At 49.5% G+C, this 55,469-nt stretch carries 54 protein-coding genes, 1 tRNA gene and 1 pseudogene (1 of these 56 running past the window's edge); 49 read left to right on the top strand and 7 right to left on the bottom strand.

All coding sequences use genetic code 11. The features are described 5' to 3' along the window. The first annotated feature begins 221 nt into the window (after nt 1-221). From B0F88_RS05850 to B0F88_RS05790, 14 genes are all read left to right on the top strand, one after another. A complete protein-coding gene (locus B0F88_RS05850; protein WP_104422995.1) occupies nt 222-590 on the top strand; it encodes a response regulator in 369 nt (122 codons plus the stop codon). Nucleotides 591-606: 16 nt separating this feature from the next. Then, nucleotides 607-948, top strand: a complete 342-nt coding sequence (locus tag B0F88_RS05845; RefSeq protein WP_104422994.1) for an STAS domain-containing protein — start codon at nt 607-609, stop codon at nt 946-948. Continuing rightward, complete coding sequence (locus tag B0F88_RS05840) at nt 945-3,134, top strand: chemotaxis protein CheA (RefSeq protein WP_104422993.1); 2,190 nt, start codon at nt 945-947, stop codon at nt 3,132-3,134. The genes B0F88_RS05845 and B0F88_RS05840 overlap by 4 nt, the downstream gene beginning before the upstream one ends. 316 nt (nt 3,135-3,450) lie before the next feature. After that, a complete protein-coding gene (locus tag B0F88_RS19665; protein ID WP_258076568.1) occupies nt 3,451-3,579 on the top strand; it encodes a hypothetical protein in 129 nt (42 codons plus the stop codon). A gap of 34 nt (nt 3,580-3,613) precedes the next feature. Further along, the gene (locus B0F88_RS05835) at nt 3,614-4,165 is read left to right on the top strand and encodes a chemotaxis protein CheW (RefSeq protein ID WP_104423014.1); all 552 of its coding nucleotides are present in this window, start codon (nt 3,614-3,616) and stop codon (nt 4,163-4,165) included. Nucleotides 4,166-4,266: 101 nt separating this feature from the next. Beyond that, a complete protein-coding gene (locus B0F88_RS19825) occupies nt 4,267-7,245 on the top strand; it encodes a methyl-accepting chemotaxis protein (RefSeq protein ID WP_104422992.1) in 2,979 nt (992 codons plus the stop codon). Nucleotides 7,246-7,254: 9 nt separating this feature from the next. Further along, a complete protein-coding gene (locus B0F88_RS05825) occupies nt 7,255-7,851 on the top strand; it encodes a chemotaxis protein CheW (protein ID WP_104422991.1) in 597 nt (198 codons plus the stop codon). Nucleotides 7,852-8,004: 153 nt separating this feature from the next. Next, nucleotides 8,005-8,307 (top strand): hypothetical protein, encoded by a 303-nt coding sequence (locus tag B0F88_RS05820; protein WP_104422990.1) that lies wholly within the window; start codon nt 8,005-8,007, stop codon nt 8,305-8,307. Between the two features lie 22 nt (nt 8,308-8,329). Then, nucleotides 8,330-9,166 carry a CheR family methyltransferase gene (locus B0F88_RS05815; protein WP_104422989.1) on the top strand — a complete coding sequence of 279 codons (837 nt, stop codon included), beginning with the start codon at nt 8,330-8,332 and terminating at the stop codon, nt 9,164-9,166. 11 nt (nt 9,167-9,177) lie between these two features. Continuing rightward, nucleotides 9,178-9,708 (top strand): chemotaxis protein CheD, encoded by a 531-nt coding sequence (locus B0F88_RS05810; protein ID WP_104422988.1) that lies wholly within the window; start codon nt 9,178-9,180, stop codon nt 9,706-9,708. Between the two features lie 2 nt (nt 9,709-9,710). Further along, complete coding sequence (locus tag B0F88_RS05805) at nt 9,711-10,784, top strand: protein-glutamate methylesterase/protein-glutamine glutaminase (RefSeq protein WP_104422987.1); 1,074 nt, start codon at nt 9,711-9,713, stop codon at nt 10,782-10,784. 271 nt (nt 10,785-11,055) lie between these two features. Further along, nucleotides 11,056-11,505: a hypothetical protein gene (locus tag B0F88_RS19650; RefSeq protein WP_258076567.1), complete on the top strand. Its 450-nt coding sequence runs from the start codon at nt 11,056-11,058 to the stop codon at nt 11,503-11,505. Between the two features lie 92 nt (nt 11,506-11,597). After that, the gene (locus tag B0F88_RS05795; RefSeq protein ID WP_104422986.1) at nt 11,598-11,927 is read left to right on the top strand and encodes a hypothetical protein; all 330 of its coding nucleotides are present in this window, start codon (nt 11,598-11,600) and stop codon (nt 11,925-11,927) included. 109 nt (nt 11,928-12,036) lie between these two features. Continuing rightward, nucleotides 12,037-13,530 (top strand): putative bifunctional diguanylate cyclase/phosphodiesterase, encoded by a 1,494-nt coding sequence (locus B0F88_RS05790; RefSeq protein WP_104422985.1) that lies wholly within the window; start codon nt 12,037-12,039, stop codon nt 13,528-13,530. Between the two features lie 206 nt (nt 13,531-13,736). Here B0F88_RS05790 and B0F88_RS05785 read toward each other — a convergent pair. Then, nucleotides 13,737-13,823, bottom strand: a tRNA-Leu gene (locus B0F88_RS05785). 237 nt (nt 13,824-14,060) lie between these two features. On the opposite strand from B0F88_RS05785, the gene rnr reads away from it, so the two are divergent. From rnr to B0F88_RS05705, 16 genes are all read left to right on the top strand, one after another. Next, the gene (gene rnr, locus B0F88_RS05780) at nt 14,061-16,301 is read left to right on the top strand and encodes a ribonuclease R (RefSeq protein WP_104422984.1); all 2,241 of its coding nucleotides are present in this window, start codon (nt 14,061-14,063) and stop codon (nt 16,299-16,301) included. Between the two features lie 35 nt (nt 16,302-16,336). Continuing rightward, entirely contained in the window at nt 16,337-17,719 is a 1,383-nt protein-coding gene (locus tag B0F88_RS05775) for an AAA family ATPase (protein WP_104422983.1), read from the top strand. Nucleotides 17,720-17,725: 6 nt separating this feature from the next. After that, the gene (locus B0F88_RS05770; protein ID WP_104422982.1) at nt 17,726-18,295 is read left to right on the top strand and encodes a hypothetical protein; all 570 of its coding nucleotides are present in this window, start codon (nt 17,726-17,728) and stop codon (nt 18,293-18,295) included. After that, complete coding sequence (gene rlmB, locus B0F88_RS05765) at nt 18,292-19,038, top strand: 23S rRNA (guanosine(2251)-2'-O)-methyltransferase RlmB (protein WP_104422981.1); 747 nt, start codon at nt 18,292-18,294, stop codon at nt 19,036-19,038. Before B0F88_RS05770 ends, rlmB begins: the two co-directional genes overlap by 4 nt. Nucleotides 19,039-19,259: 221 nt before the next feature. Then, nucleotides 19,260-19,883, top strand: coding sequence for a cytochrome c biogenesis heme-transporting ATPase CcmA (gene ccmA / locus B0F88_RS05760; protein WP_104422980.1), 624 nt, complete (start codon nt 19,260-19,262; stop codon nt 19,881-19,883). Continuing rightward, the gene (gene ccmB / locus B0F88_RS05755; protein WP_104422979.1) at nt 19,883-20,557 is read left to right on the top strand and encodes a heme exporter protein CcmB; all 675 of its coding nucleotides are present in this window, start codon (nt 19,883-19,885) and stop codon (nt 20,555-20,557) included. Before ccmA ends, ccmB begins: the two co-directional genes overlap by 1 nt. Before the next feature lie 144 nt (nt 20,558-20,701). Next, the gene (locus B0F88_RS05750) at nt 20,702-21,463 is read left to right on the top strand and encodes a heme ABC transporter permease (RefSeq protein WP_104422978.1); all 762 of its coding nucleotides are present in this window, start codon (nt 20,702-20,704) and stop codon (nt 21,461-21,463) included. Beyond that, nucleotides 21,463-21,621: a heme exporter protein CcmD gene (gene ccmD, locus B0F88_RS05745; protein WP_104422977.1), complete on the top strand. Its 159-nt coding sequence runs from the start codon at nt 21,463-21,465 to the stop codon at nt 21,619-21,621. Before B0F88_RS05750 ends, ccmD begins: the two co-directional genes overlap by 1 nt. A 3-nt stretch (nt 21,622-21,624) precedes the next feature. Next, nucleotides 21,625-22,068 (top strand): cytochrome c maturation protein CcmE, encoded by a 444-nt coding sequence (ccmE, locus tag B0F88_RS05740; protein ID WP_104422976.1) that lies wholly within the window; start codon nt 21,625-21,627, stop codon nt 22,066-22,068. A gap of 2 nt (nt 22,069-22,070) precedes the next feature. Continuing rightward, entirely contained in the window at nt 22,071-24,023 is a 1,953-nt protein-coding gene (locus B0F88_RS05735; protein ID WP_104422975.1) for a heme lyase CcmF/NrfE family subunit, read from the top strand. Beyond that, on the top strand, nt 24,016-24,546 hold the full coding sequence (locus B0F88_RS05730) for a DsbE family thiol:disulfide interchange protein (protein WP_104422974.1): 531 nt from the start codon (nt 24,016-24,018) through the stop codon (nt 24,544-24,546). The genes B0F88_RS05735 and B0F88_RS05730 overlap by 8 nt, the downstream gene beginning before the upstream one ends. Continuing rightward, nucleotides 24,546-25,004, top strand: a complete 459-nt coding sequence (locus B0F88_RS05725) for a cytochrome c-type biogenesis protein (RefSeq protein WP_104422973.1) — start codon at nt 24,546-24,548, stop codon at nt 25,002-25,004. The genes B0F88_RS05730 and B0F88_RS05725 overlap by 1 nt, the downstream gene beginning before the upstream one ends. Continuing rightward, a complete protein-coding gene (ccmI, locus tag B0F88_RS05720) occupies nt 25,001-26,224 on the top strand; it encodes a c-type cytochrome biogenesis protein CcmI (protein WP_445641277.1) in 1,224 nt (407 codons plus the stop codon). Before B0F88_RS05725 ends, ccmI begins: the two co-directional genes overlap by 4 nt. After that, nucleotides 26,224-27,603 (top strand): oxygen-independent coproporphyrinogen III oxidase, encoded by a 1,380-nt coding sequence (gene hemN, locus B0F88_RS05715; RefSeq protein WP_181049845.1) that lies wholly within the window; start codon nt 26,224-26,226, stop codon nt 27,601-27,603. Before ccmI ends, hemN begins: the two co-directional genes overlap by 1 nt. Nucleotides 27,604-27,611: 8 nt before the next feature. Beyond that, nucleotides 27,612-27,818: a SlyX family protein gene (locus tag B0F88_RS05710; protein ID WP_104422970.1), complete on the top strand. Its 207-nt coding sequence runs from the start codon at nt 27,612-27,614 to the stop codon at nt 27,816-27,818. 86 nt (nt 27,819-27,904) lie between these two features. Then, the gene (locus tag B0F88_RS05705) at nt 27,905-29,005 is read left to right on the top strand and encodes a phosphotransferase (protein WP_104422969.1); all 1,101 of its coding nucleotides are present in this window, start codon (nt 27,905-27,907) and stop codon (nt 29,003-29,005) included. Between the two features lie 204 nt (nt 29,006-29,209). Here the strand turns inward: B0F88_RS05705 and B0F88_RS05700 are convergent, their stop codons facing one another. From B0F88_RS05700 to B0F88_RS05690, 3 genes are all read right to left on the bottom strand, one after another. Further along, the gene (locus B0F88_RS05700) at nt 29,210-30,319 is read right to left on the bottom strand and encodes a hypothetical protein (RefSeq protein WP_104422968.1); all 1,110 of its coding nucleotides are present in this window, start codon (nt 30,317-30,319) and stop codon (nt 29,210-29,212) included. Between the two features lie 108 nt (nt 30,320-30,427). Continuing rightward, complete coding sequence (locus B0F88_RS05695; RefSeq protein ID WP_104422967.1) at nt 30,428-30,790, bottom strand: hypothetical protein; 363 nt, start codon at nt 30,788-30,790, stop codon at nt 30,428-30,430. Between the two features lie 99 nt (nt 30,791-30,889). Next, a complete protein-coding gene (locus B0F88_RS05690; protein WP_104422966.1) occupies nt 30,890-31,441 on the bottom strand; it encodes a Smr/MutS family protein in 552 nt (183 codons plus the stop codon). Between the two features lie 74 nt (nt 31,442-31,515). Here B0F88_RS05690 and surE point away from each other — a divergent pair, with 74 nt between their 5' ends. The 4 genes and pseudogenes from surE (at nt 31,516) to B0F88_RS05675 (ending at nt 35,005) form a co-directional block, all read left to right on the top strand. Further along, nucleotides 31,516-32,271: a 5'/3'-nucleotidase SurE gene (surE, locus tag B0F88_RS05685; protein ID WP_104422965.1), complete on the top strand. Its 756-nt coding sequence runs from the start codon at nt 31,516-31,518 to the stop codon at nt 32,269-32,271. Beyond that, nucleotides 32,268-32,930 (top strand): protein-L-isoaspartate(D-aspartate) O-methyltransferase, encoded by a 663-nt coding sequence (locus tag B0F88_RS05680; protein WP_104422964.1) that lies wholly within the window; start codon nt 32,268-32,270, stop codon nt 32,928-32,930. Before surE ends, B0F88_RS05680 begins: the two co-directional genes overlap by 4 nt. A 458-nt stretch (nt 32,931-33,388) precedes the next feature. Further along, a pseudogene (locus tag B0F88_RS19645) lies at nt 33,389-33,694 on the top strand (response regulator); the annotation flags it as partial. A gap of 114 nt (nt 33,695-33,808) precedes the next feature. Beyond that, nucleotides 33,809-35,005: a tetratricopeptide repeat protein gene (locus B0F88_RS05675; protein ID WP_258076571.1), complete on the top strand. Its 1,197-nt coding sequence runs from the start codon at nt 33,809-33,811 to the stop codon at nt 35,003-35,005. Between the two features lie 264 nt (nt 35,006-35,269). On the opposite strand, the gene fusA is transcribed toward B0F88_RS05675, so the two are convergent. After that, nucleotides 35,270-37,354, bottom strand: coding sequence for an elongation factor G (gene fusA, locus B0F88_RS05670; protein ID WP_104422962.1), 2,085 nt, complete (start codon nt 37,352-37,354; stop codon nt 35,270-35,272). A gap of 849 nt (nt 37,355-38,203) precedes the next feature. Here fusA and B0F88_RS05665 point away from each other — a divergent pair. After that, nucleotides 38,204-39,700, top strand: a complete 1,497-nt coding sequence (locus tag B0F88_RS05665; RefSeq protein WP_104423013.1) for an HDOD domain-containing protein — start codon at nt 38,204-38,206, stop codon at nt 39,698-39,700. Here the strand turns inward: B0F88_RS05665 and aat are convergent. Together aat and trxB are read right to left on the bottom strand one after the other, a co-directional pair. Next, the gene (aat, locus tag B0F88_RS05660) at nt 39,697-40,422 is read right to left on the bottom strand and encodes a leucyl/phenylalanyl-tRNA--protein transferase (protein WP_104422961.1); all 726 of its coding nucleotides are present in this window, start codon (nt 40,420-40,422) and stop codon (nt 39,697-39,699) included. The two genes, B0F88_RS05665 and aat, sit on opposite strands and share 4 nt — an antisense overlap. Nucleotides 40,423-40,521: 99 nt before the next feature. Beyond that, the gene (gene trxB, locus B0F88_RS05655) at nt 40,522-41,475 is read right to left on the bottom strand and encodes a thioredoxin-disulfide reductase (protein WP_104422960.1); all 954 of its coding nucleotides are present in this window, start codon (nt 41,473-41,475) and stop codon (nt 40,522-40,524) included. Nucleotides 41,476-41,675: 200 nt separating this feature from the next. Between trxB and B0F88_RS05650 the strand changes: the two genes are divergently transcribed. The 14 genes from B0F88_RS05650 to B0F88_RS05585 form a co-directional block, all read left to right on the top strand. After that, nucleotides 41,676-43,949: a DNA translocase FtsK gene (locus B0F88_RS05650; protein ID WP_258076566.1), complete on the top strand. Its 2,274-nt coding sequence runs from the start codon at nt 41,676-41,678 to the stop codon at nt 43,947-43,949. Nucleotides 43,950-44,205: 256 nt separating this feature from the next. Then, nucleotides 44,206-44,595, top strand: a complete 390-nt coding sequence (locus tag B0F88_RS05645; RefSeq protein WP_181049839.1) for a CBS domain-containing protein — start codon at nt 44,206-44,208, stop codon at nt 44,593-44,595. A 206-nt stretch (nt 44,596-44,801) separates the two neighbouring features. Beyond that, nucleotides 44,802-45,857: a heat-inducible transcriptional repressor HrcA gene (gene hrcA / locus B0F88_RS05640; protein ID WP_104423011.1), complete on the top strand. Its 1,056-nt coding sequence runs from the start codon at nt 44,802-44,804 to the stop codon at nt 45,855-45,857. A 66-nt stretch (nt 45,858-45,923) separates the two neighbouring features. After that, the gene (grpE, locus tag B0F88_RS05635; protein ID WP_104422958.1) at nt 45,924-46,532 is read left to right on the top strand and encodes a nucleotide exchange factor GrpE; all 609 of its coding nucleotides are present in this window, start codon (nt 45,924-45,926) and stop codon (nt 46,530-46,532) included. Nucleotides 46,533-46,603: 71 nt separating this feature from the next. Further along, complete coding sequence (dnaK, locus tag B0F88_RS05630) at nt 46,604-48,532, top strand: molecular chaperone DnaK (protein WP_104422957.1); 1,929 nt, start codon at nt 46,604-46,606, stop codon at nt 48,530-48,532. Nucleotides 48,533-48,822: 290 nt separating this feature from the next. Then, nucleotides 48,823-49,959, top strand: a complete 1,137-nt coding sequence (gene dnaJ / locus B0F88_RS05625; RefSeq protein WP_104422956.1) for a molecular chaperone DnaJ — start codon at nt 48,823-48,825, stop codon at nt 49,957-49,959. 3 nt (nt 49,960-49,962) lie between these two features. Then, a complete protein-coding gene (gene dapB / locus B0F88_RS05620; RefSeq protein ID WP_104422955.1) occupies nt 49,963-50,766 on the top strand; it encodes a 4-hydroxy-tetrahydrodipicolinate reductase in 804 nt (267 codons plus the stop codon). A 203-nt stretch (nt 50,767-50,969) separates the two neighbouring features. Then, complete coding sequence (locus tag B0F88_RS05615; protein ID WP_104422954.1) at nt 50,970-51,230, top strand: DUF4258 domain-containing protein; 261 nt, start codon at nt 50,970-50,972, stop codon at nt 51,228-51,230. After that, on the top strand, nt 51,227-51,418 hold the full coding sequence (locus B0F88_RS05610) for a DUF2283 domain-containing protein (protein WP_104422953.1): 192 nt from the start codon (nt 51,227-51,229) through the stop codon (nt 51,416-51,418). Before B0F88_RS05615 ends, B0F88_RS05610 begins: the two co-directional genes overlap by 4 nt. Nucleotides 51,419-51,465: 47 nt before the next feature. Continuing rightward, the gene (locus B0F88_RS05605) at nt 51,466-52,545 is read left to right on the top strand and encodes a DNA cytosine methyltransferase (protein ID WP_104422952.1); all 1,080 of its coding nucleotides are present in this window, start codon (nt 51,466-51,468) and stop codon (nt 52,543-52,545) included. 18 nt (nt 52,546-52,563) lie between these two features. After that, nucleotides 52,564-53,511: an HNH endonuclease gene (locus tag B0F88_RS05600; protein ID WP_104422951.1), complete on the top strand. Its 948-nt coding sequence runs from the start codon at nt 52,564-52,566 to the stop codon at nt 53,509-53,511. Between the two features lie 6 nt (nt 53,512-53,517). Beyond that, nucleotides 53,518-53,934: a very short patch repair endonuclease gene (locus B0F88_RS05595; RefSeq protein ID WP_104422950.1), complete on the top strand. Its 417-nt coding sequence runs from the start codon at nt 53,518-53,520 to the stop codon at nt 53,932-53,934. Between the two features lie 97 nt (nt 53,935-54,031). Beyond that, entirely contained in the window at nt 54,032-55,273 is a 1,242-nt protein-coding gene (locus B0F88_RS05590) for an exonuclease SbcCD subunit D C-terminal domain-containing protein (RefSeq protein ID WP_104422949.1), read from the top strand. Continuing rightward, nucleotides 55,273-55,469 carry the 5' portion of an AAA family ATPase gene (locus B0F88_RS05585; protein WP_104422948.1) on the top strand. Its footprint extends 3,532 nt past the window's final position, so 197 of the gene's 3,729 nt are visible here — the first part of the coding sequence; its start codon is at nt 55,273-55,275; the stop codon falls past the right edge of the window. Before B0F88_RS05590 ends, B0F88_RS05585 begins: the two co-directional genes overlap by 1 nt.

The following is a 55,469-nucleotide window of genomic DNA, read 5'->3' as shown; positions in this document are numbered from 1 at the left end:
TTCGGACGTTTGTGTTTATTTTGATTACTCATATTCACCTCTGATGACATTATAAATCTGTCTTTAGAAGTGTCCTGTTTAATTAGACCATTTCAGTGGAGCAATGGCTGGAAGAGTTGGTTATGACTTACACGATGGAAGAGCAGCTGGCGGCGCATGATGGCGCGAAGAAAACGATCACGACCAGCCAGTCCAATATTACATTTTTCTGAGGAATTGACATGGCAAAAACAATACTGTTTGTGGACGACTCAGCTTCGGTCAGGCAGGTGATGAACAGCACCCTGACCCGCGAGGGATACGACGTGATTTTGGCTTGCGACGGTCAGGACGCACTGACCAAACTGAACGGCAGCAAAATACACCTGATTATCAGTGACGTGAATATGCCCAATATGGACGGTCTCACCTTTGTTAAGACGGCCAAACAACTGCCGAGTTACAAATTCACCCCGATCATCATGCTGACCACCGAAACGCAAGCCGAGAAAATGAATGAAGGCAAAGCCGCCGGCGTAAAAGCCTGGATAGTCAAACCTTTTCAGCCGCCGCAACTACTGGCTGCGGTTTCTCAGCTTATCCAGGCATAAACAACGGGAGCAATTTATGGCGAACAGAAACACTAAAAATCAGCCAAGCAGCCGCATTGTGATAGTGGGTGAATTGACCATTTATACCGTTTTGGAATTGAAAGATAACTTGTTGGCGGGCCTGTCGACGAATGACGAATTGGAGCTGGACCTGTCCAAGGTTAATGAATTCGACGGCGCCGGACTGCAACTGCTGGTGATGATAAAAAAAGAAGCAGCGATGTTAGGTAAGGTTTTGAGCTTTACCGGCCACAGCCCGGCGGTGATGGAGCTTTTGGACTTGTCAGGATTAGCCGGTTTTTTCGGCGATCCGCTGCTGATCGTCCGTAAACCTACCCAAGAAGGTAAATCGATATGATTCCAGACGAATATCTACAAACCTTTGTTGTCGAGTGCCGGGAACTGCTCGAACAAATGGAAGAAGCCTTGTTAATCGTAGAACAGGCCGCGGAAGATCCTGAAATTATCAACGCCATCTTCCGGGCTGCGCACACCATCAAAGGCTCGGCGGGCATGTTCGGCATTGACGCTATCGTGGAGTTCACCCATGCCGCAGAAAGCGTGCTGGATCGGGTGCGTAGCGGCGACATAACGATGAGTTCCGTGTTGGCGGCATTGTTTATCGAGGTGCATGACCATTTGCGCGAATTGATCAACCATGTTGCCGAAGGCACGCAAGCCGGCGAGGAAACCGACCACCGCGGCAACAATTTAATAGCGCAACTGGAAGCTCATTTGGGCGGGACAAAAGAGGACCGGCCCGGCAATCCGGGCGAAATGCCCGTAGTCCAGGAAGCCAAGCTGGAGCGGGAGCAAAGCGGCGCGGTCGGAACCGACCATTGGCATCTATCCTTACGCTTTGGGCCGGAGGTATTCAGGAACGGCATGGATCCGTTTTCCTTCGTGCGCTGCCTGTGCTCTTTAGGCAGTATCGTGCAACTGGTGACCTTAATCGACGCCATTCCCGACGCCGAACACATGGATTCGGAAACATGCTATTTAGGTTTTGAAATCAGCTTTAGCAGCGAAGCCGACAAACTCGCCATAGAAAGCATTTTCAACTTCGTCCGTAGCGACTGCCTAATCCGTATTTTGCCGCCGCACAGTAAAGCTTCCGAATACCAGCGCCTGATTCAGGCGCTGCCGGAACAGGAAATGCGCCTGGGCGAAATTCTGGTCAAGTGCGGGACCTTAACTCCGGAAGAATTGGACAGCATCCTGCGCCTGCAATCGGAACACGGCGACGATCCGCAACGGCCGATCGGTGAAGTCCTGGTCGAACAGCAGATGGTCAGTCCGCCGGTCGTGGAAGCCGCCCTGGAAAAACAAAAACAGGTCAAGGAAAACAAAAAAAACGAAGCCAACTTGATTCGCGTCGATGCCGAAAAACTCGACGAACTGATCAATTTGGTCGGAGAGCTGATCATTGCCGGAGCCGGTACCAACCTGATCGCCCGACGCGCCGGCATGGCGGATCTTATGGAGTCCACCGCCACCTTGTCGCGGCTGGTCGAAGAAGTCCGCGATTCCGCCTTGGCGTTGCGCATGGTGCAAATCGGCGCCACCTTCAACCGCTTCCAGCGCGTCGTGCGCGACGTCAGCAAAGAACTGGGCAAAGATGTCGACCTGGTTATCAGTGGGGCAGAGACGGAACTCGACAAAACCGTCGTTGAAAAAATCGGCGACCCGCTGACTCATCTGGTGCGCAACTCGATGGATCACGGCATAGAACCTGCCGAGCTGCGTATGGTCCGCGGCAAACCGGCCAAAGGTACGCTGATGCTCAACGCCTATCACGATGCAGGCAGCATCGTTATCGAAGTCAGCGACGACGGCGGCGGCTTGAACAAAGAAAAAATCCTCGCCAAAGCCATCGAACGCGGACTGGTCAGCGAAGGCGCAATGCTGACCGACAAGGAAATCTACAACCTGATTTTCGAAGCCGGATTTTCCACCGCCGATGCGGTCAGCAACCTGTCCGGCCGCGGCGTCGGCATGGACGTGGTGCGGCGCAACATCCAGGCCTTACGCGGCACCGTCGATCTGGACAGCGTAGAAGGCCAAGGCAGCACCGTCCGCATCCGGCTGCCGCTGACCCTGGCCATCATCGACGGCTTCATGGTGGGCGTCGGTAACGCCGCCTACGTCATCCCGCTGGACATGGTGGTTGAATGTATCGAATTAAGAGCGTGGGCCGGCGACGAAGGCGATGGGCAATATCTCAACCTGCGCGGCGAAGTGCTGCCGTATCGGCGGCTGCGCGATCACTTCGACATGCAAGGCGAGCAGGTGCAACGCGAGAACGTCGTGGTAGTGGGTTACGGCGATCACAAAGCCGGATTGGTCGTGGACAAACTGATGGGTGAGTTCCAGACCGTGATTAAACCGCTGGGCAAGCTGTTTAAAGGCGAAAAAAGCATCGGCGGATTTACCATTTTGGGCAGCGGCGAGGTTGCCCTGATAGTCGATGTACCGGGACTGATGGGGCAGATTGAACATGAAAGAGAGGCATCTGAGGTAGCACTCGCCGCCGCATCAAAATAGTCAATGATGGAACGGCTTTGGGCGAGTTAAAGACCCGGCGCCTATTGAAACATGTCAATGTCGGGCATAAGCAGCATGCCCGGCCAACAGGGCTGACGACTGGGTGCGGTCGTGATTTGGGATAGTGCATGGCTGGTCAGGACGCACCCGCAGCCTGAGGATTAAATTAACGTTTAAAGGCCCTCTCTGGCGCGTGCGCCGTTCCCTACACCCATTCAGGCAGGGCGCGCGCCGCGCACTTTTTTAGGGTTTAAACGAAAACGAATGGTAAGACCAAGCAGTTGTTATTTTTTTCATGTATTCGGGAGTAAGTGCAATGAATATGACCATCGCTAGGAAGATAAGTTCACTCGTATTTTTAGCGATTCCGGGGCAGGCGAAAATCGAAACGGTTAAGCCTTTCAAGCGTGCGGCTAAAAAACGCAGCAAAAAATCGGGAGTTTAACGACTTCGAATTCGTGACGATTCAGGAGATTGACATGAACGCTATCACACCAGCGACACACGGGAAGCCTAAGGTATCCGACAGTCAGGCGCTTGAGGAACAACAGCAATATCTCACCTTTATGCTGAGCGGTGAGACTTACGCCATCAGCATACTTCGGATCAAGGAGATCATTCAATACGGCCAATTGACCGAAGTGCCAAGGATGCCGAGTTTCATCCGCGGCGTTATTAACTTAAGGGGAGCCGTGGTGCCGGTCATTGATTTGAGCGCACGTTTCGGCAAACCGCCCACGGAGGTGGGGCGGCGCAACTGCATCATTATTATCGAAGTTGCGATAGAAGAGGAAACGCATAGTGTCGGGGTCATGGTGGATGCGGTGAACGCAGTGCTGGAGATTTCAGATAGCGATATTGAACCGGCGCCTACGTTCGGCACCCACATCCACGCCGAGTTTATTGCCGGAATGGGCAAGATCAACGGCAAGTTTGTGATCATCCTGAATATTCAGCAGGTGCTTTCGATGGAGGACATGGCGACACTGGCTACGGTGGGTTCTGCTTCGGCGGCCGAATTGATGCAGTAGGGCTGCGGAATCAGATTGAACAAAGAGGGAATGTAAGCGCGTCTTAAGCGTGTTATTGCAAGACTAAATAGCTGTAGTTTTTAATTTTTCGGAGAAAAGCAATGAATAATATGACTGTCACAAAGAAGATGACTTTGCTGATAGGGGCCGCCATTTTGGGCCTGATCAGTCTGGCTTGGCTTGGACAGAACAGAATAGATGTGGTGTATGAAAAAACCAATTTCGCCAACATTAACAGTGTTCCGTCTATTGTTAAATTGGAAAAGGCCATTGAATCGCTAGGCCGACTGCGTGTCCGTGTGTACCGTCATGTGCTGACTCCTGACGCCAGCAAAAAGCCGGAAATAGAAGTCAAGATCAAGGAATCGCTGGATAAAATCACAAGCACGCTGAAGACTTATGAAAGCACGATTACGGATAACAAGGATAAGCAGATGTTGGTCGAGGACCAAGCGGCTTTAAACGAATATCTTAAAGGGACGGAAATAGCGTTGGATCTTTCTCGCCAGAACAAGACCGATCAGGCCCGCGAGGTACTGACGCAATATGCCGCGCAGTCTGAGAGAGTGAATGCCGCGTTCAACGGCCACATGGACTACAAAGTCGACCTGGCGAAGAAGGCGGCGGACGAAGCCGCGGCAGCGAAGGCCGATGCGATGCTGGTATCTATTATCATTACGGCTTTTGAGCTGTTACTGACGGCGCTGCTGGGTTGGTTTATCACCAGAAACCTGGTGCGGCAACTAGGCGCCGAGCCGGATGTTGTTGCTCAGTTGGCCAACAAGATCGCCGAGGGCGATTTGAGCTCCAAGATCGAACTCAAGGCAGGCGACACCGCAAGCCTGATGTTTACGGTGAAGAACATCAGCGACACCCTCAAAGCGCTGCTGGCGGATATTGATTATATGAGCAGCGAGCACAACAAAGGCGACATCGATGTCGTCGTTGACAGCAAAAAATTCCAAGGCGGCTTTCAAGTCATGGCGCAAGGCGTCAACGACATGGTCGGCGGTCATATCGCTGTCAAGAAAAAAGCCATGGCGGTATTTAAAGCCTTCGGCGAAGGTAACTTCGAGGCGCCGATGGAACAGCTTCCAGGTAAAAAAGTCTTCATTAACAATACCATTGAATTGGTACGCGGCAATCTTAAGGCGGTAATGGCTGACACCGATAACTTGGTCAAAGCCGCTGCTGACGGTCAGCTCAACACCCGCGCCGATGCGACCAAACATCAAGGCGATTTCCGCAAACTGATACAAGGCGTGAACGACACTATCACCAATATCGTCAATCCGCTGAACGTTGCGGCCGACTACGTCGACAAAATTGCCAAGGGTAATATCCCCGCCAAGATCACCGACACCTACAACGGCGATTTCAATGTCCTGAAAAACAATCTCAATACCTGTATCGACGCGGTGAACGCCCTGGTGGACGACGCCAACACGCTGGCGGTTGCAGCGGTCGAAGGCCGGTTACAAACGCGCGCCGATGCGAGCAAACACCAAGGCGATTTCCGCAAGATTGTCGAGGGTGTGAACAACACGTTGGATGCGGTGATTGGGCCTTTGAACGTAGCGGCGGATTATGTCGATAACATTGCCAAAGGCGCCATTCCCGCCAAAATCACCGATACCTACAACGGCGATTTCAATGCCCTGAAAAACAATCTCAATACCTGTATCGACGCGGTGAACGCCCTGGTGGCCGACGCCAACACGCTGGCGGTTGCAGCGGTCGAAGGCCGGTTACAAACGCGCGCCGATGCGAGCAAACACCAAGGCGATTTCCGCAAGATTGTCGAGGGTGTGAACAACACGTTGGATGCGGTGATTGGGCCTTTGAATGTAGCGGCGGATTATGTCGATAACATTTCCAAAGGCGCCATTCCTGCGAAGATCACCGATACCTACAACGGCGATTTCAATGTCCTGAAAAACAACCTCAACACCTGTATCGATGCGGTGAACGCTCTGGTAGCAGACGCCAACACGCTTGCGGTTGCAGCGGTTGAAGGTCGTTTGCAAACGCGCGCCGATGCGAGCAAACACCAAGGCGACTTCCGCAAGATCGTCGAAGGCGTCAATGACACGCTGGACGGTGTCATTCTTCCTGTGAACGAAGCGGTATCGGTTCTCGTCGATATGGAACAGGGCGACCTTACCCGAACCGTCAATGGCGATTACAAAGGGCAGCTTAAAGACTTCAAGGATACGGTCAATAACACCATCGCCAAACTGTCGCAAGTCATTAGTGACGTTAACGATGCCGCTTCCAATATTGCGTCGGCCAGTGAGGAGGTTTCCGCCACGGCGCAGAGCATGAGCCAGGCAACCAGTGAGCAGGCGGCCAGTGTCGAGGAAACCAGCGCTTCGGTCGAGCAGATGTCGGCATCGATCAACCAGAACACTGAAAACGCCAAAGTTACCGACGGCATGGCTACCCAGGCCAGCAGCGAGGCGGTGCAAGGCGGTGAAGCGGTTAAAGAGACGGTCAGCGCGATGAAGAGCATCGCCGGAAAAATCGGCATCATCGACGACATTGCTTACCAAACCAACTTGCTGGCTTTGAATGCTGCGATTGAAGCCGCCCGAGCCGGGGAACACGGCAGGGGCTTTGCGGTGGTCGCCGCCGAAGTGCGCAAATTGGCGGAACGCAGCCAGATCGCCGCACAGGAAATCGGCGAACTCGCCACCAGCAGTGTCGATATGGCTGAGAGCGCCGGCAAGTTGCTGGATACCATCGTGCCTTCCATCAAGAAAACCTCCGACCTGGTGCAGGAAATCGCGGCGGCCTCTGAAGAGCAATCGTCAGGTGTCGGTCAAATCAATACCGCTATGGATCAGCTGAATAAGATCACTCAGCAGAATGCCAGTTCGTCGGAAGAATTAGCCGCCACTTCGGAAGAAATGAGCGGACAGGCAGCGCAACTACAGGATCTTATCGGATTCTTTACGGTGGACACGAGTAAAGGTACGGGAGTGACTCCTTTGGCTAAAGCCAAACTTTCCAAACCGCCGGTTAAAAAAGTGGCGGGGGTAAAACGGGCGGCCAACGAAGTTGAATTTGTGAACTTTTAGGAGGTGAGTATGAATGCAATCGCATCAGCGTCATCGGCGGCGGCAACGCTATCCGCCATAGCGCACAGTCAGGCGTTTGAGGAACAGCAGCAATATCTCACCTTTATGTTAAGCGGCGAAACTTATGCCATCAGCATACTTCGGATCAAGGAGATCATTCAATACGGCCAATTGACCGAAGTGCCAAGGATGCCGAGTTTCATTCGCGGCGTTATTAACTTAAGGGGAGCCGTGGTGCCGGTCATTGATTTGAGCGCACGTTTCGGCAAACCGCCCACGGAGGTGGGGCGGCGCAACTGCATCATTATTATCGAAGTTGCGATAGAAGAGGAAACGCATAGTGTCGGGGTCATGGTGGATGCGGTGAACGCAGTGCTGGAGATTTCAGATAGCGATATTGAACCGGCGCCTACGTTCGGCACCCACATCCACGCCGAGTTTATTGCCGGAATGGGCAAGATCAACGGCAAGTTTGTGATCATTCTGAATATTCAGCAGGTGCTGTCGATGGAGGACATGGCGGCTTTGGCTGCGGTGGGAACCGCGTCGGCTGCCGATGTTACGCAGGTGAGTTCACATAAGACTGCACTGTGTGGCAGTGCATAAACTGCGGATGTTCGGCAAGAAGAGGGAAGGCCTATTCGGGAGGGTTTGCCTAAAGGCGGCCGCTCCCGTGTAGTGGGTAACATGGACTTTATCACCCAAGCGAGGACTCATGTTTTCTTGGGTGATATGGGCTCAACGACGGTCTAGGAAGATATGAATGATTTATTCGTTAAAGATTTGGATGCCAACATTCGCGATGCCAAAGGTTCTTACCTACACAAGATAGCGTCCCCGGAGCTCAAGCGCCCAAGGTGTCAGCGCGTAGCGGCGATAGACATCTATATGCTTTGTCCTCAACACGACTTTCTTTTTCAAGGTTCGGATGTAGAACGTTTTATCAATTGGGTTTCAGAGCTGCACGTAGATACGCAACGCACGAGACGGACGGAATACAAACATTGCTCCGGTTATATAGAGCATGATTTTGTATCCAGCGCCTCAGTGAATTTTATATAGCGTTAATTCGTGGAATAAGAAAATGACAGCACAAGCAGTTTATAAACCTAACTTTAATGCCGTGGTGTTACAAGAGAAGGAATTCGCACAGTTTCGCGACCTGATCTACCGTATCGCCGGCATCAATATGTCGCCCGCCAAGAAGCCGCTGGTGACCAGCCGTTTGGCGAAGCGGCTTCAACACTACGGACTGGCAAGCTACGGCGAGTATTTTCAAATGATTACCGCCGCCAATGGACAAACGGAACTGCAAACGGCGGTGGATTTGCTGACCACCAACGAAACGCACTTTTTTCGGGAACCCAAACATTTCGATTTTTTGCGCCAACGCATTTTACCGGCGCGGAGGCCCGGTAAACCTTTTCGCATCTGGAGTGCAGCCTGTTCCAGCGGTGAAGAGCCCTACAGTATTGAGATGATGCTGGATGACGTATTGGGTCATGCGCCGTGGGAAATCGTCGCTTCCGATCTTAGCGTGCGGGTGCTGGAACAAGCGCGTGCAGGCCTTTACCCGGTAGCGCGTGTGATGGAAATTCCCAGCCGCTATTTGTCCAACTACTGCCTTAAAGGCACAGGCAGCCAGGAAGGGACATTGCTGATCGAGCGCAAACTGCGCGAACGGGTGCAGTTCATGCACCATAACCTCACCGAAGCGCCGCCGAAACTGGGCGAGTTTGATGTGATATTTCTGCGTAACGTCATGATTTATTTCGATCAGCAAACCAAACGCCAGGTTGTTAAACGCCTGTTGTCGCTACTGCGCCCCGGCGGACATTTTTTGGTCGGCCATTCCGAGACGCTGAACGGCATAAACGAAGACCTGCGACTGGTGCAACCGGCCGTTTACCTGAAACCCTAAGAGGCCCTGAAATGATAACGCCTTTACATCCTTTAGAGATATTTCTTCAGCCCGGCGATTATTACTTCGGCGGCCGGGACACGCGTATCCGCACCGTGCTGGGGTCATGTGTCTCGATGGCCTTTTGGCACCCTCAGCTGCTGATAGGGGGGATGTGCCACTACATGCTGCCGAAGCGTGGCAGCGAGCGGAGGGTAGGCGACCGGCCTGTGCCGGACGGGCGGTATGCTGATGAGGCGATTGCCCTGCTGATGAAGAAAATTGATGCTGTCGGCGCTCCCTATAAGGAATATCAGGTCAAGCTATTTGGTGGAGGCAATATGTTTCCTGAAAGGCATAAAAACAGGATGCCTGAGATCGGTATCCAGAATGTGCAAGCCGCGCGGCGACTTGCAAAACAACATGGATTTGCTTGCGTGTCAGAGCACTTGGGCGACATCGGATATCGCAACGTGATTTTTGAAGTGTGGAGCGGTGATGTCTGGGTTAAGCACAGTAATGTGATGTCCAACATCGAGCATGACCCCATAAACAGGAGTTGAAGGTGATTCAGATTAATGTACTGATAGTGGACGATTCCGCCGTAGTGCGGCAGGTATTGACGACAAATCTGTCGCAAGATTCAGGTATTAACGTGATCGGCGCCGCTTCCGACCCGGTGTTTGCAATGGCTAAGATGCAGACGCAATGGCCCGATGTGATTGTGTTGGACGTGGAAATGCCGCGCATGGACGGTATCACGTTTTTAAAAAAGCTGATGTCCGAACGGCCCACGCCGGTAGTCATCTGCTCCTCGCTGACCGAGAAAGGTGCGGAAACCACTATGCAGGCGTTGGCGGCCGGGGCGGTCAGCATCGTCACCAAGCCTAAGGCAGGCGTCAAACAATTCCTGCAGGATGACTCGGAAAGTCTGATTGTTGCAGTCAAAGCCGCCGCCCGCGCCAACCTGCGCCGACTGGGTACAGCGACTGCCGCCGTGCCGGTACAGGCCAAATTAACGGCGGACGCGATCCTTCCGGCCGCCTTCAGCGCCATGGCCGAAACCACTGATCGGGTTATCGCCATCGGCACCTCCACCGGCGGTACGCAGGCTCTGGAAGTCGTACTGACCGCCCTGCCGCGCGTCTGTCCCGGCATCGTTATCGTGCAGCATATGCCGGAAAAATTTACCGGCGCATTCGCTGCCCGCCTGAACAGTCTGAGCCAGATTGAAGTGCGCGAAGCCGTCAACGGCGACCGGGTGTTGCCGGGACGCGCGCTGATTGCGCAAGGAGGGCGGCACATGCTGCTCAAGCGCAGCGGGGCGCAGTACCATGTTGAGATCGTGGACGGACCGCCCGTTACCCGGCATCGCCCATCGATAGATGTGTTGTTCCGCTCGGTAGCCAAGTGCGCGGGTAAAAACGCATTGGGCATCATCATGACCGGCATGGGCGATGACGGCGCCAAAGGGCTGAAAGAAATGTACGACGTGGGCGCCCGTACCCTGGGACAGGATGAAGGCAGCTGTGTGGTCTATGGGATGCCGAAAGAGGCGGCAAAACTGGGCGTAGTGAACAAGGAGTTGCCGCTGGGCCGGATTGCTTACGAGATTGCGGCTTATGGTAGTGGGCGGTAGTGAAACGGTTAAAAGATAACGCCGTTAGGCGCATGTTGACAGTATAAATTTTAGTGAATAGACGTTCTTTTAAATCCAGGGTGCTTAATATGAAACGAAACAAAATAATTGAGGCTTTGCGGTCAAGATAAATTATTAGAGCATAAGCAGCGTGTTGCTTTCCATGAAGCGGGACATGCTGCGGGCATTCATTTATATAACAAGGCAAGAAGTTTGCCGCCGGTTTTAACATCCTTCTTAATGATATGGACGGAATGAGCGGTATTGCGGCATGGCTTATCAATCGGCCTATGACGGATGTATTGCACGAGTGGAAGGAGAGCGGTTAATCGAATTGTTGCCGCCTTCTATTGACAGCCTGATGAACGGGTTAACAGAACGCAGAGATGGAAGGGTGCAATTGGTCGATGACTATAGGATAGCTTTTGAGGCGGACATTATTAATCTGCTGATCGGGCCGCTGGCTGAAGCTAAGCATGTTGCCGAAACGGATGATGAGCCGTTTAATCACAAGCTGGTCAATCTGGACGCGTTAAAAAATTATGGCGGCAGCTCCGATCTTGCCTTGGTCAATGAATATTTACAATTTTTCCCCGCAGATAAACAACAAAAGGATGAAAAATTGGATGAGTTATTTACCGTGGCATTTAACTTTATAAGCAATGCTGCAAACTGGTCTGCGGTCGCCAAGCTGGCTGATCATATTCTTCGCAGCAAGTAATAAAAATATTACTTGCTGCGAAGAGATCGTTTCAATTCTTGACCAGTCGCTAGACCATTTTCACCATCGCAGAATCAAGGCGAGGTATCGACATGGATAATTTACGGAAAAATCCCAACGTACCGATATTGCCGGGAAATGTTTTGATGGCCGGTTTAATTTATCCGCTCAAACAGGTGTTTAGAGAGTCCATCGATTTTTTAGCAACGCTGGAAAATATCCAGAGCTTAGATGGACGTATGCCGCGGGCGTCAGGAACCGGAAGGATCCTGCCGGCATGCACGGTTTCCGGGGAAGTGCCGGTGCTGTTCTTTAACATCAGCGGGGCTGAGTTTTTTGAACGCTATGTTGGCGCGGGCATTGCCGGAGTACGGCGGTTTTTGGAGCGGACACGGAATAAATTGCCGGGGAGTTGCTCGTAACAAATGACATAGCGGAATCGGAATACGGGTAACACGGGGGAGATAAAGCGCAATTTAATAAGAATCAATGCTGCGTAAGTTAACCAGTAAGTAAAACAGGGAGCTGACCATGAAAATTAATAAGCAAGTGACCGATGTCGAACATATTCTTAGCGACAGTGATTCTATTGTTTCCAATACCGATCTAATCGGTACCTTTTATGATATTACTGACAGCAATGGTGTGGAAGAGCGTATCCGCATCCTGGCCTTTTATGATCCCCTCACTAAGCTGCCTAACCGTCGTTTGCTTCAAGATCGCATAGACCAGGCCATCGCTGCCAGCGCGCGTTCCCGGCAGCACGGCGCACTGTTATTTTTGGATCTGGATCGATTCAAAATACTCAATGGCACCTATGGCCATAATATGGGCGATCAACTGCTGCTGGAAGTTACGCGAAGATTGCAATTCTGTGTGCGTGAAGGCGACACTATCGCCCGGTTGGGCGGTGATGAGTTTGTGATGATACTTGATGCATTGGATCAGTACGCCATTAAAGCAAACGCCCAGGCCAAAAAACTGGCCGAAGTGATTTGCGAGGCTTTGGCAAAGCCTTATCATTTGTTGGTTCCATTTAATCAACCCCAAGCCACTATTACCTATCACTCCAGCGCCAGTATTGGCGTTGTGCTGTTTTTGGGCCATGAGAGCAGTACGGAAGAACTGATGAAATACGCCGACCTGGCCATGTACGAGGCCAAACATGCCGGGCGCGATACGGTCTGTGTTTTCGATCCGGGTATGCAGACGGATATTATGGCGCGCGCCAGCTTGGAGGAGGATTTGCACCGGGGGTTGCAGGAAAAGCAATTTATTCTCCACTATCAACCTCAAGTGGATATTCATGGGCGCATAATAGGGGCCGAAGCGTTGGTGCGCTGGCAGCATCCCCAGCGCGGTATGGTGCCGCCGGCCGATTTCATTCCGTTGGCTGAGGAAAGCGGGTTGATTCTGCCTTTGGGTTTATGGGTACTGGAAACCGCCTGCGCTCAATTGGCTGCTTGGGCCGTCCGGCCAGAAACTGCGTATCTTACGCTGGCTGTGAATGTCAGCGTCCACCAGTTTCGCCAGGCCGACTTTGCCGATCAGGTACTGGCTGTGCTCGATCACACCGGTGCTGATCCTTGCAGGCTCAAGCTGGAGTTGACCGAAAGTTTGCTGGTGTCGAATGTGGAGGACATTATCACCAAAATGACTGTGCTGAAAGCGAAGGGGGTGTCTTTCTCGCTGGATGATTTCGGTACCGGGTATTCATCGCTCACTTATCTGAAGCGACTGCCGCTGGATCAACTGAAAATCGACCAAGGATTTGTCAGAGACGTGCTGATCGACCTTAACGACGCCGCTATTGCCAAGATGATCATCGCCCTAGCCGAAAGTATGGGGTTGGCGGTCATCGCTGAAGGGGTGGAAAGCGAGGCGCAGAGGGGATTTCTCGCACACCATGGCTGTCATGCCTATCAGGGGTATTTGTTTAGCAAGCCGATACCGTTGGAACAGTTCGATGAGTTTGTTTCAATCTCAAACTGGAAGTTACCGAAAATTTGCTGGTGTCCCATGTAGAGTGTAAAACGGCGTCCGCGCGAGAGGATGCGACGTCTGCGCTAATAGGCCTGACGGCGTTTAATCAGATGTTAAGGCGAAAGGGTAAGCGTGGTTTCTCCGCCGTTCGAGATATTGTGTGCAGCCGTTTGTCTTGCCTGGAGAAATTTACGCAGCTCGTTTTGTTAAAAAACGGGTAGAATCAAAAAGAAGAGGCTATAATCGAATGGTGCCGAGGAGAGGACTTGAACCTCCACGGGGTTGCCCCCACCAGCACCTGAAGCTGGCGTGTCTACCAATTTCACCACCTCGGCAGAGGTTAGCTGTAAAAGCTAAAGTGAGCGCGCACTATACCTAGCCTCTTTTGATTTGTCAATTAAGTGCGAAGTTTTTCCCGAACTTAATTGATTTCGAGCGGGACGTTAGCTCAAGCCAATGGGGAATAGTCTTTTGACTAAGGGTCAAAAACTTTTCTCTTTTAACCCTAATCGATATACTAAGCCACTATTTAAGATATATTTATTGTATCCACTCTCTTTATTATTATTTAAATGACATTGAAGTCTAAAAAAGACGTTGATTTTAACTCAACAAAAGACCCATATGCCCAGCGCGAAGCTGAGAAATATGAAAACCCCATTCCCAGCCGCGAATTAATTCTCCAATTTATCGAGCACGCTGGCAAGCCGTTGCGCCGTGAAGAAATCGCGGAAGCGTTTTCCCTAGAATCCGAAGACCAGTTAGAAGCGCTACGCCGCCGTTTACGCGCAATGGAAAGGGACGGGCAATTATTATTCAACCGCGGCAAAAAGTATTGCCTGGTTAACAATGAGGATTTAATTGCCGGGCGCATTATCGGGCATGCGGACGGCTTCGGGTTTATCAAGCCGGATGACGGTTCGGACGACCTATTCTTATCGCCGCGGGAAATGAATTCCCTGCTGCACAATGACCGGGCGCTGGTGCGTGTTGCCGGAGTCGATAAAAAAGGTCGCAGGGAAGGTGCGGTCGTTGAAATTTTGCAGAGGAATACTCATCAGGTTGTAGGCCGGCTCTATAAGGAAGACGGTTTTACCTATGTGGTGCCCGACAATAAGAATATCGCGCAAACCATCCTGGTTCAAAAAGGCGGTGCGGGAAAAGCTAAGCAAGGCCAGATTGTCGTTGCGGAAATTCTCGAGCAACCGACCAAGCTTCGGCAGCCCATTGGCCGGATTATCGAGGTCATGGGCGAGCACATGGCGCCGGGAATGGAAATCGACATGGCGATCCGTTCTTATGAGCTGCCTAATCAATGGCCCGATGAGCTGCTGGAAGAAATCAAGCCGCTTAAAAAAGAGGTGCCTGAGTCGGCAAAAGAGAACCGGGTCGATTTGCGGAACACTCCTTTAGTCACCATCGATGGTGAAGATGCCCGCGATTTTGACGATGCCGTTTATTGCCAGAAAACGCCGAAAGGTTGGAAACTGCTGGTTGCGATTGCCGACGTTTCGCATTATGTGCAGATTAATTCGGAATTAGATAAAGAAGCGCAAAAACGCAGCACCTCGGTCTATTTTCCTGAACGCGTCATACCGATGTTGCCGGAGATTTTATCGAACGGCTTATGTTCGCTTAATCCCCAGGTAGACCGGCTGTGTATGGTTTGCGAGCTGCTTATTAATGACCAAGGCCAGGTTACCCGGTCGCGCTTTTTCGACGCGGTGATGAGTTCTCATGCCAGGCTGACCTACACCGAAGTGGCAAAAATGCTGGTTGAAGGCGATAAAGTTTTAGCAAAAAAACATAAAGCCTTGATGCCGCATTTGCAGGAGCTGTACGCACTTTACAAAGTGATGCGGGTGAGTCGCGAACAACGCGGCGCGATGGATTTCGACACCCAGGAAACCCGGATTATTTTCGGTGCCGAGCGTAAAATCGAAAAAATAGTGCCGGTAGTGCGCAACGATGCGCACAAGTTGATTGAAGAGTTCATGATTACCGCGAACATGGCGGCGGCGCGTTTTTTAAACAATAAAAAAATGCCCAAGCTGTTGCGGATACATGACGGCCCAAGTGCCGACAAGTTGCTCAACCTGAAAACCTTTCTTGGCGAACTGGGTTTGAGTTTGGGCGGCGGCGCAAAACCGACGCCGCTGGATTATATGCATTTGATGGAGTCGATTAAAGACCGGCCTGATGCGCATTTGATCCAGACCGTATTGTTGCGTTCGATGTCGCAGGCCGTTTATAGTCCCGAATTAAAAGGTCATTTCGGCTTGGCGCTGGAGGCTTACGCGCATTTTACTTCGCCTATCCGCCGTTATCCCGATTTGTTGGTGCATCGCGCGATCAGGCATTGTTTGCAAGGCAAACCGGTGGAAAGCTTTTTCTACGGCGTACCCGATATGGTGGTGTTGGGCGAGCAATGCTCAGCCAATGAGCGCCGCGCCGATGACGCCACCCGCGACGTGGTGAGCTGGCTCAAATGCGAATATATGATGGATAAGGTCGGCGAGGAATTCCCCGGCATTATTTCCGCGGTCACCTCGTTCGGCTTTTTTGTCGAACTGGCTGAAATCTATGTTGAAGGTTTGGTCCATATCAGCAATCTGGCGCAGGATTATTTTCATTTCGATGCAACCAGTCACCAGTTAAGAGGCGAGCGCACCGGCATTAATTACCGTCTGGGCGACAGCGTCAAGGTCAGGGTTGCCCGTGTCGATCTGGATGAAAAGAAGATTGACTTTGAGCTGGCGCAAAAGCAAGTTGCAATCGCTACCAAGCCTAAGAAAAGACGTCGTAAGAAATAACGTTGCTATAGCTGTGAAATTATAAAGAGATTTGTATGAAAATTGACGTAAAAGTCAAAAATCTGGGAAAGCTAAAGGAGGCGGAGTTTAAAATTCGCCCGATGACGGTAATTACCGGCCCGAATGGAACAGGTAAAAGTTTTTTTACCAAGTCGTTGTATTCTATTTTAAATGTCATTAACAAGAATGTTTATCATGAGTCTGTAAACAAGACGATTCGACAAATTCAACTTCAATTGCAAACTTTTGCGAACGGTATTAGCTATGTGGGTCAAAATGATTTATGGGCTACAAAAAGAATTGAGCTCACTCTTGATAAGTTGCAAAAAGAGTTTGAAGAAGCCAGTAGCTGGAAGATTGATGATTATCTGGCTTTTGCAACCTCAAAAGTAGGTGATGTTGAAAAAATACATACTTACTATGAAACATATTTAAATGAACTTAAACCTACCAAGAGGAGCTCCATTAAAAGCATCTCTGAGGCCATTAATAAAAACTTTGATGATTTTCTGCGGCAACTTATAAATCCTCAAAAGTATTACGCTGACTTTTTTGCTATTCATATTGAAAATGAACTAAAAGATAATTTTCAAATTTCTACACTTAGCGAGTTAATCAGCTTTGACGAAGAAAAGATAATAATTGCAGTTGATGACCTTTTAGTGATCGAATTAAGTGGCAATAAAAGGAGTTTTAGTTTAGGTGCTGATTTTATTGATGAAGTATCAGGCTTATCCAGTGTGGTTTTTTTTGAATCACCCGCTTATTGGAAAGTGAGAGACGCATTAAAATCGGCCAAAAATAATCAAATTCGCCCAAGATTACTCGGAAAGAAAAATAGTGATGTTTTAACAGGTGTGCCAAAATATTTTTATGATTTGGATGATGCGTTAAATACCAAAACTAAAACATCAGGTGCTTTTGCAGCAGCTACCGATTTGTTAGAAGATGCTTTAGGTGGCGAGTTTATCTTTAAAGGCGATAATTTAAGCTTTAAAGATAATAAATCCGGCCAAGAAATATCTAAAAATCTTGTTTCTTTTGGCATGACTAACTTGGGTATGGTTCAAGCCTTATTAAAACATAACGTAATTACAGAAGGTTCTTTCGTTTTCATTGATGAGCCGGAAACCAATTTACACCCTGATTGGCAAGTTAAGTTAATGGAGGTACTGTTAGTCTTAGCGCAGGCTGGTGTTAATATCGTTATCACCACACACAGCACAGATCTATTAAAAGCCTTGGAAGTTAATCTGAAAAAGCAGAAAATTGATGTAGAAGATTTCCTATCGGTACATTTCGTGGATTTAGATGGTAAGTTGTTTGAATTTGAGTCCAAGAATTCTGATCAGCAACTGATTGAAGCACGAGAATTGCTGAATTCAGCTTATGAGCAACTGTACTTTAGCGATTTGTAAAAGACCATGTTCGATAAAAGTGAGTATTTGCAAACCATTGTACATGCCGACTGCGCTGATGGAATAATTGAATCATCCACGTCACGAGCATTTAAAATTGATGACGGAGACGGCATTGCTAAAGCAATTGGCTTTCATGCAGGCATTGTCAATAAAGTCGATTATTTTGTAGTAAAGAATAATGATGTTCAGCTAATAGAATTGAGCGATTTAGAAGAGCAGATACATAATTGTCATGTCTCGATTGCAGAAGAACTTCAACAGCTACGAGAAGTTACAGGTGGCGACATAACCAAACGAGAAGAAAACAAAATAATAAAAACGGCATGGAAAGAGATTAAGATCGAATTTTGCAAAAAATGGTGTGGTTCCATTGCTGTTATTGAAAGGTTATATCGAAAAACAAATGAATTAGGGGATGCTGATCCGAATTATAAACTACTGATTGTTTGTAAGAACCATACGGATATTAGGATGCTTGATGGGTTAAAAGCGCAGCTATCAGGGATGATGGGTAATGTTGTAGTTTGTAAAACAGAAACACTCAATAATGTTCTTATCGGGCCAGAACTATGAAGCTAACAAAACTCTACGGCCTGCACTCGGTACAAGCCGCACTCGATTACTCGCCGAAAAGAATCAGCAAAGCCTGGGTAGACGTACAACGGCAGGATAAACGCTTGATGCAGGCGATTGATAGCTTGCTCGATCTAGGCATAGAGCCCGAAAAAATCGACAGGAAAAAACTGGACCGCTTTGCCGAAGGCAACAACCATCAAGGCATCGTTATCGAAGTCGAAATGCCCGGCGAGTTATCGGAAAGCGACCTGAAGGATGCTGTATTAACATTGCAGGGAACGCCTTTATTCCTGGTGCTGGATAATGTGCAGGACCCGCATAATTTCGGTGCTTGTCTTAGAACCGCCGACGCTACCGGCGTGCATGGCGTGATTATCACTAAAGACAATGCCACCGGGATTACCCCGACGGTCTGTAAAGTGGCAAGCGGCGCGGCGGAAACGGTGCCGGTTTACCAAGTGACCAATTTGTCCAGAACTTTGCGCTGGCTCAAAGACCAAGGCATTTGGGTCATGGGCGCGGCGGGCGAAACAACGCAGACCGCTTATCAAACCGATTTCACCGTGCCTATGGCTTTGGTCGTGGGCGCCGAGGGCAAAGGTTTAAGACGTTTGACCAAGGAGCAATGCGATATATTGGTCAAGTTGCCTATGCTGGGCCGGGTGGAAAGCCTTAACGTATCGGTTGCAACCGGTGTGCTGCTTTATGAAACTATGCGGCAGCGATTACTCGCCAGTTAAGGTTATAAATATTCACCACGAAGACACGAACGACTGCATGGAGGCAGAGGTAGAGCAATGCAGGAGTAATTGCCGAGAACACGAAGAAAAAGCAGTAACTTCATACCACCCTCGACAATTGCTGTATATCATTAAGAAAACGCTTTGCTCTTTTAACCTTCATGCTCTTCGTGTCTTCGTGGTAAATTAGTCCGCCGTATCGCGCAATACCCAATTTAGTAATGCAAACACAATCAACATACTCTCTTGAAGGCACGGGCTTAAGCTGCATCCGCGATGACCGGGTGCTGTTTGAACAGCTGGCTTTCGAGTTGGCTTCCGGGCAGGTTTTATTGCTGGAAGGCAAAAACGGCAGCGGCAAGACCTCGCTGTTGCGCATTTTATGCGGATTCCGGGAGCCGGATGCGGGCGAGATTCGCTGGTGCGGCGACGCGGTAAAAGACAGCCAGTTTTATGCACAGATGGCTTATGTCGGCCATTTGGACGGCATTAAAAAAGAGCTGACGGTCCTGGAAAACTTAAAAATGTCCTTGGCCTTAAGCAACGTAGGGACATATTCCATCGACCAGGCTTTAGCCAAAGTTCATTTGACTGGCTATGACGACATTCTCGTTCAGGCATTGTCCGCTGGACAGAAAAGACGGCTGTCTTTGGCAAGATTGCTGATTACCGAAAATGTGTTGTGGATACTCGACGAGCCGTTCACTTCATTGGACAAGCAGGGCATTGCCCTTATCGAAACCTTAATGATCGAACATTGCGCCAACGGCGGAATGATTGTTCTCACCTCACATCATGACATCGCTTTGCATGATGTCGATGTCCAGCGTATTAATCTATCCTGATGTCTTTATCCCGCGCATTTTTTGCCGTTATTCGGCGCGATCTGGTTTTGGCTTTACGGCGGAGGTCGGAAATAGCCAATCCGTTGCTGTTTTTTATCCTGGTCATCACGCTGTTCCCGTTGGGTATCGGCGCGCAGCCGCATTTATTGCAAGCCATCGCGCCGGGTATCATCTGGGTTTCCGCGTTACTGGCGGCGATGCTGTCGCTGGACAGCTTGTTTCGTTCGGATTTTGACGACGGTTCGCTGGAGCAGATGCTATTAAGCCCGCATCCGACCTCGGTGCTGGTGTTGGCTAAAATCGTCGCGCACTGGTTGGTGACCGGCTTGCCGCTATTGATCGTCGCGCCGCTGTTGGCGGTTTTTTTAGGCCTGCCCAATCATTCGCTGGGCATCCTGTTGCTGACCTTGCTGCTGGGTACGCCGGTATTAAGCCTGATAGGGGCTATCGGCGTGGCGCTAACCGTCGGGCTGCGCCGGGGAGGCATGATTTTGTCGCTGCTGGTTTTGCCGTTGTATGTCCCGGTGTTGATTTTTGCCGGTAATGCGGTGCAGATGGCAAGTGGAGGCCTGCCGGTCGATGCGCAAATTAATATTCTGATTTCCATTCTATTGATGGCCTTGGTTTTAGCGCCTTTGCCGACCGCAGCAGCATTAAAAATGAGTATTAGTTGATAATATCTCGTAGAATAGTGGGCCAAATTATTAACCGGATATAAGTAATGCCGGGGTTGCCGTTCATTGCGGTTGAGTTGCCTCACAAGCTTATAAACAGATCATCCTTGCACCTTTTACCTTTTACCTTGAACCTGATGCTTCATGTTTTTAATCCCTGATCCCGTAGTCCGCTTCTTCCACCGGATGGCCTCCCCGCCGCATTTTTACGCGTTTACCCAGCGTTTGATGCCGTGGCTGACGGTTATTTTCCTGCTGCTGACAGCCGTAGGTCTTTACGGCGGCTTGTATCTTGCGCCTGCGGATTACCAGCAGGGCGATAGCTACCGTATTATCTATATTCATGTGCCCAGCGCCTGGATGTCGCTGTTCATTTATGTGGTGATGGCCGTTGCCGGTGCAATAGGCCTGGTCTGGCGGATCAAACTGGCCGAGATTGTGGCGATCAGCAGCGCGCCGATTGGCGCCAGCTTTACCTTTATCGCGCTGGTGACCGGTTCCTTGTGGGGCAAGCCGATGTGGGGAACCTGGTGGGTTTGGGATGCGCGGTTAACGTCGGAATTGATATTGCTGTTTTTGTATCTCGGCGTCATCGGGCTTTACGGCGCGATAGACGACAAGCGCACCGCGTCCAGGGCTGTGGCTATTTTGGCCCTGGTCGGCGTGGTCAATATCCCGATTATTCATTACTCCGTCGAGTGGTGGAATACGCTGCATCAAGGCCCGACGGTAACGAAAATGGATAAGCCGTCGATTCATGTCAGCATGTTGATACCGCTGTTGTTGATGGCGGTAGCGTTCAAGTTTTATTACCTGATTGCGATGTTGCAACGGGCGCGCACCGAATTGTTGCTGCGCGAACGCAATGCGCAGTGGGTTAAGAACATGATCTCGGAGTCCAAATAATGACGATGCAGGAATTTTTCGCAATGGGCGGCTACGCCTTTTATGTCTGGACTTCTTACGGTCTGACTTTCATCGTGTTGCTTGCCAATATTATTATCCCGGTTGTGCAACGCAGACAGTTTTTACGCGCCCTGGCGCTTAAGCAAAAACGGCAATAAATCATGAAACCAGCCAGAAAACAGCGTTTAATGTTAATCGGCCTGATGGTTATTGGAGCGGGGCTTGCGACGGGGTTCGCGCTCAAGTCTTTCAATGAAAATTTGATGTACTTTTTTTCGACCACCGATGTCGTCGAAGGCAAAGCGCCAAAAGACACCTTGTTTCGTTTGGGCGGCATGGTTATTAAAGGCTCTGTGGAAAGACCGAATGACGGGTTGATGGTGCGCTTTAAACTGACCGATTTCAGCAAGGATGTGACCGTCGAATACACGGGCATCCTGCCGGACCTGTTCCGGGAAGGCCAGGGCATTGTTGCGAACGGCAGGCTAAATGCGCAGGGCGTGTTTATCGCCGAAGAAGTGTTGGCCAAGCATGACGAAAACTACATGCCGCCGGAAGTAAAAGGCAGTTTGAAAAACCAGCCAGCACCGGTTGCAGGGCAATAATCATGATTGCAGAACTGGGACATTTTTCGCTGATTCTGGCCTTATGCATGGCCGTTGTTTTAGGAATGCTGCCGATCATCGGCGCTTCCAGGTCCATATCCGGCTGGATTAGCGTCGCAAGGCCCGCCGCATTCGGCCAGCTGTTGTTCATGGTCGTTTCTTACGGCTGTCTGACCTATGGCTTCCTGACCCATGATTTTTCGATCAAATACATTGCGACTAATTCCAATACCGCCTTGCCGGTTTTGTATCTGGTTTCCGGCGTCTGGGGCGCGCATGAAGGTTCGTTATTGCTTTGGGCGCTGGTGCTGTCCTGCTGGACGGGCTTGGTTGCGTTGTTCAGTCGCGCGATTCCCGATGTTACCGTCGCCCGCGTTTTAGGCGTAATGGGGCTGGTCTCTATCGGTTTTATCCTGTTTTTATTGCTGACTTCGAATCCGTTCGAGCGGCTGTTCCCTGCTCCTATCGAAGGGCGCGACTTGAACCCCTTGCTTCAGGATCCGGGTTTGGCTATCCATCCGCCGATGCTTTATATGGGCTATGTCGGCTTTTCGGTGGCGTTCGCTTTTGCGATTGCGGCCTTGCTGGAAGGCCGTTTGGATGCGGCCTGGGCGCGCTGGTCGAGACCTTGGACCAACATCGCCTGGATGTTTTTAACCATAGGCATTGCATTAGGCAGCTGGTGGGCTTATTACGAACTGGGCTGGGGCGGCTGGTGGTTCTGGGATCCGGTCGAAAACGCCTCATTCATGCCCTGGCTGGTCGGCACCGCGCTAATTCACTCTTTGGCCGCCACCGAAAAACGCGGCGTGTTCAAGACCTGGACCGTATTGCTGGCGATTTTTGCGTTTTCGTTAAGCCTGCTCGGTACCTTCCTGGTGCGTTCCGGCGTGTTAACCTCGGTACATGCGTTTGCCAGCGATCCGGCCAGAGGTTTGTTCATACTGATATTTCTGGCTATCGTGGTAGGCGGGTCGTTATTGCTGTACGCGATAAGAGCGCCCTACGTCAAAAGCAGCGCGACCTTCGAGCTGGTGTCCAAAGAGTCGGCGATATTGCTAAACAACGTGTTGCTGGTGGTAACCGCTTCCAGCATCTTGCTGGGCACGTTGTATCCCTTGGTCATTGACGCGTTGGGATTGGGCAAGATTTCGGTCGGCCCCCCGTACTTTAACGCCGTGTTCATTCCGCTAATGGCGCCGCTGGCGATAGCCGTGGGCTTGGGCATGTTATTGCGCTGGAAAAGAGACAATATCAACGTGATTGCCCTGCGGGTGCGCTGGATTGTTTTAGCCTGCGTCGCCGTCGGTTTGCTGATTCCGTTGGTCATGCCTTTTTACTCCTGGGGTGCGGTATTGGGCTTAACGTTGGCGTTGTGGACAATTGCGATGACCGTAATGTCTTTTGTCGACCGGATGGGGCCGCAGGGTGTTTCCTGGCAGCGCCTGAAAACCGTACCGGCCGGTTTTTACGGCATGACCGTGGCGCATTTAGGTATAGCCGTATTCGTGATCGGCATTACCCTGACCTCGGTTTACAGCGTCGAAAAAGATGTGCGCATGGCCCCCGACGACAAGCTGGATATGTCCGGTTATATCTTTGAATTCCACGGCGTCAAACAAACCCAAGGGCCTAATTATGTTGCCGAACAGGCTAAGGTGACCGTCAGTTATGATGGCAAAGAAGTCGCCAGACTGGAGCCGCAAAAACGGGTTTACCGGGTGCAAAAAATGCCGATGACCGAGGCGGCTATCGACGCCGGATTGTTTCGGGATCTGTTCGTTGCGATAGGCGAACCGCTCGGCGACAAGGGCGCTTGGAGTCTACGAATTTATTACAAGTCGTTCATCCGCTGGATTTGGCTGGGCGCGCTGTTCATGGCGGCGGGCGGCTTAATCGCCGCTTGCGACAGGCGCTATAAAATAACGTCTGCGAAGGTGCCGGTTAATGCTTAAGTACATCCTCCCGTTAATATTATTCATCGTGATGGCGGTGTTTCTGGCGCTGGGTTTGAACCTTCATCCCAGCGAGATTCCTTCGCCGTTGATCGACAAACCGGCCCCGGCGTTTTCCGCGCCCAAGCTTCAAGCGCCTGCGGAGAAATTATCTCCAACCGATTTAAAAGGCAAGGTCTGGCTGTTTAATGTGTGGGCGTCGTGGTGCGCCTCGTGCCGTTCCGAACATCCGGTACTAAACCAATTGGCCCAGCAAAAAGCCGCTGTTATCGTCGGCCTGAATTACAAGGACGAGCCGGAAGCCGCCTTAGGCTGGCTGGCGCAATTGGGCAACCCTTATGATGTCAGCATCATGGATCAGGATGGCCGCATCGGCCTCGACTGGGGCGTTTACGGGGTGCCGGAAACCTTCGTCATCGATAAGCAGGGTGTGATCCGCTACAAGCATACCGGACCGGTTACGCCTGAAGATGTGCAGCAAACTTTCCTGCCTTTGATCGCCAAATTACAAGCCGAAAACTAATGAAACATTTATCTGTCATTTTTCTGTTGGCGCTGGCTGGCATGGCCTGCGCCGGCGTCGAATACCGGCAGTTTGCCAATCCTGAGCAACAAGCCGCCTACGAAAACCTGACCTCGGAATTGCGTTGTCTGGTCTGCCAAAACCAGACCATCGCCGATTCCAATGCGGAACTGGCCGCGGATTTGCGCAGGCAGGTGTACGAAATGCTGCAACAAGGCAAATCAAAGCAGGATATAGCCCAATTTATGACCGACCGGTACGGCGATTTCGTTTTATACAATCCGCCGTTCAAGCTCAAAACCGGTCTGTTGTGGATAGGACCGGCTGTGTTCCTGCTGATCGGTTTAATTGCAGTGTTTTTATTCGCCCGGCGCAAAAAAAACGTAGCAAATGTTGAAATCAACGCTGAAAAGCAGCAAAAAATCCGCAGCTTATTGGAAGAGAGTGACCAGTCTTGAATATGTTATTTTTGCTGATCGTCAGCGTAATGGTATTAATCGCTTTTCTGTTTGTGCTGCCTCCGTTATGGAGAAAGCATCCAGTTGCAGAGGCGGACCAGGATCAGCGTAATATCGCTATCGCCCGGCAGCGGTTGGCCGAGCTTAAAGAGCAGTTGCAGGCTGGTGCATTAACTCAAGAACTATATGATGAGCAACGGGTCGAGCTTGAACAGGCCTTGAGCGATGATCTCGATATAGACAGTCATGCAAAAATATCACCCTCCCAGGGGCGTTGGATGGCGTCCGTGCTGATTGTTGCAATACCTTTACTCGCGGGTTCGCTTTATTGGACATTAGGCAGCTATCGGTCATTAGGCCAGGCCGAGCAAACTGCGGCAACGCCCGAGCAGGAACAAATCAGCAAGATGGTTGCAGGATTAGCCGAGCGTCTGGAAAAACAGCCGGATGATGCGCTGGGCTGGACTATGCTGGGCCGGTCTTACAAATATTTGCAGCAATATCCTAAAGCCGTTGCCGCCTTTGAACGTGCTTATAAATTGCTAGGCGATCAACCGGAAATCATGCTGCTTTATGCCGACGCGCTGGCTTTTGCCAACAACGAACAATTAGGCGGAAAACCTTCGGAACTGATATTTAAAGCCTTGGCGATGGAGCCCAATAACGTAACCGGCCTGTGGCTGGGCGGCATGGCGAAAGGGCAAACAGGCGATTTCGCCGCGGCAATGGACTTGTGGAAAAAACTGGAAGCGCAGTTGCCGCCGGGTTCGGAAGCCCGGCAGGAAATACAAGGCCTGCTGGCCAAGCTTGCAACCCAGATGCAGGAAGGCGCTGCCGCGCCAGCGGAATCGAAACCCGCGCAACCTGTTGAAACGGCGACCATTGACGTTCAGGTGAGCTTGGCGGCCGAGTTGCAAAAATCGACCAATCCAAACGACACCGTTTTCATTTACGCCCAGGCCTTATCAGGCCCCAAAATGCCGCTGGCTATCGTGCGCAAACAGGTTTCCGACTTGCCGTTAACCGTCAGCTTGACCGATGCGATGGCGATGATGCCAAACATGAAGCTGTCGAATTTCGAGCAAGTCAAGCTGCTGGCGCGCATTTCCAAATCCGGCGGAGCGACACAACAGCCCGGCGACTTGATCGGCGTTATCGAGCAGGTCACGTTGGCGGATAAAAGCTCCCATAAAATCGTCATCAACAGCCAAGTAAAATGATGGATCAATCTATACAATTCGATTTGGGCCTGATTAACCGCTACGATAAGGCCGGTCCGCGTTATACCTCGTACCCGACCGCCCTGGAATTGCACGAAGGCTTCGGCGACCGGGAATACCGCCGGCACATCGCAAAGTCCAATGCCGCAGGCGGGCCGCTGTCGCTGTATTTTCATATCCCGTTTTGCGATACCGTCTGCTTTTACTGCGCCTGTAATAAAATCGTCACCAAAAACCGCAAACATGCGGAACCGTACCTGGCCAATCTGTGCAAGGAAATTGCGATGCAGGGCGATTTGTTCGACTCCAGCCGGGTGGTCAACCAATTGCACTGGGGCGGGGGCACGCCGACATTCTTAAGTTACGAGCAGATGCTTACCCTGATGGATGTCACCCGCGAACATTTCCACTTAAGGAATGACGACAAGGGCGAATATTCCATAGAAGTCGATCCCCGTGAAACCAACGGCCAGACCATGAAGCAGCTGCGCGAGCTGGGCTTTAACCGGGTCAGTTTGGGGCTACAGGATTTCGATCCGGCCGTGCAAAAAGCCGTCAACCGCCTGCAAAGCGAAGAGCAGACCTTCAGCGTGTTAGCCGCCGCCCGCGCCGAGGGTTTTCGCTCGACCAATATCGATTTGATCTATGGTTTGCCGCTGCAAACGGTGGAGACTTTCGCCAAGACGCTGGATAAAATTTTGGCGGTAGCGCCGGATCGGTTCTCGATCTTCAACTACGCGCACATGCCCGCACGGTTTAAAACCCAGCGCCAGATCAACGACGCCGATATGCCGACGCCCGACGTCAAGCTGGCTATCTTGCAGATGGTCGGGCAACGGCTGACCGAAGCCGGTTACGTCTATATCGGCATGGATCATTTCGCCAAACCCGATGACGAGCTGGCCGTTGCGCAGCGCGAGGGGCATTTGTACCGCAACTTCCAGGGCTATTCCACGCATTCGGACTGCGATCTGGTGGGTTTGGGCATTACCTCGATCGGCCGGGTGGGCGACGCCTATATCCAGAATGTCAAAGAGCTGGACGAGTACGACCAGCTGATCAGCCAAGGCAAATTGCCGGTATTTAAAGGCGTCGAGCTGGATGATGACGACAAGCTGCGCCGCGCCGTGATCACCCAGCTGATCTGCCATTTCGATCTGAGCTTTGCCGCTGTCGAACAACAGTTCGGCATTAGCTTTGCTTCTTACTTTGCCAAGGAACTTGAGGCATTAGCGCCGATGCAGGCCGACGGTTTGTTGATGCTATCGGCAGAAGGCGTCAAGGTGTTGTCCGCAGGCCGTTTGTTGATCCGCAACATTTGCATGGTGTTCGACAAATATCTGGCGCAAAAACAACAACAGTTTTCAAAAGTGATTTAAGCCGCCTTATGAACGATGAACGCATAATCGAATTGGAAATAAAAGCGGCTTACCAGGAAGATTTGCTGCAAGCCTTAAACAAGATAGTCGCCGGACAACAGCAACAGATAGACCGCCTGGAAGCGACTTGCACAATGCTCAACGAGCGTATTAAAAGCCTGTCTGCCGAAGGTGCGGGCGGCGAAAATGCCGAAGAAGTACCGCCGCATTATTAGCTATTGTTGGACCAATAAGTTTTTGTATTGCTTCCCACTATAGCTCAAATCAGTATACAGACCCGCATCAAAAGCCAGACATAACAATGAAACAAAGCATTCTCGCAAGCCGGCCTGGCGATTTAACGGTTGCCTGGGCTCAGCAGGTTGTCGACAGACATGATGCCGACACCGCCGTTAGCAACGTGGATGTTGTTGCTGTTGACGTCGGTACGACTACGCGGGTTTGCGTCGCCGTCGAGCATGACGGCCCGGACAGCCTGCCGAGCCGGTGGTTTGTAAAACTACCGTCATTGGCGTGGCGGGCGAAGACGATTACCGCTTTGCCGCAGCTGCTGCATACCGAAGTGCGTTTTTATAATGAATTGGCGCAGAGCGTGCCTCTTAACAAGCCTATTTGTTTGGCGGCGCAAAGCCGGTTTGGCTGGGGGGCGACGCTGGTGCTTGCCGATGTTGCGGAGTTTGACGGTATCGCCAGCGCCGCCAGCGATACCTTGACATTTGAGCAAGCGGTTTTGGTTGTCGAACAGCTTGCCCACTGTCATGCGCGGTTTTGGAACAGCGTGAATAATGACCCAAATTATCGCTGGTTGGCGGGGCCGGTTCGGGTTTTGGAAGATTTCCTGGGTACGGTTCTGGCGGTACCGTTGATGAAACGCGGTTTAAGGCAGGCAGGGACGCTTATACCTCCTGTTCTGCATGCGTCCGCCGTTCAGTATGCCCGGCATCGCCGTTCGGCGATGCGCTTTCTTTCCGATGCGCCGCAAACGCTGGTTCATCACGACTGTCATCCCGGTAATTTATTCTGGAACAAGGACAGATCAAAGGTTGGTTTTCTTGACTGGCAACTGGTCCGTGTCGGCGAAGGCGTCAGCGATGTGGCTTATTTTCTGTCGACTGCGCTTAGTCCTGAAATGCGCAGGCTTCACGAAGCGGAGTTGCTTGCCAAGTATGCTCAAGCGCTGGCGGATAATGGGGTGGCCGGCGTTGATAATGACCTGCTGATGCAACGATACCGCGTCCATCTTGTTTATGCTTTCGAGGCGATGATCGTCACGCTCGCTGTGGGCGGCATGATGAATTTGGATTGCAACCTGGAACTGATACGCCGAACGGCGGCGGCTGTAGAGGATCTTGACGCTTTTTCGGCCGTGCGGATAAAAGCCCTTGGTGGGAGGAGTTTTTAGCCCCCAGATATTTAATAGCGTGTAGGATGACGGGACAAGCAGCCGGTTTTGTTGGTTGCTTGTCCCGTCAGGATTACCCTGTCTCACCAGTGCTTCGGACCAATGTTCTTCTTATTCGTATGCGAAGCTAACGGTAAAGCATATTTTTTCACGGGTCCCGAATTTTGCCTGTGACGCGTTGTAGGTAACCGGAGAATTGCCTTATTATCCCGTATTATTTGCCCCACTATCCGGTGGTGTTGGTGTAGCCGGTCGCGGATTTGTTGGTGGCTTGGGCGCCTCTGTAGCGGAATCTGGGTTGCTAGGGCTTGATATAGTTAACGGCTTGGGTTCGGCTTTTATTTTGTCCTTGGCGTAGGTAATGAGGCGGTCAAAGATGGAGAAAGCCAGTTCGACGTTATATCCCAACAAAAAGGCGAACAGCAGCAGGTTCATTCCGATCTCGTCGATCTTGTCTGAAGAGTACAGCAATGGGCCCATTACACCGAGCAAACCTCCCAATAGGACGCGCATACTGTAGCGTCCGGGCCATGATGGTATGTAACTGTTGCTGGTAATCTGGTTTATTGTATTTCGAGCCAGGTAAGCGATAGCCCCCAGAAAACCCAGGAGTAGGGGGAGCAGGAGAACGTTGAGTAATGCGGCGACAGCTTTTACGGTTTCTATAATGACTTTGGGCTGTAATTGGGCGCTATCGGATGCATTATTTTCGGCATCCTGTTTTGGTGAGCATGTGGATATAAAATCAATTAATTCACACGCCTTACGTGCCGACAACAATGTTTGGTCTTCATTCATTTTCTTTTTCGCAAGAATGGAGAGCAGCGGCTCGGATTTCTCGTCAGCGTCGTTTTTTGCGGTTCTCGCCGTGGATTCAGATTCTTTTAGGCTGATGTATTCTTTGTCCAGTGTATCGATATTAGTGATGGTTTTTTCCAGAACGAGGGAATAGCCCTGAGCCAACACGAAAAGAACAACAAAAAACACCAAAAAACCAAGCAATCCTTGCAGTTCTCCCTTAACGCCTCTTATCCTGTTTTTTCGATCTTTATTCAAGTCCTCCGCTACCTCCAGGCTTTCGGGTGTAACCGGATAGAGTAATATTGATAATTCATTGTAAGTCGACCATAAGTCTATTCGTTCTTGGGGCGACAGATCTTTTATGTTTTTGTGTAACAGCGGGATTGTTCTGCCTATGAATTCGTCTTTTAAGTCGAGGTCGGGTTTTTGCACTGCAAAGTGAAGCAAGTGTCCCAAATGTGTTTGCGCTTCTTCCAGGAGCTCTTGGTGGATTATATCGGTATCGGCCGTCATTGTTGTTTCCTCTCTTGATGCTGAGGCGAAGGAATGGGGAACGGAGTAGCCTGGCATTGAAGGCCACTGCCTGATGTTATTTCTTCTGGTATGGCGAAAAGTGAGCGGTTAATGCCCCCCTTTCAGCAACAAAGGATCAATCAAAGGCGTCCCCTCAACCTCAATCCAGTTTTGACCGTAAATGCCGGGAAAGTACCAAGAGTGCGTGGTAACCACGCCGTCAAGTAAAGCGACGGCTCCGGGTACGCTTTCGATAGCCTTATCCATCGCTTCCTTGGCGCTTGGAAATCCGGTAGGGAAGATGACGAAGATATGCTTTCTATCCTCACCCTTAACCCGAGCCGGAGACCGCTTGAAATCCGCTCCTTTCGACAGATCAATGTTTTTTGACGATATAGCGGTGAAGTCGATGACTCTTTGCGAGCATCCAGATAAGAGCAAGACGCTTATAATTAAAAGTATTCTGTTCATGTTATTTTACCCATTGAGCTTAAAAATGAGACTCGAGTATAGTCTATTCCTAGCTCTTGTCCAGAGTCGACAAAAGGCGGCAATCCATGCCAAATGGCTTTACGCATCATATTTTTCCGACAGCTGGAGTAACACAAAAACCGCTCCTGTTCCGCCGTCTTTCGGTGGTGCGGAGCAAAAGGCCTGAACGTCTTTGTGTTGTCTCAGCCATAAGTTGAGATTGTTTTTTAATACGGGGTGGTTGTCCATCGAGCGATAGCCCTTGCCGTGGATGATATGCACGCAGCGGCAGCCGTCTTCTACGCAGTCATGCAGAAAATGCAGCAATTGCCGTTTTGCTTTATTGCTGTTCAGGCCATGCAGGTCGATTTCGGCGTCCAGTCCAAACTGGCCTTTGCGCAGTTTTTTCAGGACGCTATGCTGCAACCCTGGCGCCGCAAAACTCAGCGAGTCTTCAATACCTACGTTTTCAACATTAAAATCGGCCGCGCCGTTTAGGTGTTCCGCTACATTAACGGTCTGTGATTTAGGGTAGGGTTTGGGCTTGTTACCTTCTGTTAATAGCACTTTATCGCTTTTTACAGTCTGTACTTTACCGATAGTTTGACGAAATAAATCGCTGTCTTCTGGAGTAAGTTTTTTTTTTGCCACGAGAGCTGATTTTGTTGTGTATTGTTGCTAATATGATTGATTTTATAGCTTAATTAGCTTCAGGGCGATTGATAATGCATATTTTATTGAGTAATGACGACGGCTACCTGGCCGAAGGTCTTATTGCATTAGCCAATGCATTGCGCGGGCATGCCGAAATTTCGGTGGTGGCTCCCGATAGGAACCGCAGTGCAGCGAGTAATTCTTTGACGCTGGAAATGCCGTTGCGCGCCCATGCCGCGGATAACGGCTTTACTAAAGTTGACGGGACTCCTACCGATTGCGTGCATTTGGCAATAACCGGCTTGCTTGAAAATGAGCCGGACATGGTCTTTGCCGGGATTAATCATGGCTCAAATTTAGGCGACGATGTGCTTTATTCGGGTACGGTTGCGGCCGCAACCGAGGGGCGTTTTTTAGGCCTGCCTGCCGTTGCCATTTCGTTGGTCGGGAGCAACCCTCGGCATTTTGATACCGCCGCACATGTTGCGGTAACGCTGTTACGGCAATTGATTGCTAATCCCTTGCCGCGAGACACTATTCTTAATGTCAATGTGCCGGATGTCGTTATTAACGATTTAAAGGGTTATCAGGCAACCCGGTTGGGACAGCGGCATAAGTCGGAACCGGTCGTCAAAAGCGAAGATCCTCGCGGCCGGATGATCTATTGGGTAGGGCCGCCAGGGGGGGAGCAGGATGCAGGTCCCGGAACTGATTTTTACGCCATTAATGCGGGCTTCGTATCGGTTACGCCGTTACAGGTGGACTTGACGCGGTATGAGCGGATCAATGATTTAAAAGTGTGGCTGCCCAAGGAGCATGATTTATGATTCAAAGCCTGCAAGGAATAGGTATGACCTCTTTGCGCACCCGTGAGCGTATGATCAACCGGTTAATCGAGCAAGGTATCAGCAGCAATAAAGTTCTGGAGGTAATGCGCAATACGCCCAGGCATATTTTTATGGATGAGGCTTTAGCCAGCCGGGCTTATGAAGATACCGCGCTGCCGATCGGTTACAACCAGACGATTTCCCAACCTTATATCGTCGCAAAAATGACCGAACTGCTGTTGGCGTCGTCAGGCCGGTTAACCAGAGTATTGGAAATAGGGACCGGCTGTGGCTACCAAACGGCAATTCTGGCGCAGCTGGTCGATCATGTTTATTCCGTTGAAAGAATCGCCCCGTTACAGAAAAAAGCCAAAGACCGTCTATGGGATTTGAAGCTCAAGAATGTCAGTTTTCTGCACAGTGATGGCGGGTGGGGGTGGCCGGACCATGCGCCGTATGATGGTATTTTAGTGGCCGCTGCGCCACCTGAAATACCGGAAATGCTGTTGCAGCAAATGGCTGTCGACAGTGTGATGGTTATCCCGATTGGTAAGGGAGGCAGTCAACGATTACAGCGAGTAACGCGGACGGAAAACGGTTATGAAGTTGAGAAGCTGGAGCCGGTTGTCTTTGTGCCTTTCTTATCAGGAAGAAAATAAATGTGTTTGTAAGCCGACTGACAAAATCTTGCGATTAGCCCAAATATCGGCATATCGCTAAGCATTCGAGTGCGATAAGTTTAGCGGAATCCTTGGTTTTCCCGATGTCGTCAGATGTCAGGTCGGCGGCTATAGATTATTCCGGTTCGATAAAGCCTTTCGTTTTGTGCTGTTGGCCGCGATAACGTCGGTTTTTCAGCGTGAGCTATCAAAAGTAGCCGCCCCACTTATTGTCTAGGCTAGGCGAAGCCCAGATTCCTGGTCTCGTCCTGAGATGTACTCTTTAACTGTCAAAATCTTTAATTACAGCAGTGACATAAAAGGCTGCGTAAATATGTGCTACGGTTTGTATTTTTAATCTTTTGAAGTTATTGATGACGGTTTTCGCGTTATTTTTGCGATGAAGTCGGCAATTATAAGATTTTCCATATGCCAATTTAAGGTTAATATCGGTTTTTATGAAATTTGACTCAAAAAAGATTCTGGTGGTCGAAGATCAGGCGATCATACGGGAAACCATTAAGCACATACTGTATTCGTTGGGGGCGCGGCATATCGTTGAAGCGGGAACCGGCATTAACGGAATCGTTGAAATGAGGCGCAGCCAATTCGATATTGTCCTCTGCGATTATAATCTTGGCGACGGGAAAAATGGTCAACAGGTTCTCGAAGAAGCCAAGCATTTTAAGTTGTTGCCGTTTAATGCCATTTTCATAATGATTACCGTTGAACACAGCAAGAGCATGGTGCTTAGCGCTCTCGACTGCAAGCCCGATGATTATCTGATAAAGCCTTTTAACCGGTTGCAATTGTCAACCCGGATCGAACGATGTATTACCCGCAAGGAATATCTTGTCAGTATCGAACGCGAAATAGACATGGGCAATATTTACCAGGCGATACAAAACTGTGAAAAACTACTTCAGCAAAGCAATAAAAAAACGCACTTACATGTATTAAAAATACGTGCTGAACTAGCGCTTTTAATTAGGGATTTTAAGTCGGCCAAAAGAGTTTACCAGGAAATACTGCAAGAAAGAGACTTGCCCTGGGCTAAGTTGGGTTTGATTATTATCATTTTCTTGGATGGTAATTATACGCAGGCTGTAGAGTCTCTTAAGCAGTTCATTCAGGAATATCCTATGATGTTGGAAGCTTATGACTGGCTGGCGAAGGCGTATGAAGCTTTGGGAGATGATCAGGAAGCATTGGCCGCGCTTAACCGGGCGATTGATATTTCACCTCAAACTATCTTAAGGCAGCAGCGGCTGGCCTCCTTAGCCGATAAGATTGAAAATATCGAAGTTGCAAAAAAAGCCTATAAAGCCGCTGTTAATTTAGGTAAGCATTCTGTTTATGGCTCATCCAATGATTTTTCGGGTTTGGCTAAAGCTCATTTAAAGTCCAACTCAGCCGGTGATGCGCTAAAAATATTGAATGAGATGAACAAGAGTTTTTTTAATGATCCCGACTCAAGGCTTAGGGCGGCCATATTGGAAATCGAGATCCAAAAAGCAAAGAATAACGGCGTAGTGGCGCAGAAGCCTTATGAAAAAGCATTTAAATTACATGAGCAATTCGGTAAACAAATATCCAGAGAATTGCGTTTGGAAATGGCGCAAATCAGTCATCTGAGCGGGGCCGGTGAAATTGCGGATGAAATTCTTGAAGATTTAATTAAAACTAACATTGATGATAAGCCTTTTATTGCAGACATCGACAAAATGTGCAGTACAGTTATCGGCGATAATTATGGGGGAAAATTGGTCGCCCGGATAAAGCAGGAATTAGTTGATATTAATAATCAGGGCGTCAAATTATTTAAGGAAGGTAAGATTAAAGAGGCTCTTGCTATTTTTGAAGATGCTATCGAAAAAATGCCTAATAACCAGACAATCACGTTAAATATGCTGAAAGTCATTATTCATGATTTGAAAACATCCAAACCTGATCCTAAAAAATCCATGCAGGCCCAGTCCTACATTAATAAAGCCATTCAGATAGGCATTGCCCATGACCAAATTGGCAGTATCCAACTGGAGCTGGATAATCTGCAGTACACTCCATCAAGCTAAAAAACAAGGTTAGCGACAAAGAGCCGGAGCAAGCTTTGCAGTTCGAAAGACATTCGTAGAATGAATGGCAAATTCATCTTAATGCTTTAATTTTATAAGAAATTACAGTGCGCATCGATCTTTCGGATAACTCGGCGGCGGGGGTATATTTTGCCTGTATTGGCTGTGAATGCGGCAAATACAATGTTGGGGGGATTGCGGAGTGAACGGGTCCGATGGGGAGGGCGTAACCGGGCGGACAAGCCGCCCGGCGTAGCTTTCAACTTATTTCTTTTTATTGCGTTCGTTTACTTCTTTGATAACTTCGTCCGCCACGTTTTTCGGGCACGGTAAATAGTGCGAGAATTCCATAGAGAATTGGCCGCGGCCAGAAGTCATAGTGCGTAAGTCGCCGATGTAGCCGAACATTTCGCTCAGAGGTACATCTGACTTAATACGAACACCGGTTGCGCCTGCATCCTGAGACTTGATCATACCGCGGCGACGGTTAAGGTCACCGATAACATCGCCCACATGATCAGCTGGCGTAAAAGTATCAACTTTCATGATTGGCTCGATCAATTGCGGACCCGCTTTGGGGATCGATTGACGGAAAGCCGCTTTCGCCGCAATTTCAAACGCAATCGCAGATGAGTCAACCGCGTGGAAAGCTCCGTCGGTTAAGATAACTTTAAAGTCCAAGCAAGGGAATCCGGCCAGAACGCCTTTATCCAGCATGCTTTTAAAGCCTTTTTCAACGGCAGGCCAGTATTCGCGCGGCACGTTACCGCCGGTAACCGCTGATTCAAACACAAAACCGCTGCCTGGCTCGCCTGGCTCGATGATGTAGTTGATCTTGCCGTATTGACCTGAACCACCTGATTGTTTTTTGTGGGTGTATTCGTCTTCAACCGGCTTGGTGATGGTTTCGCGGTAAGCCACTTGAGGCTTACCGACGATAACGTCAACGCCGTGAGTACGTTTCAAGATATCAACTTTAATATCAAGATGCAGTTCACCCATACCTTTAAGAATGGTCTCGCCGCTGTCTTCATCGGTTTCAACGTGGAAAGACGGATCTTCCTGAATCATTTTGCCCAGCGCGATACCCATTTTTTCGGAAGCCGCTTTGTCTTTCGGTGAAATCGCCAGTGAGATAACGGGATCAGGGAAGACCATCGGTTCCAATGTTGCGGGGAACTTAGGATCGCACAGCGTATGACCGGTTTGCACGTTTTTCATGCCCAATACCGCAACAATGTCGCCCGCTTGAGCCGAATCAAGTTCATTACGGGTATCGGCATGCATTTCCACAATACGGCCGATACGCTCGGTTTTGCCGGTAAAGGTATTCAGTACGGAAGTGCCTTTTTCCAGTTTGCCGGAGTAGATACGCAAGAAAGTTAAGGCGCCAAAGCGGTCGTCCATAATCTTAAATGCCAGCGCGCGCAGCGGTTTGTCCGCATCAACGATAGCAAAGGTGCCTGTTGGGTTGCCTTCCAGATCGACTTCCGGCTGGGGTTTAACTTCTGTCGGGCAAGGCAGGTAATCGATAACCGCATCAAGCACCAACTGTACGCCTTTGTTTTTGAAAGACGAGCCGCAGTAAGTTGGGAAGAAATCCAGGTTAATCGTACCTTTGCGGATACAACGCTTAATGGTGTCAATATCAGGTTCTTCGCCTTCAAGATATTTTTCCATGACGTCGTCATATTGATCGGCAACTTGGTCAATCATTTTTTCGCGCCATTTTTCGGCATCCGCCACCATGTCGGCAGGGATGTCTTTGATTTCGTAGTTCATTGGGTCGCCGGAATCATCCCATATCCAGGCTTTACGGGTCAGCAGGTCGACGACGCCGGAGAATTGGTCTTCAGTGCCGATAGGCAGAGTCATAACCAACGGCACGGCGCCGAGTACGTCTTCAACTTGCTTAACCACGCGATAGAAGTCGGCGCCGATGCGATCCAGTTTATTGATGTAAATAACTCGCGATACTTCAGAATCGTTAGCATAACGCCAGTTGGTTTCCGATTGGGGTTCTACGCCGCCTGAACCGCAGAAAACGCCGATACCGCCGTCAAGAACTTTCAGTGAGCGATATACTTCGATAGTAAAGTCAACGTGTCCAGGGGTGTCGATGATATTGAAACGATGGTCTTTCCAGAAACAAGTTGTCGCAGCGGACTGAATGGTGATGCCGCGCTCCTGCTCCTGTTCCATGAAGTCTGTGGTTGCCGCGCCATCGTGTACTTCACCGATTTTGTGGATTTTACCGGTAAGCTTTAAAATCCGCTCGGTAGTCGTTGTTTTACCGGCATCGACGTGAGCGAAGATGCCGATATTTCTGTAATGCGCTAAATCTGTCATGTTTTTACTCTAAAGTTGGGCATAAAAAACTTTTTTGGTGACCGCTCTCGGTAAACGTTCAAATAATGAGTGTTCACTGAGGACTCGTACCGGGGCAGTGGGCTACATACCATAACCGCAGTCACACAACCTAAGACCGCGGTGGCGGTAGCCATCGGAATGGATGAAATGCGTCGGATACATGCAGGTAGCTCAAAGCCGAGTGAGGTGCATTTATTGGGGTCACCATCGCTGCTCACTCGTCCAGCTTCGAAAGTCGGCTATTTTAACCTAAAAAACTTTGTAAAAACATAGAAAACCCATGTGTTGTATTGTTGTAATACCAAAATGGCCGTATCTGTTTGCTTATTTAATGTCAATATACTGAAAAAGGGCAAGCCCGAAAGCTTGGCGGCACAGTCCCCAATGTTTTTATATGCGTGAGGACAGCTTGTCCGATGTCTGTATATTATGTGGCAATAGTTCTGGCATTGTTGAACATCAAGGGTAGGTATAGGATATTATTTGACGTTTGAACTAAAGTCATCAGGGTATCGAGCTAATGTTTAACAACGCTTTGGCGCGATGTTGCATAAAACCGGGGCAAATTTTATCTGTCTTGCATCTATCGCTAATCCGCCGTCAAAACGGCGCATATTGATACGAAGTTGTTGGAGATCAAAGAAATTGTGATCATGTCTATTTCCGCCATCACCAGAAAAGATTTTTTGAAGGCGCCAGCAACCAACTCGTTATGAAGCATAATTCGCGTCACAATTTGAATTATCATGATAATTCAAATTGTATCTTTGCCGGCAGGGGTAGATGTCGCCCATCTTGGCAGGGCTTAAAAGTATTACAGGTGAACAAATGACATCAAAGAACGACCTTCTAAGTCTCGAAAAAATGGAAATGGCCTTGGAAGTGGTTCCTCCCAAAATCATATCGGAACCTCTTACTCTTAATGAGTGGACGCATGTGCTGTGTACGGAAGAAATGCCGATATTTTCCAATACGGCGCTCAGCATCCATGATATTTTGAGCGATGATAGAAAAGGCGCTATGGAGCTGGCCTCTGTTATTTTGCAGGACCCGAATCTGACGGTTAAATTACTAAAAATCAGCAACACCCCCCATTACAATCCAACGCGTCAGAAAATGGTTACCGTGTCACGAGCCATTATTATGATCGGTTCCGAGGTGATTCGCGAACTAACGCTGGTTTGCTCCTTTTTGGAATCCATTCTGTCCGCGACTAACAGGCGCCAGGCTAATGAAGAAATCGCCCAAGCTATTCATGCTGCGGTACACGCAAAGTCTATAGCGCTTGCGACCAACGATTCATCGCCGGAAGAAGTTTTTATTGCCACGTTGCTTAACCATATTGGCAGGATCTCTTTTTGGTGCTTTTGCGGAGAACAGGGAGAGCGCATTCAAGCTTTGATAAATAAAGGAAATTGCAGCCATGAAGCAGCGGAAAAGAAGGTGCTCGGGTTTACATTGGCAGAGCTGGGCGTTTCTTTAAGCAAGGCCTGGAAATTAGGCGGTTTGATTGAAGAAGCGATTAAGCCGGGCGTTTTGTCCAAGAAACCCAGGGTTGAATTAGTCGAATTAGGATATGAAATCACCGAGGCATTGAAAGAGGGTGCCGGTTCAAGAAAATATCAGACTTGTGTCAGGAAAATTGAGACGCTTACCCATCAATCCAAAAAAGTTATCAATGAAAAGCTGCAAAACAACACCAGTGTTGCGGCTGATATAGCCTGTCAATTTGGGGCTACTGACGCTTCTATGCTCATTCAAAGCCGCCTCAATCAATTTGTTGGCTTGGACGAATTGTCGCCGGTTATTGATAAAAAACAGCTGCAACTTCAGATCTCGCAGGACATTACCTCAATAATAAGCGATCGGATTGACATTAATCTGTTACTGGAAACGGCGCTTGAGGGGATCCACCGGGGTATCGGCATGGATCGGACTATTTTTTCTTTGTTGGTTGCCGACAAGCAGTCTCTTAGAGAAAGGCTGTCTTTGGGCTGGCGTAAAGAAACCTATGAGCACAAGGTCGTTTTCAATATTTCAGAAACGCCGCCCAATCTCTTTTTTCATGCGCTGTCCGGTACCCAGGCTTTTTGGGCTAAACCTTCGGTTAATTCCAAGTTATACACACTCAGGGATATTAATGTGATTGGAAAAAACGAATGTTTCATTATGCCGATTTTTTCCAACAAAATGCCGATCGGCTTAATTTATGCCGATCGCGGGATTAATGAGCAGCCGTTAACTGAAGAAGATTTTAATGCCTTTAGATATTTTGCCCAGCAGGCGAACATAGGTCTGACCATCTATCGGATACAACGCAGTTAACCGGGACAAGAGCCGGGGCGGCGGCCATCTAACCTTTGCCAGGCAGACGGCGCGGCCGGAGCGTCGCAGTATCGATCGAGTAAGACGGTAAAATAATCCCGGTCAATCTCCTCGGCGCCGAAACTTTCCAGGTGCCTTGTATGCACTTGGCAGTCTATCAATTGGTAGCCCCAGGACACAAGCTGTTTAACCAAGGTGGCGAAGGCCGCCTTGGAAGCGTCGGTTCTGGTGTGAAACATGGATTCGCCAAAGAAAACCCGGCCCAGTGCAATGCCGTATAACCCGCCAACCAGTTCATCGTCAAGCCAGGTTTCAACCGAATGGGCAAATCCGGTTTGGTGCAGTTGCCTATAAGCCGCTTTGATTTCCGGCGTTATCCAAGTGCCGGCAGCATCTTTGCGGGGATCTGCGCAAGCCGCAATAACGTCATTAAAAGCCTGGTCGATGGTTACGGTAAAAATATTTTTACGCAGGGTTTTGCTTAAACTGCGGGAAATAACCAGTTTATTCGGAAACAAAACCAAGCGGGGATCGGGCGACCACCACAAGATCGGTTCGCCGGGGTTGTACCAGGGAAATATGCCGTGCCGATAGGCGTTCAACAGCCGGCTTTGGGACAGGCAGCCGCCGACGGCAAGCAAGCCGTCCGGTTCGCGGAGGGCTCTATTTGTCGAGGGAAAATCTTGTTCGGGGTTATTCGGATCGAGAACAGTCAGTTGCATTTTTGAAAGGCGAAAGGCGAAAGGCGAAAGGCGCAGGGCGAAAAAAGACAGCTCTGCGTTGGAGCGCGGTTTATTCGCCTTTAGCCCTTTGTCTTTCGCCTAATTTAATTCATCAAGAAATTTTTCCGCATCCAGCGCCGCCATACAGCCTGCGCCCGCCGAAGTAATGGCCTGTTTGTAAACGGAATCCATCACATCGCCCGCAGCAAATACGCCTTCAACGCTGGTTGCAGTCGCGTTTCCGTGGATGCCGCTTTTGACTTTAACGTAGCCGTGCTCCATCTCCAGTTGCCCTTCAAAAATACCGGTGTTGGGCGTGTGACCGATAGCGATAAACACGCCATGCACATCCAGTTCCTTGGTCGAACCGTCCTGGGTGTTTTTGATTCTGAGGCCGGTAACGCCCATGTCGTCGCCCAGTACTTCATCCAGTTGGTGATTCCATTCGATCGCGACATTGCCGTTTTGCGATTTTTCGATCAGCTTGTCGGCGAGGATTTTCTCGGAACGGAACCTGTCGCGGCGATGCACGACAATGACCTTCGAGGCGATATTGGATAAATAAAGCGCCTCTTCAACAGCCGTATTGCCGCCGCCGATGACCGCAACGGGTTTGTTCCGGTAGAAAAAGCCGTCGCAGGTGGCGCAAGCCGAAACGCCCTTGCCTTTGAAAGCTTCCTCGGATTCCAGCCCCAAATAACGTGCCGAAGCGCCGGTTGCAATAATCAGCGCGTCACAGGTATAAGTGCCTGAATCGCCGGTTAACGTAAATGGGCGAGCCGACAAGTCAGCCGAGTGTATGTGATCGAAAATGATCTCGGTCTTGAAGCGTTCGGCGTGTTTAAGCATTCTTTCCATCAGGGCAGGCCCTTGCAGGCCTTCAACATCGCCGGGCCAGTTATCCACTTCGGTCGTCGTCGTCAGCTGACCGCCTTGTTGCATGCCGGTAATGATAACCGGATTCAGGTTGGCTCGTGCGGCATAGATTGCGGCAGTATAGCCGGCGGGGCCGGAACCGAGAATCAAAAGGCGGCAATGTCTGGAATCACTCATTAAAAAATCCTTTGCAGGGGCAAGACAAAGAATTAATTATGAAGACGAAAGCGGGTTTCGTAAACTGTTTTATCGGCATAGACCGAGGTTAATTATAGAAATGCGAGCTGAGGTTTATTGCGGATATTATTAATGCTATACCTATCATTATTGATCTATAATCATGTTTTGTTAGTAATTTATGTGACGAGTTGTTGAATATGGCTGCTGTGATGGAAGAAAAACCCTTTCGCGGTTTGCGAGAAGTTGCTTTATTAGGCTTCATCGCAGGCGCATTATTTTTTTTAATTTCGCTGATCACGTTTAGTAACGAGGATGCGGGTTGGACGCATAGCGGATCAGTACAGACAGTCTCTAATGCTTGCGGTGTTTTTGGTGCATGGATCGCTGATTTTATGCTCAGCTGTTTCGGCTTGGCCGCTTATCTGTTTCCGGTCATTATTTTCTGGCAAGGTTATTTGATCTACACTCAAGGCAGACAAGGTCGGGAAAAAATGGTTGTCGTGCTGCAATGGATAGGTTCTATAGCGACCATTGTTTCAGGTGCTGCGTTATTGAATTTGTATCTGTTGAGAATTGGTATTGAACTGCCCAGCAACACCGGAGGTATTTTAGGTCAGGAAACCGGTAATGCATTGCTGGTAGTCCTCGGCAATTCGGGGGCGACTTTATTTTTATTGGTGGTTTTGTTGGCCGGAGTCACCTTGGTTACCGGAGTGTCATGGATCGCGTTAATCGATGCTATCGGCAAATATACGGTATGTATATGCCGTTTTTTTTGCAGCAGCGTTCTGGGCTTATTGCAGGATCGTTCAGCCAAGCGCGCTCAGATGCCGGTCAATAATCCTGTAAAATCGGAACCTAAGAGAAAGGTCAGCGCCAAAGCTATATCAATTATCGAAAAACCGGTAGAGAAACTGGCAAAAAACAATCCATCGCCCAAAAAACAGCCAGCCGTTAAATATGACGCCAGCCAGGGGGTTTTGCCTTCCTTGGAGTTATTGGATCATCGCGACACCCGTGTTATCGGTTATTCGCAAGCCGATTTGGAAGAAATGTCGCGCTTGGTGGAAGATATTCTGGCCGATTTTAACGTCGTCGTCTCCGTGGTCGGCTTTCATCCCGGCCCTGTTATCACCCGTTTTGAATTACAGCCTGCGGCAGGGGTTAAAGTCAGTCGAATCAGTACGCTGTCTAAAGATTTGGCCAGAGCTCTATCGGTGACCAGCGTGCGTATCGTTGAAATCATCCCCGGTAAATCCGTAGTCGGTCTTGAAATTCCCAATCGTGAGCGGGAAATGGTGACCTTGCGCGAGTTATTGGTGTCGGCACCGTTTGAAAAGTCCAAATCCCTGCTGACGCTGGCGATGGGCAAGGATATTTCCGGTACGCCGATGGTTGCCGATCTCGGCAAAATGCCCCATGCATTGGTCGCAGGCACCACGGGTTCCGGTAAATCGGTCGCCATCAATACGATGATTCTGAGCCTGCTTTATAAAGCGACGCCGGAACAGGTGCGCTTGATCATGATAGACCCGAAGATGCTGGAATTATCGGTATATGAAGGTATTCCGCATTTGTTGACGCCCGTCGTGACCGACATGAAGGAAGCCAGCAATGCGTTACGCTGGGCGGTTGCCGAAATGGAAAGGCGCTATAAATTGATGTCCAAAATGGGCGTCAGGAACCTTGCCGGATTTAATCAACTGGTAGAAGACGCGACGGCACGAGGCGAGACTATCAGGGATCCGATGTTTCAAATGATCAACCCGTTGGAAGAAGGCGAAGAATATCCGACCTTAAGCACCCTGCCCAGCATCGTCATCGTCATCGACGAGCTGGCCGACATGATGATGATTGTCGGCAAAAAAGTTGAAGAGCTGATCGCCCGCCTAGCGCAAAAAGCCCGTGCGGCGGGTATCCATTTGATTTTGGCCACGCAGCGCCCGTCGGTCGACGTATTGACCGGACTGATCAAAGCCAACGTGCCGACCCGGATTTCATTCCAGGTGTCGTCACGCATCGACTCGCGCACCATTCTCGATCAAGGCGGCGCGGAAACCCTGCTGGGCAACGGCGACATGCTGTTCTTACCTTCAGGCACCAGCATTCCGATCCGTGCTCACGGCGCTTTTGTCGATGACCATGAAGTGCATCGCGTGGTTGAGTTCTTAAAACAAACCGCGCCGCCTAATTATCTGGAAGACATCACCCGGGAACCTTCCGATTCCAGTGATGGCTATAGCATGGGTGGCGGTAATGGCGATGCCGAAAGCGACGCCTTGTATGACGAAGCCGTGCAGTTTGTCACGGAAAGCCGTAAAGCTTCCATATCGAGTGTGCAACGGCGGTTCAAAGTTGGCTATAACCGCGCGGCAACCATGATTGAAGCTATGGAGGCGGCCGGCGTAGTAAGTCCTGCGGAAAGCAATGGCTCGAGAGTTGTACTGGCGCCGCCGCCAGTACGAGATTAACAATAAATTTTGCGTGTGGGGAGTTGATATGGTGCTTATGATGGCGGATTCTCCCCAGCGTCATCGTCAGTGCGTTCTCCTTGGCAATCAATGCCCGTCAGGTCGGCGTTTCTTTGGGCACGGGTATTTTTGCAACGGATTGCATTGGACTAAGGTGTAAAACCGGTGTAATCATGCTGGGTATTAGATGAAACGGTATTATACGGCAGGTCGGATGCGTTGCGGCTTTCTGGTTTTATGTTAGGCATTAATGTTTATGGATAGACCAATATCATTATTAATGAATAGACATATCACGACAGTAGATATGAGCGAGACTATTGATATGGTTGAAAAAAAGATGGATGCAAACAAGTTATCGTGTTGTGCGCTCGTTGTTGATTCGAAGCAACGTTGCTTTGGTGTTATCACTTATCCGGATATTGTGCATTTTTATGAAAAGGGGAAAAATCCCAAAGCTGAACATGCTTGGGAATTGTGCACGCATAAAGTCATCGCTGTAAATCCTGATACATCCGCCAGAGAAACCGCCACATTAATGTTAGAACACAAAATTCATCACATTGTCATACTGGAAAACCAGCTCATAAAAGGCGTCGTTTCATCAATGGATTTTGTAAGAGAGTATTTGAAGCAAAACACTTAGCCTGTCGTTTTACAATGTTTTGGTTGGGTAAAAATAAAATCGGCGGGAAAGATGAGCGGATGGTTTTGATATGACGCGACTGGCATATCAAGGAAATATAAACATTAACCGGTTTTTAGGTTTATTGACAATAGGTTGATGAGCTGATAATTTGCCTCGCTGGCACTCGTGTTAATGGAGTGCTAAATATGGTCGCAGAGGTAAGTGTGGGTAATACGCAAGTTTTAAATGAGCGGTCGCTACAGCTTTTAAAAACGCTGGTCGAGCGTTACATCAGTGATGGTCAGCCTGTCGGTTCGCGGGCTTTGGCAAAAGATTCGGATTTAAATTTAAGTCCGGCAACGATTCGCAATGTGATGGCCGACCTGGAAGATCTGGGGCTGGTGCATTCACCGCATACTTCGGCAGGGCGGGTGCCCACGGTTAGCGGCTACCGTTTGTTTGTCGATACCTTGTTGACGGTTAAGCCGCTGGAATCGAAAGATTTAACTCGGTTGCATCAGGGCTTGTCGGTAAGCGATGACAGCAATGATATGATCGGCGTCGCATCGAGACTGCTGTCGGAATTAACGCAGATGGCCGGGGTGGTGACCTTGCCTAAAAGAGAGCTGGTGTGCTTGCGGCATATCGAGTTCCTGCCTTTATCTCATACCCGCGTGTTGGTTATTTTCGTTACCAACGAGCAGGAAGTTCACAATAAAATCATCCATACCTCCAAAGTATTCAGTTCCGCCGAATTACAGCAAGCGGCCAATTATTTAAACTCGATTTATTCCGGCCGTAGTCTGAATGCGGTGCGCAAAGCCGTTTTAAAGGACTTGCAAGACGATCAGGAGCGCATGAACCAGGGCATGTTGGATGCGGTAAAAATGGCGCAATTGGCGTTCGATCGGGACAATAAAAAAGACGATTATGTGCTGACCGGCGAAACCAATTTAATGGGGTTTTCCGAATTGTCGGATATGGAACGGCTAAAAGGGCTGTTTGAAGCATTCAGCCAAAAGCAGGGCGTTATTCATTTGTTGGATCAGTGCATGAAAGCCGAGGGTGTACAGATTTTTATCGGCGAAGAATCCGGTTATCGGGCTTTCGATCATTGCAGTCTGGTGACCTCGTCGTATTCGGTCAGCGATGAAGTGGTCGGTGTTCTGGGCGTGATCGGGCCGACGCGCATGGCCTACGAGAAAATCATTCCTTTTGTCGATGTGACGGCGAAATTGTTGGGGGCCGCCTTGAATCCGAAATCAACGACCCCACTATAAATAATATCCATTTTCTTGTGCCGTCCGGCATGGGTATTAATTTTAAATATTAAGGAGCTATGAATAATGAGTACTGATCAGGAAGCGCCTGGATCTCAGGTTAAAACTGAAAGCGAAACGGTTGCAGAACCGCATACCGAATTAGCCGAGCACGAGCCTGCGATTGAAGAGTTACAGCAGGCATTGGCCCAGGCTGAGCAAAAAGCGCAGGAGAACTGGGACAAAGCGGTTCGCGCGCAGGCGGAGATGGAGAACCTGAAAAGAAGAACGCAAAAGGATTTGGAAGACGCACATAAATTCGCTCTAACGGGTTTTGCCAAGGAATTATTGCCCGTATTAGACAGTCTGGTGTTGGGATTACAGGCGGCAACAGGCGATAGCGAGGAAGTGAAAAAATTCCGCGAAGGCAGCGAATTAACGATTAAACAGTTCGAATCAGTATTTGCAAAATTCAAAATTGAAACGATAGATCCGATCGGCCAGCCTTTTAACGCCGAGTTGCATCAGGCCATGGCCATGCAGGCGGTGGAAGGCGCCGAGCCGAATACGGTGGTTAACGTTTTTCAAAAAGGCTATACGTTGAACGGACGTTTGCTCCGTCCCGCGATGGTCTTGGTTGCCAAAGCAGCCGAAAAAAAGCCGGCGGATATTCCCAGCATCGATGAACAGGCTTGAAATCAAATAAAGCAGCCTTATATCTGTAACAACTTTTACTTTTTTAAATAAATTCAAGTCTGGAGAACTCAATGGCTAAAATAATCGGCATAGATCTAGGAACAACAAACTCGTGCGTTGCGGTGTTGGAAAACGGCGTCGCAAGAGTGATTGAAAACAGCGAAGGAGCGCGTACTACGCCTTCCATTATCGCTTTTACCAGTGACGATGAAGTATTGGTAGGGCAGTCGGCAAAACGTCAGGCGGTTACCAACCCGAAAAATACCGTATTTGCGATCAAACGTTTGATCGGCCGTCGTTTTAAAGACGATGTGGTGCAAAAAGACATCAAAATGGTGCCTTATAAAATCGTCGAAGCCGAAAACGGCGATGCCTGGGTTGAAGTGCATGGCAAAAAAATGGCGGCTCCCGAAGTTTCGGCGCGCGTCTTGATGAAACTGAAAAAAGATGCCGAAGCCTATTTGGGCGAAGAAGTCACCGAAGCGGTTATTACCGTACCGGCTTATTTTAACGACTCGCAACGTCAGGCGACTAAAGACGCCGGCCGTATCGCCGGACTTGAAGTTAAACGTATCATCAATGAGCCGACCGCATCCGCATTGGCTTTCGGTATGGACAAACCTAAAGGCGACACCAAAATCGCGGTCTATGACTTAGGCGGCGGTACGTTCGATATTTCGATCATTGAAATCGCCGAAATAGATGGCGAGCACCAATTCGAAGTGTTATCGACCAACGGCGATACCTTTCTGGGCGGTGAAGATTTCGATTCAAGAGTCATTGAATTTCTTGCGTCGGAATTCAAAAAGGAAAGCGGTGTAGACCTGCATAACGATCCATTGGCCTTACAGCGTTTAAAAGAAGCGGCGGAAAAAGCCAAGATCGAATTGTCTTCAAGCCAGCAAACCGATGTGAACTTGCCTTACATTACTGCGGACGCATCAGGTCCTAAACATTTGAACGTTAAGTTGACACGCGCCAAGCTGGAGTCGCTGGTTGAAGAGCTGATTAATCGCACTAAAGGCCCATGCGAAATGGCCTTGAAAGACGCGAAGTTATCCGCATCGGATATTAACGACGTGATTTTGGTCGGCGGTCAAACCCGTATGCCGAAAGTTCAGGAAATGGTTAAAGCCATTTTCGGCAAAGAGCCGCGCAAAGACGTTAACCCCGATGAGGCGGTGGCTTTGGGCGCGGCGATTCAGGCGGGCGTTCTGGGTGGTGAAGTTAAAGACGTGTTGCTGTTGGACGTTATCCCTTTATCGCTGGGTATCGAAACAATGGGCGGCGTAATGACCAAGCTGATCGAGAAAAACACCACGATCCCAACCAATGCATCGCAGGTTTTCTCTACCGCGGACGACAATCAAACGGCAGTAACCGTTCACGTACTGCAAGGCGAGCGTGAAGTCGCATCGGCGAATAAATCGTTGGGTCGTTTTGACCTGTCCGATATTCCGCCCGCACCGCGCGGCGTGCCGCAAATTGAAGTCGCATTCGACATCGATGCCAACGGTATTTTGAACGTGTCGGCCAAAGACAAGGCGACCGGCAAAAAACAATCGATTGTGATCAAAGCGTCCAGCGGTTTATCGGATGAAGAAGTTGAACGCATGATTAAAGATGCCGAAGCGCATGCTGACGAAGACCGCAAGTTGACGCAATTGGTGGCGGCGCGCAACCACGCCGACGGAATGATTCATGCGACTGAAAAATCATTGAAAGAACTGGGCGATCAAGTCGGCGCCGATGAAAAAACCGGCATCGAACATGCGATTGAAGCACTGAAAACTGCGGTTAAAGGTGACGATAAAGCGGAAATTGAAGCCAAAACTCATGATTTAACCGAGTTGTCAGGCAAACTGGCTGAACGTGTTTACGCACAAAAATCGGCGTCGGAAGGTGAAGCGTCAAGCTCGCATGCTTCTTCGGAGCATGCTGCGGACGACGGCGTTGTCGATGCCGAGTTTGAAGAAGTCAAAGACGACGATAAGAAGTAAAATGCAGGTATGGGGTAAGATATATCCCCCTATGTATTAACTTAATGCATAAAACCACAAAGGACACGAAGTTCACGAAGAAAAAGCTTTGTGTTCTTCGTGTCCTTTTTCTGGTTTATTAATCATGGATTATTGATCAAGTAAACGGACTTTTAAGTCGATGCGCAGGGCGCATTACCCCAGTGACATTGCCGTAAAGCAACATAACCGTCTTTTATCCTCTTCACGGGGTATCCGGGGCAATATCAGACAATGATAATCACCAAAATTTAACAAAAGAATATTGAACCATGGCAAAAGAAGATTTTTACAAGCTTCTCGGTGTAGACAGAAACGCCAGTGATGCAGAGATTAAGAAAAGCTATCGCAGCAAGGCGATGAAGTATCACCCGGACAGGAATAAAGACAACCAGGTAGAAGCTGAGGCCAAGTTTAAGCAGATTAAAGAAGCTTACGAAGTTTTATCGGACCCTAAAAAACGTTCCGCTTACGACCAGTTCGGCCATGCCGGAGTCGATGCATCGATGGGTGGCGGACGTGGCGCCGGCGGATTCGGCGGATTCGGAGCCGGTGAAAGTTTCAGCGATATATTCGGCGATATTTTCGGCGGAGGCAGGCAGCGGAGCAGCGTCCAGCGCGGCTCGGACCTGCGGTACAACCTGGAATTAACGCTTGAAGAAGCCGTATTCGGCACCGATGCCAAAATCCGAGTGCCGGTGCTGGTTACCTGTGGCGAGTGTAGCGGTTCAGGCGCTAAAAAAGGTTCCAGCCCTATTATCTGTTCAACCTGTCACGGCCACGGCCAAGTCAGGATGCAGCAGGGCTTCTTCTCGGTACAGCAAACCTGTCCGACCTGCCGTGGTTCCGGCAAACAGATCAAAGATCCTTGCGGCGTGTGTTACGGTCAGGGCCGGGTTCAGGAAAATAAAACCCTGTCCGCAAAAATCCCGGCAGGCGTCGATACCGGCGATCGCATACGCTTGGCCGGCGAAGGCGAAGCCGGAGAGCACGGCGGGCCGGCAGGCGATCTATACGTTCAGGTTCAGGTAAAAGACCATGAGATTTTTACTCGAGATGGCGCGAATTTATATTGCGAAGTGCCGATCAGTTTCCCCACCGCCTGTTTGGGCGGAGAGCTGGAAGTGCCGACCTTGAACGGCAAAGTGCTGTTGAAAATCCCCGCCGAAACGCAAACCGGAAAGCTGTTCAGGCTACGCGGCAAAGGCGTGAAGCCGGTCAGAGGCGGAGCCGTCGGCGATTTGTTATGTAAGGTGCAGGTTGAAACGCCGGTACATCTGACCAAAGAACAAAAAGCATTGGTTGAGCAACTCAGCGAATCCCTGTCCGGCAGCGGCAAACACCATAGCCCTCAAGAATCCTCATGGACCGATGGCGTAAAAAGCTTTTTCGACAAATTAACAGGATAAGTCATGATGCGTATTGCTGTAGTAGGTGCGTCCGGTCGCATGGGTCTTTGCTTGATCAAGGCGGCGGCGTTGGCTAAAAATGCCGAATTGGCCGTTGCGGTCTCCCGTCCCGAGAGTCTTGCGATAGGCAGGGACGCAGGCGAGCTGGCAGGCATCAGCGTCGTCGGCGTTAAAGTCGTCGATAACTTGGCGTCCGTGGTCGATCAATTCGACGTGCTGATCGATTTTACCCGCCCCGATGCGTCAATGGCTTTTATCGAGACTTGCCGCGAGGCCGGAAAAAAGATCGTCATCGGCACCACCGGCTACAGCGACGCGCAAAAAGCCCGAATCAGCGAAGCGGCTAAAGACGTGGCGATAGTAATGGCGCCCAACATGAGCGTCGGCGTCAACCTGTCACTTAAATTGCTCGAAATGACCGCCAAAGTCATGGGCGATTACACCGATATTGAAGTGATCGAAGCCCATCACCGGCATAAAGTCGATGCGCCGTCCGGCACCGCATTACGCATGGGCGAAGTGATAGCCGACGCGTTAGGCCGGGATTTGAAAGAGTGCGCGATTTACGGTAGGGAAGGCAATACCGGCGAGCGCGACCGGCTTACCATCGGCTTTTCAACCATACGCGCCGGGGACATCGTCGGCGAACACACCGTGATGTTTGCCGACGACGGCGAGCGGGTGGAAATCACCCACAAAGCCACCAGCCGGATGACCTTTGCCAACGGCGCGGTCAGGGCGGCGGTTTGGCTGGCCGACAAGGGCAGTGGTTTGTACGATATGCAGGATGTTTTGGGGCTTTCTTGAGCCTGAAAAACATTTTGTCCACGAAAAACACAAAAAGCACGAAAATTTTCAAATAGATGAATGTCGGTCGGGTTAGCGTAGCGTAACCCGACATATCGAAGCGACAAATGTCGGGCTAAACAGCATGCCTAAAGTTATTGACGCGGAAACACGGCGGCGGGTAGCATGAAAACTCACCCAGCAAATAAACAGTCGGTTAAACCGTGCATAGTCAACGCTTCAATAAAATTATTCACGTAACGGAACATGCTCAAAAACGCATGATTGAACGTGATATTTCGAAGGAATTGTTAAGTGACCTTATCGAAACAGGGCGGTTAAGCTATAAAGACGACAAGCATGCATGGATAGCAAAGTGCTATCAACATCGAACCGATAACTTACTTTGTGCCGCAGTGGTCATGGATCAAGCGATTATTGTTAAAACAGTGATGTATCACTTTAGTTTCGAGAATGAATTATGAAAACAATCTACTATCCTGAAGACGATATTTTGGAACTTCATTTTAGCGACAACCCTATCGTTAGAGAAACAACGCAGGATTGGAATGTTGTTTTGTCTTACGATGCTAATAATCATCTTGTGCAGATGGTGGTGTTAGAAGCCAGTGTTTCCGGGCTGTTGCCTTTGCAAGAACAGAGAGCGGCATAGTTTCTTTATCGATGGAATTTAAAAAAGATAGTTTTTACTAAAAAATAATGAAGTACAAGATAATTGATCTATTTTCAGGTGCCGGCGGATTGACGCTTGGTTTTACCGATCCAAGATTTTGCGGAGGATTTGAATGTATATACAGTATTGATAATGACTCTGCCGCTGTAAAAACCCATAACGCCAATTTTGGTGAGCACAGCCTTTGTACAAACATCGAAGATTGGTTAGCCAAAAAACCCGTTATACCGGAAACCGATCTTGTTATTGGCGGCCCGCCATGTCAAGGTTTTAGCCTGCTTAATAAGAAGCGACACGGCGATGAAAGACGCGTTCTTTGGGAACCGTTTATGGATGTTGTCGAGCAATCTAAAGCTAAAATATTCGTAATTGAAAATGTAGATGGTTTATTGAAATCTGCGGAATTCGACAAAATACAAAAACGAGCCCAAAAAAACGGCTTCACTGTGCAAGCGGGAATACTTAATTCCGCAAATTACGGAGCTCCGCAAACCCGTCGCCGAACTATTATTGTTGGCTGGAAGTCGAACAGCATTTTGCACCCCATATCTTTCCCTCCCCAACAAACACACTCCGCACCTGATACAAGCGATAATTTACCCGATTGGTTAACGGTTCATAGAGCTATTGGTGATTTACCGGAACCTGTTGGCACGGAAATTCGCAAATGCAATCCACCCCTTGATTTGCACTTCGGAAGAAATCCAACACCCATGAGCTTGGAGAGATACAAAACAATACCACCCGGTGGAAACCGATTTGATTTGCAAAAAAACGCGCCTCATATCACTCCGCAGTGTTGGATTAGGAAAAAAAGCGGCGGAACCGACCTTTTCGGTAGACTTTGGTGGAACAGGCCTTCTGTAACAATAAGAACCGAATTTTTTAAACCGGAAAAAGGGCGTTATTTACATCCCGAAAAACATCGTCCCATAACACATAGGGAAGCGGCTCGTTTAATGGGATTTCCAGATGATTTTATTTTTTACGGATCAAAAACGGAAATAGCTCGCCAAATTGGAAATGCCGTTCCCCCGCCTTTGGCTGGTGCTATTGCCCGGGAAATAAAAGCAGTTTTGGATGCATCCCAAATAGCTGTGGCTTAACTAAAGGAAATTAAAAATATGGCGAGGCGGTCAAAACCGGCAAACCCTGAAACTCTCAGACAAGAGCTTCTGGAACTCATTACCAATTTTGAAAAAAAACTTTTGGAAAATGATCTTCGCTCAAAAGTCATTGCTCTTGTTCCGGCTTATCGTGTCCTACGTGACCTTGGCAGTTCTCTAATACCCGCTGAAGAAGCCAAAAGCGCAAGGGATAGAATCTTAGCTTATTTTCGGCATTATCCGGGGGCTGTTATTTCCGGGGAAGAATTATCGGTAGTTGCCGGCATCAATGATTGGCCAAGACGTGTCCGGGAGCTTCGAGTTGAATACGGTTGGGCGATAGTAAGCGGGGTTACTATCAATGAAATTTTAAAAGAGGCTAACGAAGCCGGTCAGACGGAAGAAATAAAGGCACTCGAACAAATGTCGCCTGATGATTATATTCTTCTTGAAGATAGGCAGGATCGTGATGCGGCTTATCGTTGGAAGCTCGCCAATGATATTCGTAAACAAAAAATAAGCGCACGAGACAAAATACTTCTTTTTTTACGTGAAAATGTTGGCGTTTCCGTTAGCGGAGAAGAAATAAGTTATGTTGCCAATATTACAGATTGGCCGAGACGTGTCAGGGAACTTCGCACAGAATATGGGTGGCCCGTGGTAACTAAACAAACCGGACGCCCTGATTTGCCTGTCGGGGTTTATTTGCTTGAGATGGATCGTCAAGCGCCGGTACATGACCGGTTGATTCCTGACCCTGTTCGATTTGCAGTATTAAGAAGAGATTCCTATCAATGTTTACATTGCAGTTGGCATATTAATGAGTGGAACAAAGCCGACCCTCGTATTTTGGAATTACACCATAAAAAACACCACGCAAAGGGCGGGGACAATACGGCAGAAAACCTAATAACACTTTGTAATATCTGTCACGACGAAGTTCATAGGAAAGAACGCGGCTCTTAATAGACGATGACCGATACACTTACATCCGAACAACGCCGGCGTTGTATGTCGAGTGTTCGCAATAAAAACACCGGTATTGAAATGAAATTAAGACGGGCCTTATGGAAAGCCGGCTTGCGCTATAGAATTAATTTCAAACTACCGGGTAAACCGGACATCGTTTTCCCCAAAAGAAAGGTAGCCATTTTTATTGATGGTTGTTTTTGGCACGGTTGCCCTATTCATGGCACAAAACCGGAAACCAATGCAGAATTTTGGAAAACAAAAATTAAGGTAAATATTGAAAGGGATCTTCGGGTTACATCGCAACTTACAGATATGGGGTGGCTGGTCATTCGAGTTTGGGGCCATGAGATTAAAGAATGTCTTGATGTGGTCATTAAAAATATAACCGAGTTTGTGCACAGTCGCGATTTAAATTAAAACCACTCAAAGAAATCATTTTGGGTAGAACTGTAGTTAGGACTATAGGCTGCAAGCAAGAGGTTATATCGTCATCCCCCTTTAAAACAGGAAACGAATGTTAAGAATATTCCACACCGCAGACTGGCATCTCGGCCACCATCTACACGGCGTATCCAGGCAACTGGAACACCAGCAGTTTCTGGATTGGCTATTGGATGAAATGCACAACAAGCAGGCCGATGCGTTGATTGTTGCCGGTGATATTTTCGATTCGGCAAATCCATCTTCTGCCGCGCAGTCGCAGCTTTACGACTTCCTGGTCAAAGCCCGAACCCGGCTGCCGAATCTGGATATTATTTTAGTCGGCGGCAATCACGATTCCGCATCCCGGCTGGATGCGCCATCCCCGATACTCAATGCGCTGGGCGTCACCGTGGTCGGAGGGTTGTCGCGGGGCGACCAAGGCAATATCGATTGGGAGCGCCTGCTGGTGCCGCTGACCAATGCGGAGAGTGAGATCAAAGCCTGGTGCGGGGCGATGCCGTTTTTGCGCAATGCCGACTTGCCAACGGGCGAACAAGACAGCGATCCGTTAATCTCCGGCATGAAAACACTGTATGCAGAATTATTTGAAAAGCTGCAACAAAAAGCGGGCAATGCCGAGAGCCTGATCCTGACCGGCCATTGTTATATGGTCAACGGCGCGGTGTCCGAATTAAGCGAGCGCAAAATACTGGGCGGCAACCAGCATGCGCTGCCGGTTGAATTGTTTCCCGATGACATCGCTTATGTGGCCTTAGGCCATTTGCATTTGGCGCAACGGGTCGGCGCAAACGAGCATATCCGTTACAGCGGTTCGCCGATCCCGCTGTCGTTTGATGAAACCGATTATTCGCATCAGGTCGTTCAGGTCGATATTCGGGCGGGCCAGCCGGTTGAAACCATCGCCGTTAAAATCCCCCGCAGTGTTCAATTATTAAGAATTCCCAACGGTAAGGATTTTGCCGTATTGTCCGATGTGATCGGGCAGTTGGAAAACCTGACGCTGGACGATCTGCCGATCGAGCAACGGCCGCTGCTTGAATTGCGCATCAGGCTGGAAAAACCGGAACCCGGATTGCGCCAGCAGATTGAAGAAGTCATCGCCAAACTGCCGGTGCGCCTGTTGAAAGTCTCCACCGCTTACAGCGGCAGCGAAAAAAATCTGGCCGACCTGAAAATCGAAGAACGCCTCGAAGAACTGCAACCGTTGGATGTTTTCCAGCGCTGTTATCAAAACAAATATGACAAGGAAGCGCCCGATGCCATGAATGCGCTATTTAACGAATTGGTTGAAAGCCTGCAAGGAACCGAATAATGCGCATTTTAGCGATACGCGGAAAAAACCTGGCAAGCCTAGCCGAACCGTTTGAGATTTTGCTGAATGCAGGGCCGCTGGAACAGGCCGGGTTATTTGCGATTACCGGCCAAACCGGCGCAGGGAAAAGCACGATCCTGGATGCCTTATGTCTGGCGTTATACGACAAAATCCCGCGCCTGCCGGACGGCCACGG

It is taken from the genome of Methylobacter tundripaludum, assembly GCF_002934365.1.
Classification (GTDB): Bacteria; Pseudomonadota; Gammaproteobacteria; order Methylococcales; family Methylomonadaceae; genus Methylobacter_A; species Methylobacter_A tundripaludum_A.
Note: the sequence above shows the minus strand (reverse complement) of the source record. Positions and strands in the feature narration are given on the sequence as shown.

Bases quoted from the DNA above. Each gene is read 5' to 3' on its own strand.
- B0F88_RS05850 (WP_104422995.1), top strand. From the start codon at position 222: ATGGCAAAAACAATACTGTTTGTGGACGACTCAGCTTCGGTCAGGCAG.
- rnr (WP_104422984.1), top strand. From the start codon at position 14,061: ATGACATTGAAGTCTAAAAAAGACGTTGATTTTAACTCAACAAAAGAC.
- trxB (WP_104422960.1), bottom strand. From the start codon at position 41,475: ATGAGTGATTCCAGACATTGCCGCCTTTTGATTCTCGGTTCCGGCCCC.
- B0F88_RS05770 (WP_104422982.1), top strand. From the start codon at position 17,726: ATGTTCGATAAAAGTGAGTATTTGCAAACCATTGTACATGCCGACTGC.
- B0F88_RS05595 (WP_104422950.1), top strand. From the start codon at position 53,518: ATGACCGATACACTTACATCCGAACAACGCCGGCGTTGTATGTCGAGT.
- B0F88_RS05795 (WP_104422986.1), top strand. From the start codon at position 11,598: ATGGATAATTTACGGAAAAATCCCAACGTACCGATATTGCCGGGAAAT.
- rlmB (WP_104422981.1), top strand. From the start codon at position 18,292: ATGAAGCTAACAAAACTCTACGGCCTGCACTCGGTACAAGCCGCACTC.
- B0F88_RS05710 (WP_104422970.1), top strand. From the start codon at position 27,612: ATGAACGATGAACGCATAATCGAATTGGAAATAAAAGCGGCTTACCAG.
- B0F88_RS05730 (WP_104422974.1), top strand. From the start codon at position 24,016: ATGCTTAAGTACATCCTCCCGTTAATATTATTCATCGTGATGGCGGTG.
- B0F88_RS05650 (WP_258076566.1), top strand. From the start codon at position 41,676: ATGGCTGCTGTGATGGAAGAAAAACCCTTTCGCGGTTTGCGAGAAGTT.
- B0F88_RS05725 (WP_104422973.1), top strand. From the start codon at position 24,546: ATGAAACATTTATCTGTCATTTTTCTGTTGGCGCTGGCTGGCATGGCC.
- ccmB (WP_104422979.1), top strand. From the start codon at position 19,883: ATGTCTTTATCCCGCGCATTTTTTGCCGTTATTCGGCGCGATCTGGTT.
- B0F88_RS05680 (WP_104422964.1), top strand. From the start codon at position 32,268: ATGATTCAAAGCCTGCAAGGAATAGGTATGACCTCTTTGCGCACCCGT.
- surE (WP_104422965.1), top strand. From the start codon at position 31,516: ATGCATATTTTATTGAGTAATGACGACGGCTACCTGGCCGAAGGTCTT.
- B0F88_RS05840 (WP_104422993.1), top strand. From the start codon at position 945: ATGATTCCAGACGAATATCTACAAACCTTTGTTGTCGAGTGCCGGGAA.
- dnaJ (WP_104422956.1), top strand. From the start codon at position 48,823: ATGGCAAAAGAAGATTTTTACAAGCTTCTCGGTGTAGACAGAAACGCC.
- dnaK (WP_104422957.1), top strand. From the start codon at position 46,604: ATGGCTAAAATAATCGGCATAGATCTAGGAACAACAAACTCGTGCGTT.
- B0F88_RS05815 (WP_104422989.1), top strand. From the start codon at position 8,330: ATGACAGCACAAGCAGTTTATAAACCTAACTTTAATGCCGTGGTGTTA.
- B0F88_RS05775 (WP_104422983.1), top strand. From the start codon at position 16,337: ATGAAAATTGACGTAAAAGTCAAAAATCTGGGAAAGCTAAAGGAGGCG.
- B0F88_RS05790 (WP_104422985.1), top strand. From the start codon at position 12,037: ATGAAAATTAATAAGCAAGTGACCGATGTCGAACATATTCTTAGCGAC.
- B0F88_RS05590 (WP_104422949.1), top strand. From the start codon at position 54,032: ATGTTAAGAATATTCCACACCGCAGACTGGCATCTCGGCCACCATCTA.
- B0F88_RS05810 (WP_104422988.1), top strand. From the start codon at position 9,178: ATGATAACGCCTTTACATCCTTTAGAGATATTTCTTCAGCCCGGCGAT.
- aat (WP_104422961.1), bottom strand. From the start codon at position 40,422: ATGCAACTGACTGTTCTCGATCCGAATAACCCCGAACAAGATTTTCCC.
- B0F88_RS05705 (WP_104422969.1), top strand. From the start codon at position 27,905: ATGAAACAAAGCATTCTCGCAAGCCGGCCTGGCGATTTAACGGTTGCC.
- B0F88_RS19650 (WP_258076567.1), top strand. From the start codon at position 11,056: ATGGCTTATCAATCGGCCTATGACGGATGTATTGCACGAGTGGAAGGA.
- ccmA (WP_104422980.1), top strand. From the start codon at position 19,260: ATGCAAACACAATCAACATACTCTCTTGAAGGCACGGGCTTAAGCTGC.
- dapB (WP_104422955.1), top strand. From the start codon at position 49,963: ATGATGCGTATTGCTGTAGTAGGTGCGTCCGGTCGCATGGGTCTTTGC.
- B0F88_RS05645 (WP_181049839.1), top strand. From the start codon at position 44,206: ATGGATAGACCAATATCATTATTAATGAATAGACATATCACGACAGTA.
- B0F88_RS05700 (WP_104422968.1), bottom strand. From the start codon at position 30,319: ATGACGGCCGATACCGATATAATCCACCAAGAGCTCCTGGAAGAAGCG.
- ccmE (WP_104422976.1), top strand. From the start codon at position 21,625: ATGAAACCAGCCAGAAAACAGCGTTTAATGTTAATCGGCCTGATGGTT.
- B0F88_RS05750 (WP_104422978.1), top strand. From the start codon at position 20,702: ATGTTTTTAATCCCTGATCCCGTAGTCCGCTTCTTCCACCGGATGGCC.
- B0F88_RS05675 (WP_258076571.1), top strand. From the start codon at position 33,809: ATGGGCAATATTTACCAGGCGATACAAAACTGTGAAAAACTACTTCAG.
- B0F88_RS05600 (WP_104422951.1), top strand. From the start codon at position 52,564: ATGGCGAGGCGGTCAAAACCGGCAAACCCTGAAACTCTCAGACAAGAG.
- B0F88_RS05735 (WP_104422975.1), top strand. From the start codon at position 22,071: ATGATTGCAGAACTGGGACATTTTTCGCTGATTCTGGCCTTATGCATG.
- B0F88_RS05695 (WP_104422967.1), bottom strand. From the start codon at position 30,790: ATGAACAGAATACTTTTAATTATAAGCGTCTTGCTCTTATCTGGATGC.
- ccmD (WP_104422977.1), top strand. From the start codon at position 21,463: ATGACGATGCAGGAATTTTTCGCAATGGGCGGCTACGCCTTTTATGTC.
- B0F88_RS05845 (WP_104422994.1), top strand. From the start codon at position 607: ATGGCGAACAGAAACACTAAAAATCAGCCAAGCAGCCGCATTGTGATA.
- B0F88_RS05665 (WP_104423013.1), top strand. From the start codon at position 38,204: ATGACATCAAAGAACGACCTTCTAAGTCTCGAAAAAATGGAAATGGCC.
- hemN (WP_181049845.1), top strand. From the start codon at position 26,224: ATGGATCAATCTATACAATTCGATTTGGGCCTGATTAACCGCTACGAT.
- B0F88_RS05610 (WP_104422953.1), top strand. From the start codon at position 51,227: ATGAAAACAATCTACTATCCTGAAGACGATATTTTGGAACTTCATTTT.
- B0F88_RS19825 (WP_104422992.1), top strand. From the start codon at position 4,267: ATGAATAATATGACTGTCACAAAGAAGATGACTTTGCTGATAGGGGCC.
- B0F88_RS05835 (WP_104423014.1), top strand. From the start codon at position 3,614: ATGAACGCTATCACACCAGCGACACACGGGAAGCCTAAGGTATCCGAC.
- B0F88_RS05605 (WP_104422952.1), top strand. From the start codon at position 51,466: ATGAAGTACAAGATAATTGATCTATTTTCAGGTGCCGGCGGATTGACG.
- B0F88_RS05825 (WP_104422991.1), top strand. From the start codon at position 7,255: ATGAATGCAATCGCATCAGCGTCATCGGCGGCGGCAACGCTATCCGCC.
- fusA (WP_104422962.1), bottom strand. From the start codon at position 37,354: ATGACAGATTTAGCGCATTACAGAAATATCGGCATCTTCGCTCACGTC.
- B0F88_RS19665 (WP_258076568.1), top strand. From the start codon at position 3,451: ATGAATATGACCATCGCTAGGAAGATAAGTTCACTCGTATTTTTAGCG.
- grpE (WP_104422958.1), top strand. From the start codon at position 45,924: ATGAGTACTGATCAGGAAGCGCCTGGATCTCAGGTTAAAACTGAAAGC.
- B0F88_RS05820 (WP_104422990.1), top strand. From the start codon at position 8,005: ATGAATGATTTATTCGTTAAAGATTTGGATGCCAACATTCGCGATGCC.